Source organism: Fulvivirga sp. M361, assembly GCF_007097395.1.
Lineage (GTDB): Bacteria > Bacteroidota > Bacteroidia > Cytophagales > Cyclobacteriaceae > Fulvivirga.
On the sequence record NZ_VKDC01000049.1, the window covers coordinates 1 to 47,584 of the forward strand.

A 47,584-nucleotide genomic window follows, 5' to 3' on the forward strand; every position below is an offset into this window, starting at 1 on the left:
GGTTTTACACCGAAGAGCTACTCGGCTACCTGGAAGAAGAGCACCATAAGTACCTTATGGCTGTGCGGATGTACCCCAATGTAAAAAGTGCCGTTTGGGGGCTGGATGAATGGATAAGCCTGGCCATAGGGGCTTGGACAGTAAATCATGCCAATAAAACCGTATTGAAAATCTCTCTACCTACTAAAAAAAGACCATGGATGCAGGGAATATTCTCACAAATCAATAATCTAAGCCCCCCCTTTTAATTATTCTATTGCATAGATCGGGTTTAACTGATCTGTTCACTGATGTTTATAGTATGCAAAAAGCACCTCTTGCGCTTTGCATCATTTGTTCGATGCATTTAAAACTTACCGTAACAATCTGATAATACCTGTTTCCTTACCATTGATCTGAAGCGGGGAACCATCGGCAAGGGTTCCTTTTACTACCCATATGTAAGTGCCTGCAGGCTGTTCCTTTCCTGCGGAAGTTCCGTCCCACCCTTGTTGCGAAAGTTCATTCCAATCGTTAGATGTGTACACTGTATTACTTTCCCGATCCAGGATACTAAAGTTGATCGTGGTCACTGCTCCTCCTCCGCGAATCACAAAACGGTCGTTCACTTCATCACGGTTAGGGGTGAATAGCGTAGGCAGGAAAGCGAAGTTAGGCACTACATTAAAGGTTTGGCTTACCGGATCAGCCGCTTCAAAGGCATCGCTACCCTCTTGGGTGGCGGTTACCGTTACACTGCCTATGCCACCTTCTAAGGTGATGATATTGTTCGCCAAGGTGGCCACCCCTGTGGAAGGCACAGTCGTGATGCTGAACATGACCGGATTGCCGGATGTGCCTCCGGTAGCTACCAGAGCGAAGGGGTCCTGCCCTATTTTCTTATCCGTAATCGTTTCGAACGTGATCATTTGCGTTTGTTTTTCTACGGTGATGGTAAATTGTATTACATCGCTGGTATCTTCTCCGCCGTTAGCCGTACCGCCATCATCAGAAAGGTTTACTGAAACAGTAGCGGCACCACTCACTCCGGCGGCAACGCTAAAGGTGAGATCTCCGCTGGCGCTGATGGCCGGTGGGGTGGAAAATAATGTTGCGTTGTCATTCGTCACATTAAAGATGAGCGTTTGACCTGCTTCATCCTCTGGCCCCGCCGTAATGGCAGTCGCCCAGTGATCAATGGTGTAATCAGCCGCTCCGGCTGTAACGGTTTGATCAGCTCCGGGGGTGAAACCGGGTGCATCATTGACGGCATTAACGTTTACGGTTACCATTTCAGCCAGGCTGGTATTCGTACCATCGCTTACAGTAACGGAAAGTGTATAGGAAGCTGTAACACCATCCAGGTTTGTATTATCTACAATACTCAACTGACCACTCGGTGGATCAATACTAAAAACCCCGGCAGTATTGCCTGATACGATGGCCCAGTTACTCCATGTTGTGCCTGCATCAGAATCTGTTGCCATGATCGTACCCACGGCAGTACCGTTGGCCTCGTTTTCATCAACTGTAAACAGTTGCGAGGGAGTGACCACGGGTGTTTCATCGTCATCGGTTATGATCACCGTGGCATTATCGGAAGTTCCTATGGTCACGGCAGCATTATCCGTACCGGTTAAGGTCAACATGACTGTTTCATCCGCTTCATCCAGATTGTCAGCAAGTACGGGAACGGAAATCGTCGTAGAATTTGTGTTGGCCGGAAAAGTAAAACCGGTACCTAACGGGCTATAATCTGTGCCTGACGTGGCATTTCCTCCTACCGTAAAAGTGACATTTATTGCCATGGCAAACTGCCCGGAAGTTGAAACAGTGAATAATCCATGGGTAGCATCTTCAGCGGCCTGGGTAGTCGCTACAATGGACAATTCAGCCACATCATCATCCGTGATGGTGACCGTAGCCTCATCGCTGGCTCCAATAGTAACATCGCCATTGTCTGTCCCGGTTAGGGTAATAACCACATTCTCATTTGCCTCAACATTATTATCAGCTGTAATATCAATGGGAATGGTTACTGTATTCTGGTTTGCCGGAAAAACTACCTGTGTGCCAATGGTGGCGTAATCAGTACCTTGTGTAGCGCTGCCTCCTACGGTTATATCTACTGTCACCGGAGTTGAAAACGGATGGGTGGCTGTAATGGTAAACAGGCCATCTGTGGCATCTTCCGCCGCCTGAGTAGTAGCTGCTATTGATAATACTGCTACATCATTATCGATGATAGAAATGGTTGCATCATCTGTTGCCCCTATGGTAACGCTGGGGTTATTCGTGCCCGTCATCGTAACAATCACCGTTTCGTTGGCTTCTACCAGGTTATCAGGAAGCACTACTACCGGTAGTGTTGTGGAGGATGCATTGGAAGGAAAGATAAAACTGGTTAACGTGGAATAATCGGTACCAGCTGTGGCTGTACCGGTCACCAAAAGGTTAACCGTTACCGCTGCACTGAATTCCTTAGTGGTACTGATCGTAAACAATCCATTCGTTCCATCTTCAGCAGCCGGAGTGGTAGCTACAATCGAAAGAGCAGCAACATCATCATCCGCGATTGTTACCGTAGCTTCATCCGTAGCCCCTATCGTCACATTGGCATTGTCGGTGCCGGTGAGGGTAACGATGACCGTTTCATCTGCTTCTACCAGATTATCCGCGATCACGGGAACAGTGAGCGTCACTGAATTGGTATTGGCCGGAAAAGTAAAACTGGTACCCAAACTCGTATAATCTATGCCTGATAAAGCAGTTCCTCCCACCGTAAAGGTCACATTTGTCGCTGTGGCAAACTGCCTGGAGGTTGAAACAGTGAATAGTCCATCGGTGGCATCTTCAGCAGCCTGCGTAGTCGCTGCTATTGATAATTCCGGTCCATCGTCATCTAATATGGTATAAGTGACCTGTTGAGTTCCTGATTCATTACCATTCGTGACACTTGCAATGTCCACTATTACCGTTTCATCATCTTCAAATAACGCATCATCTACATTATTCAGGTTTATCGTTCCCGTTGTTGAACCGGCCGGTATAATGATGGAATTTGCACTTCTGGTGTAGTCTGCTATATTGGTGGCTGTACCGCTAAAGGACAAATCGACCGTAGTGTTTGCACCATATGCGTTTGACAGGGTTGCGGTAACGAAATTATTGCTTACTATTTGTTCAGGGGCATTGGCGTCATCGATAGCAAGTGTCAAAGTAGGTATAGGAATGGGCACTATACGGACATTGTAATCAGCAGCACTATACTCAAATCCATCAAATACTTCAAACCTAAAATTGCGAACACTACTGTTATTTGAATAGCTAAGCTGAAAATTTCCTGCGTCTATTTCGGCTTTTGGAATGGTCTCACCTGGCGCTACTCTTTCGCTTAATTCAAAAGTATCATTGTCATTGGCGTCAATGTAAACAGCCGTAAACCCGGGAAAGCTGGTTATCCTAATCAAACTTAATGGATCTCCATCCGCATCCGAATACCCAAATTGGCTTGCAGTAAAAATGTAGGACAGCCCTTGATAACTGTCATTAAGAATAAAACTTCTGGCTGTTGGAGGGTTGTTACCCAGTTTAACTGAATAATGAGTTAAAACCCCAGAAACGACAAATCGTACAGAAACGGAATAAAAACGACTGGCATTCAAAGTAACCACATTTCCGGAAGTGAGTACCGTATTTGAAGGTACTGTATTTCTGGCTGAAGTAGGATATTCTCTGAGTGTCACTTCTACATTGGCTGACCAGGCAGCCCTAAAAGCTCCCCCCGAACCATCCGTTATATGCCAAAAATCGACAGGGTCTGGGGCTGGGCAACCCGTTCCCAGGCAAACATTACCCTGTATGGTGGCAGTGGTTGGGACGGTAATCACCCCACTTTGTGCCGGGGCCCCGTTTGGTTCCGTTTCCATCGTCTGGGCGTTCAGTGTCACACTAAAAAAAATAGCGGTAAGAGCTAATATTCCTGCTAATTTCATATCATTAATTCTTCGGTTTCTTCTGTCAACCCTAATCAGATTGTAAGCCGATAAAAGATGGCTAACCTTTCATTTGGAGTTATATAGTGTCCGGCTTTTTAATCCCTTGACGGGTAAATACCGGTATGACAAATAATATAATTCAGCGCCAGCGATGGTTGCATGTTGTCATGACTTTGATTTCCTCCTGTCAGGGCAGTTGTTATGGTACCTGAAACATTTTGAATGCTGGTCGACGCCATTTTTACATCGGCCGGGCCCAGACCGTAGATAAATGCCGTACCTGCTCCATCTGCTGAAACAGCATCATTTTCAGATGGGGTTTCGGCCTGTCCCGGATTAGCAGAGGTATATAGATCTGCTTTCCCGCCACTCATTGCTGCCTGATGTCTATGGGCCGGTATTTGATTGGTATTTAGGGTAATATTCTCATGCCCTGCGTGTGAACCTAAAGACCTTGGTGTAAGGCCAATGCCGGTACCCACACCAATAACCGCCCGCCCTCTCAGATCTGGTACGGCAAAAGTCGTTTTTCCATCTCCTCCATAGGTGTTCCCTATAATTGCAAAAAGACTCTCGAATTGAGATATTGCCAATAGTTCGCCTGCGCAAAAAAACCAGTTTCTTGGCGCAAAATTTCCTGCGAATAGTTTGATTTCACCAATGTATCCTTCCATATTATTTTCGATTAATCATTAGAAATTTATTTATCTTATATTTTTCAATGAAACCCCTCTCCACAATCTCGTTTCAATATGTGGAGAATCCCGGTTTCAAAAAGCTATTATTATCTTATCTGCTTGCTGTATTCTATGGTATTTAGCCCGTCAGAGTTTCTTAGGACATACACTATATCCGAAGCAGCCAGGCTGATGTCCACCAGGTGACTTTCACCCAAAAAGGGAGGCCCCTGGTAATCCGGATAAATTAAAGAGAACCGGTTGTTTGTGTTAATAGACCATGCTACACTGTGGTTATTCATGGGGATATGTTTAAAGTGTTGAAGACCTGTATTCAGTTACTATTTATTTCAATGTCAAGGTAGTTTCTAAACTCCATCATTAGAATACGTAACACCTGCATTAAATACGTAAGGGTACGTAGTAAAACGAAGTAAAAGACTACTGTGACCACTTCTGCTTTTTAAAGCTTTTGCACAGCAAACTTTGACACCGGCCAGTATAAAATTTGTTTTACGTTTAAGGGACAGCATACTATTTCATTTACTTCGTTTACTGAATAGTTACTTGCTATTGGGAGGCAGTTAATCCTACTTAATACCTTCCATTAATCAACGTAAAAGTATCGCTGAGAAAAGATACTGGCATATCTTTCCAGCGAAGGGTAGCCATTTTCTACTGAAGTGTCAAAATTCTACAGTGAGGGGATGGTAAAAAAGTGACGTCCCTGCGAAGGAGGACACGACTGCGGCAGTCTCCCTATCGTGTGGCGTAAACCGACTTAGTTCGCATCGGCGATGAGGCGATTGCTTCTGCCTCCTGCGTCGTCATCGCAATGACGTGTGGAAAGTAAAAATAGCGACCATCACTGCAAAGTAGGGCACGACTGCGGCAGTCTCCTGATCGTACGACGTAAATCGACTTAGTTCGCATCGGCGATGAGGAGATTGCTTCTGCCTCCTGTCGTCATGGTAAGGACGTATGGAGATGACTTACCCGGTACCGGTTATAATATCCCGAAATAAGTTATTCCGTGAACCCGGAAACTTTACACCAAACCATATGTGTTTTAGCTCCGGTTTTCAGAGGAAGGTTTTTCACTTCTGTTATTTTAACCCTGGTCCCTTTTTCAAATGTACCCGTTACAGAAGCCAGGCCCGGGGAAGGATAATTCGACCTTATAGTAACCCCGGGAGGAAAAGTGACCGTGATTATTTCATTGATCAATGCATCAGGGTGACTGCCTGTCAGGTTTATTTCCTCCAACGACAAAGTAGTGGTATAATCTGCCTGCCGGAGCCATGAACTACTACTTGTGTCGTAATTTCCGACATACAACCATCCTTGTTTTGCTTCTTTTATGGTTTCAGATTGTCTGGCCCGCAAGTGAACCAGCATATCATGATTGTTTATACTTTCGTAATAGGGTTCAAGGATGATGAATACCCTGTTCTTTATCTCCTCATCATTTGTTAACATGTACAAATCGAAGAGATCGTGATGGGCATTGGCCACAAAATCAGAAAGATCATCAATAGCGCTAAGCCTTATCCCTTTATGTTTATCCCTGTTTAAGTTTTCCAGTGCTCTGGAAAACCGCTCTTTCCTGGTTTGATTGTATTGATTGATAAAGAAGGAAGCAACTACTATAAACACCGGCATAAATATAACCATCAGCTTCCTGGGACCCGACTGCCATTTTAAAGCCTTCCTATTCAGGTCTTCCTCAATGTCAGGTTGTGTTGGCATTTCATTCGAATAATTAAGTATACAAATAATTAAGTTTGAGATGTCATCTTATCAGCGCTTTGGCCACTGGTAAACTGCTTATCACTTCTTTAAATCAACTTTAAGCTATTGCTCGAGAAAGGTGTAACCTCGCACACATACTGTTACTGTCTGCTTTACCCGTGATACTTTCCTGGATATTATCCGTTGCCCCACCCTATAGTTAATCTGTCAGGCACGTACTTACCCAACTCCTTCCGTATTAAATATTATTGAAGGTTGTATAGAATAATGCTTTGTGTAACCGTACTATTCAAAAAATCGATGTAAACAATATTGGGTTTACCCGCATTGGCGATCATAATTTGGTCATACAATACACCCGCCAATTGAGCGTTGGCTTCTGCAGCCAGTGTGGAAACTGTTTTACCCGGGGGTTCAGGAGTCAATGTCCACGAAAGCAAAAATAAATACCCCCTGCCCAGGCCGCCATATTCATTCCATTTTTGAAGCTGATCATTTTTCATCTCCTCATAGTCAGACGTATCAGAATAGCGGTCGTACACTGTAACGTTTGCACCAGACTGTATTGAATCTCCATTCTTATAGCGAAACCGGCCTGAAGCCGGATCTATAAATTCACTATAGTCGAAAACCAGGATCATTTTGCCTCGTGTATTGCCTAATATTACTTCCGCCAGGTTAATACTACCGGAGGCATTCACATATATAAAATCACTATAACTATTGAGCAGTTCATTAATTTTCTGTTTGGTAACGGCCGGATCGTGATCATCATAGTCACGGATATGGGAGAATTTAAGGATAGCCGTTTCACTGGGATGGGCCGTTAAAAATGTTTTGACCTGGTCAAGGACCTGTACCAGCCCCTGTCCGTTGCACCCCCATTGCTTTGTACGATGATACGTCACCAATGCATTGTAGTCATAATCAACCCGTATGTCAAAGTACCGTGAACCATCCGCCAGTTGCTGCCCAATGGAACCGCTTTGTGTTTTAGTGTAGCCATCGGCCAGTCCCGGAGGAGCGCAGTGCGATAGTTCTGACATACCCGCATCATGACTTCCCGGCATCATGATCTGGTCAAGTTTTACTGAATCGTTCACCTGCTTCATCCAATTTGCCGTATCCACAAGTTTCTCCGGGGAAACACCCACCATATCAACACTGTTACCACCTCTCTGAAAGACAAAAGAAACGGCAGAACCTTTGGCGTTGGTTCCGCTGTAGATCACCGAATTACTTTGGGCGTAAGAGCCATTTGATCCGCCAAACCACCAGTTATTGCTGGTACCACTCTTCCCTTGAGCAAGAGCTACATTCAAAAAGGTGAACGTTTCTTGTCTGTTACCAAGAATACCTCCCCTGATTGTCAATTCCAACGTTCCGAGGAAAGCAAAATTTAGCTTTCCTGCACTATGATTGAAGGTGTTTTGTGAGGCTGGTACTTTATCATTAAACCATTGTGCAACACTTTCCGACCCTTTACGGCCTATGCGAAAAGACATTTTGTCGCTATCACTACATGAAACTTTCAATCCCACATAAATGTTCCTATCGGGGTCCTGACCTTCAGTAACTGAAAAATCTGTTACAGTATACACGCCACGTATCAGCAAATATTCCTTTGACATGGAGAAGTAAACATCATTATCACGGTAAGTCATAAGGTTAATTATTAGGTTTTAAAAATAGTGGTTAGTACGTCTCATCTGACTCCCCTCTTTATTACGCGGTGTGCCGGAGGGATGTAAGCGTAAGGTGCATGGTGAGATGCCACGGATAGTGAGCGCTTACTTTATGCTGAGGGGCCATGATTTAAGAATCAAGAGGACTTGCAGGTTGAGCCCGGCGCCGACCGACAGGCATCTGACCCTGACCGGCTTTGATTCTGACTATTAAGTCCTGTTTATCCACACTTCCCTGAGATGAGCCAAAACAAAAGCCGAAGATCCGGGTATCGTACACTACCATCAGTAGCAGCATCCGGATGAAACACTGCTTAACGGAAAGTGCCGGAACACCGGCAGAAAGTTGCTTTAATACCACAGGCAAAGCACGCTTGCTGCCGGATAAAAATTAAAGTCGTTTCACCTTCAATTTACCACTTCCATACATAGAGCCTACGTCAAGGCCTTCGGCAGGTCCTGAGAAATTTCCTATGATAGACCCCTTGGTACTCAATAGGAATAATGTAACCACTCCCTCTTCTACTGCGCCACTTCCGATAGAAAAATGACAGTCTTCCGGTAAGGTGTTGGGATCTACAACGAAAGCACCTACTAATTCGGACTCTACTGCCCCAAGCATAAACCCGGTTCCGGAAGCGGAGAACTCTACAGATTTTACCCCGGTGCTAAAATCTGTCAGTACCAAATTACAACTGGTAGTCCACCAAATGAATCCCCCTAACGATAATTCTCCGGCGCCTGCCCAAACCGAAGTCTTTGAAGCCTCAAGTACATGTTGATTGGCCGCTAAAATTTGAGATCCCTTTGGAGCTGACCTGATTTCATCGATTTGCGCCTGCAGCGCTTTTTCGTTTATCTCTTTTAAATTGCTCATCGGTAATATGATTATAATTATACCTACTCCCTGTTTAACGTCGCTTTTCGGTATGTTCCGACCTTTTATTAACCTGTCACCTCTATCACTCGATAGGCAGGTAATGCACTTCAATAATAGTGGTGGTAACATTGAGATAAGCACGCATTTAGCAGAGGATAGTAAATAACCAGCAGGGGTCTGCTTTTATGCAGTAAATGAAATCCATTTATTCAGTGGAATGTAATTGATTCTACAGTGGTAAACGTAGAGTAGGACACTGCCGACACACGATAAGGAGATTGCTTCACGCTACCCATGAGCCTACGCTCGGGGTTCGCAAAAGACGACCGGTAGGTAGTTTATCTTCTTATCCCTATCAAACTGGCTTAAGACAAGCTTAGTTATAACTACAGACCGACATTGCGAGCCTTTGGGGGGCTATGCGTGAGGAAAGGCGCGGCAATCTCCCCGTTCAAAGAGATGGCTGTGCCTTTCCCGCTCCAAACCTAACCATTTTGCGATGATGCCCTAAGAAAAAGGAAGGAGCCCTCTCCCATGGGTAAACGTAGAGTAGGACACTGCCGACACACGATAAGGAGATTGCTTCACGCTACCCGCAAGCCTACGCTCGGGGTTCGCAATGACGTNAGCATCCATTTAAACAGTCCGTTGGGCACTTCATTTCATCGTAAATTTTAATTATAACTACAGATCGTCACTGCGAGCCTTTTGGTGGGCAAAGCGTGGGAAAGGCGCGGCAGTCTCCCCGTTCAAAGAGATGGCTGTGCCTTTCCCGCTCCAAACCTAACCATTTTGCGATGATGCCCTAAGAAAAAGGAAGGAGCCCTCTCCCATGGGTAAACGTAGAGTAGGACACTGCCGACACACGATAAGGAGATTGCTTCACGCTACCCGCAAGCCTACGCTCGGGGTTCGCAATGACGTCTGGTGTTTATATCTTCTTATCCGTACCAAACTGGCTTAAGGCTGGATAGAACTTATTCAGATGAGTTACNGTGCCTTTCCCGCTCCAAACCTAACCATTTTGCGATGATGCCCTAAGAAAGAGGAAGGAGCCCTCTCCCATGGGTAAACGTAGAGTAGGACACTGCCGACACACGATAAGGAGATTGCTTCACGCTACCCACAAGCCTACGCTCGGGGTTCGCAATGACGTCTGGTGTTTATATCTTCTTATCCGTACCAAACTGGCTTAAGGCTGGATAGAACTTATTCAGATGAGTTACCAGCATCCATTTAAACAGTCCGTTGGGCACTTCATTTCATCGTAAATTTTAATTANCCATGGGTAAACGTAGAGTAGGACACTGCCGACACACGATAAGGAGATTGCTTCACGCTACCCGCAAGCCTACGCTCGGGGTTCGCAATGACGTCTGGTGTTTATATCTTCTTATCCGTACCAAACTGGCTTAAGGCTGGATAGAACTTATTCAGATGAGTTACCAGCATCCATTTAAACAGTCCGTCGGGCACTTCATTTCATCGTAAATTTTAATTATAACTACAGATCGTCACTGCGAGCCTTTTGGTGGGCAAAGCGTGGGAAAGGCGCGGCAGTCTCCCCGTTCAAAGAGATGGCTGTGCCTTTCCCGCTCCAAATCTACCTATTTGCATAACCGGTATGGTGATGACACCCTTAGAAAGAAAGAAGCCCTCCCCCATGGGTAAACGTAGAATAGAACACTCCTGACACACGATAGGAAGATTGCTTCACCCTACCCGCTAGCCCACGCTCGGGGTTCGCAAAAGACGACCGGTAGGAAGTTTATCTTCGTATCCCTATCAAACTGGCTTAAGACAAGCTTAGTTATAACTACAGACCGACATTGCGAGCCTTCGGTGGGCCAAGCGTGGGAAAAGGCGCGGCAATCTGCAATTTCGATATTAAGACCGAAAACGTTCCAGAAAAGCAGAAAAACCAACCTATCAAAAGCGTCAGGGTCCTTTAGTAAGAGAACCTGACAAGGGGAAACTCAATCAGTCTATACTTTGTCACGAAAGCTGTTATTAATTCATTAAAAAAAAACACCAATCCATTAGATTTGGATATGTAGGTAATAAAAATAAACGGACAAGTTTGTATGTTTACCGAATTGCCAGGGCCAATATAATGATATGAAGAACTGGAATAAAATAGGATACGGTAAGGCAATATTCTTAGCAATATTTGCTGTCATTAATTTCTTAGATCCGATTTACTATACCTTAACGGATGTTCTGCTCAAATTTTTATCAACAGTTGGCGCAGTAATTGGTTGGGCGATTTTTGGAACGATCATAACAGTATTGATAGTCAAGGTGTTTGGAGGAACTTTGACAAAGCCGAATTGGAATGACAATCCTTTTAAATTGCGCGAACCAATGGTTTTGATGCAATTCATTTCAATCGGTGTAATCATATTTGGATGTTCAAATTCCCTGAGTGTCTTTTTGAACCACGGTGATATTAGCTTATACGGCCTACAGAACATTTTAGGAGGAATTGGAATAATGATAAGTATGAAATTGTCAGAGAGAATATTAAAAGGCACACATTAGATAAATAAACATAGGGGTCTAAAAATTCATAAGCCCCACTTGGCGCATATAGCCCCAAACTGGTTTAAGGTTGCACCTTATATGCCTATCAATAGTAACCAAGAAGTCTGTGACTTCGATATTAAGGCCACGAACTTTCCAGTAAAGCAGAAATACTCCATCTGACGTGTATATAGCGATAGCGTCATGCATACTGATTTAAGAATAGGATTCTTAATCCGGGTGTACTTCAGAGATAGCTTTTGAAATATGATACCTCACTAAATGCGCTTTAAAGTAGGCGTGAGGAAAGGCGCGGCAATCTCCCCCGTTCAAAGAGATGGCCTGCCTTTCACGCTCCAAATCAGCCTATCTGCATAACCGGTATGATGATGACGTCCTAAGATAGAAAAAGAAGCCCTCCTCCATGGGTAAGCATAGAATAGAACACTCCTCATACACGATAAGGAGATGGCTTCACCCTACCCGCTAGCCCACGCTCAGGGTTCGCAAAAGACGACCGGTAGGAAGTTTATCTTCGTATCCCTATCAAACTGGCTTAAGACAAGCTTAGTTATAACTACAGACCGACATTGCGAGCCTTCGGTGGGCCATGCGCGGGGAAAGGCGCGGCAATCTCCACTTTCAAAGAGATGGCTGTACCTTTCCCACTCCAAACCCAACTATCTGCATAACCGATATGACGATGACGCCCTAAGAAAGAAGCAAGAGCCTTCCCCATGGGTAAACGTAGAATACAACACTCCCGACACACGATAAGCAGATTGCTTCACCCTACCCGGCAGCTTACTTTCTAATGTCTTATTTTTCATAAATGAATCTCTAAGGGTAAAAAAATTTGATGGTCTTTTGAGGCCTCAGGCAGTGATGAAATGCATCAGCGATGTACTTCTGCCATAGCTGCCTGCCGTTTTACCGTTCTTTTCCGATGGAGTGTCATTTTCTTATGACCTGCTGTGGTTTCCCGGTGACCTTGAGTGATATTCAGGCGGCTCGGTGTGTTTTTTGGATGTGCTTTTGTCATTTCTTGGTGACCTGGAATGATTTTCATGTGGCCTGGAATGATTTTCTTATGGCCTGGAACGATTTTTATGTGACCTGGAATGATTTTTTAGTGACTGAAAATGATTCTGTACCGGCCTTTAGTGATTCTGTACAGCGTTTTCAGGTATTGATCTTGCTTAAATGCAACTCCCACCATTTTAAGTACTATTTTTTAGCGTTTTGCGCCCGGCTACTTTTCCATGTGAATGTGTTTTTAGTACTTCAATTTACTCTCTATGTCCCTCTGCTCTATGCCCTCTGCCTACATAGGTGGCCTGGCCCAGCAGGTAGATGACCAGTGCCTCGCGCTGCCCTTCATTCAGCGCATTTAGACCATGAAAAGTCAGATGTGTTGACAGGATCAAGCTACAAAATAAGCCTGTATTTCACCACACCGTTAGACCATTTTTTTCAGGCACAATACCTACTCCCTTCATCCTTAGGGCTTTTTAAATCCACGAAATATTGACCTATATTTAGTGCCAGGAAATAATCCATTATCTTACACCCGTGAACGAAGTATTACAGAAATTACCCCTTACCAAACAGGAAGAACTACAGAACATCACCAAGCTGCTTAGCAGCATGAAAAAAGTAGAAATGGTGATCCTGTTCGGCAGCTATGCCCGGGGCGAGTATGTGGAAGACACCTACGTGGAAAAAGGCATCCTCTACGAATACAAAAGCGACTATGACCTGCTGGTAGTCACCCTCCATGACGACCTGAAGTGCCACCTGAAAATAGAAACTAAAGTGAACGAGGTATTACGGGATACCGGCATCGTGAAAACACCTGTCAGCCTCATCTTCCACTCCGGCAAGCACCTGAACCAGTCCCTGATGCAGGGCAACTACTTCTTCAAGGACATTAAAAAGGAAGGCATTGTACTGTATGATACCGGCAAGGTACACTTGCAAAACCCTAAGAAGCTCACCGCGGAAGANAAGTGAACGAGGTATTACGGGATACCGGCATCGTGAAAACACCCGTCAGCCTCATCTTCCACTCCGGCAAGCACCTGAACCAGTCCCTGATGCAGGGCAATTACTTCTTCAAGGACATTAAAAAGGAAGGCATTGTACTGTATGATACCGGCAAGGTACACCTGCAAAACCCTAAGAAGCTCACCGCGGAAGAGGCCCGGGAAAAGGCGCAAGGGTATTTTGATCAGTGGTTTACTGGTGCGAATGGCTTTTTAGACCTCTTTAATTACTGTTTGGATAAACCCGACTTCCATTTAGCAGCGTTTAATCTCCACCAAGCCACGGAACGCTACTACACCACCATCCTGCTGGTCTACACAGACTACCGCCCCAAAGAGCATGACCTGGAGCGGCTGGACCTGCGGGTGAAAAACTGTGATCCTCGCTTTGCAGTATTCCCCCACTCTACCGATGAAGAAAAACAGCTTTTTGACTTACTGCGCCGTGCCTACGTAGACGCTCGCTATAAGATGGATGAGTATAGTATTTCTAAAGAGGAGCTGGACTATCTGGCGGAGAAGGTGGAGCGGTTAAAAGGGCTTACGGAGAGGCTTTGTCAGAAAAAGATCGGGGAGATTGGGAAAGGGGAGGTGTAAAAATTGTTAATGAGGTAAACTTAGATATGGCTCTTTAAATCCTAATCAAAATCAATTCGTCAAAAGTATCCGCATTATAAATGCTACAATGCTCGGTCATACAAGGAAAATGGGAACGCATTACGATTTGCTAAATGCACTCCAGAAGAGTTTATAGGAGATCTCATGGCTAAAAAAGCATATGCCTCATAAGACGAAACGGCCAGAGGCCTTCCCAATAGCCGTCACTTGCCAAAGGCATAGCGACTGTTTTTATCTTTTTTGGATACACGAGCGATTGTTAAAGTTCTACAACAAGCAAACTCCTAAAATCAAAGAGCGAATTAACTGGACAATCAAATTGATTAAGGCAGTTGAACGTGTGCCAACGAAATATCTCAAAAACATCACAGGAACAACCTTGTATGAGATGCGGATGATCTCGGGAACGAACATCTACCGAATATTCTGCTTTTTCGATAAGGGTAAATTGGTAGTAGTGTTGAACGGATTTCAAAAGAAGACCCGGAAAACACCAAAGAACGAAATTAAACTAGCTGAAAAGCTACAAAAACAATATTACAATGAGCAAAACTAAAATTGTAGACTTTGATGATCATCTGAACTCAGAATACGGAGAAAGAGGGTCCGAATCAAGAGAAGCTTTTGAAGAAGGCTTTGAAGCTTTTCGATTAGGAGTGATGCTTCAAGAACTTCGAAAGAATCAAGGCATGACTCAGGAACAACTGGCTCAGAAGTGTGGAACAACCAAGACGTATATTTCACGAATTGAGAACAACGCAAGTGACATCCGCCTTTCAACCCTTATGAGAATAATACGAGAAGGACTTGGTGGGCACCTGAAGCTTAACGTTGAATTATAACACGAAAGCCCAACAAACACTAACCTACCTAGCGGGCATATAGCGATAGCGTCATGCGTGCTGATTTAGGAATAGGATTTATAATCCGGGTGTGCTTTAGAAGTAACTTTTGGAATATGATACCTCAATATTTACATAAGAACTAATCAAAATAAGTTCAGCAAAAATATGCGCATTACAAATGCCAGATGTTCGATCTCAGAAGAAAATGGGAACGCATGACGCTGCGCTAAATGCGTTCCAGAAGGAGTTTGAAAGTGGAATGGTATTTATACGGTTGTTTTAAGCAATTAAAAAACTCAATATGAATTATAATGAATACTTAGCAAATCGACTCAGGGAGATTCTTTTAAGTGGTAAATGGGTTGTTGGAACGAACTTTAAAGAACAGATAGAAGACTTGACGTGGATAGAAGCAACCAAGAAGGTGGAAAACTTTAATTCGATTTCGAGTATAACTTTCCATATCAACTATTATCTGTCGGGAGTTATGGACGTTTTTAAAGGTGGGGATCTTACCATTAGGGACAAGTACAGCTTTGATGCACCGGAAATCAAGAGTGAAAGAGAATGGAACCTGAGAAAAGAAAAATTGGTAAAGGATTCAGAAAACTTCATCCAATTAGTCCGGAATATGGAAAATCAAAGATTAATGGATGTTTTTGTAAAAGAAGAATATGGTTCATATTACAGAAGTATTGATGTAATTATTGAACATACGTACTACCATCTTGGACAAATAATCCTCATTAAGAAGAAATTAAGAGAGAAACGTGAGAATTAATTACCCTGGCCCACATATAGCGGTAGCGCTATGCGTGCTGATTTAGGAATAGGATTTGGGATCCGGGTATACTTCAGAGGTAGCTTTAGTGGTAGGATATCTCAATATTTTACATAAGCTATTCAAAATAGGTTCATCAACAATATGCGTATTACAAATGCTAAATGTTTGATCTTAGAAGAAAACCGGAGGGGCCTACCTCTTCATAAAAAAGAATATAAGCCATATATACATTTATGAATACCACGGTCAAAAACGTAGAAGAAAAGTCCAGAAACTTCAGAAGCAAATCGCTAAATTAGATGTCAAACTGAATGGTTTAAAACCTATTCCACAGCCAATGAAGGTAGAATTTGAAAAATAAGACATAAATAGTAAAACGAACTTAGAAAATGAAAAAAATACTTATATCGCTTACTCTGTTTGGGGTTACTCTTGGAGCTCAAGGACAAGATCAAACAATAAACGGAGTGACTTTTAAAACTAATGGTAAAGTTGGAATTGGGACAACAAATCCATTAACTCAGTTACATATTAGAAATTTAAATACTAGTCCTATTTTAAATATAACTGGTCAAACACCAAACACGGGTAACAATGAATTGATTTCAGAAATCCGTTTAAGCAATTTGCATGATAACTTAGCAGGTCATAGAGCTTCTATAAAGGCAGTATCAGATAAATCAGGATCACATGGAAACGTAGCATTTCAGTTCAACACTAGTCTTTGGAACGGTCAACAAACAGAAATACAGGCTATGAGAATATCCTCAAACGGAAATATTGGAATTGGGACAACAAATCCTGACATGAAATTGACCGTAAAAGGAAGTATTCATGCAGAAGAAGTGAAAATTGACTTAAATGTTCCCGCTCCTGATTATGTCTTTAAAAAGGGCTATAACCTTAGGACTCTTGAAGAATTAGAAGAATTCATTAAAAAAAATAATCATTTACCGGAAATTCCATCTGCCAAGGATTTTGAACAAAATGGAGTGATGCAAGCAGAAATGGATATGGGCCTTCTAAAAAAGATAGAAGAATTAACTCTGTACATAATCCAGCAAGAAAACAAAATCAAAGAGCAAGCCGAAAAAATCGAGAACTTAGAGTCTATGAATAAAAAACTACTTGAATTACAAACAAGACTGGAAAAGCTGGAATCTGAAAATTAGTAAGAGCCTATAGTCGAGTAAAAGCGGAATTTCACCACTGGTGGCTTCGCACAGAACCCACCTAGAGAATATAGCAATAGCCATCGTGCGTACTGATTTAAGAATAGGATGTTTAATCCAGGTGTTCTTCAGAGGTAGCTTTTGGGTAGGATATCTCAACATTTTATCATAAACTATTCAAAATAGATTCATTAAGAATATGCGCATTACAAATGCTAGATATTCGAACTTGGAAGAAAATTGGAACCCATTACGTTACGCTAAATGCGCTCCAGAAGGGGGCTTAAGCTCATATCCTGCGGATTTTTGAAAGGCGGTTAGTTAAATGATAGATTTAACTTATAAACTTAAACCAAACGTGGTTTTGATAAAATGACCAACCTTGGTCATTGATTAATCTTTCAATTATTTACTTCTTTGCACTTAAGTGTTGTATAGATTCCACTTAATTTGCCTACCCATGACATGCTTAAGAATAGGGTGTAATCCAAATGATCTGGAAACGTATGAGCAACTCATTCAGCCCAGACTTAATCAGGAAAGGCGTTAGTTTTCATAAACCGAAATGATGAAAAAACTATTCTTATTCACATTAACAGCATTTTCAATTCACCTTGCACCAGGTCAGGAAAAGACCGGTGTAGATTTCACTAATGCGAATTATTTTGAAGTACTTCAACAAGCAGAAAAGGAAAACAAACCGATATTCATAGAATTTGGAGTAAACTGTGGATACTGCTACAAGATGAAAAAAGAAGTATTCGTTGACCCGGAAGTTGGTAACTTTTATAGTTCTAATTTTATTAACCTGGTCATTGACGAAAGGTCAAATATTGGAAAAGACCTGGCTGAACGGTTCAATATCTATAGCTATCCGACTTACTTTTATTTGAATTCGAAGGGGGAAATTGTTCATATAGCAGCAAACTACAAATCATCAGACAAAATAATTAAAGAAGGGCAACATGCACTAAATGAAAAGACCTATAGCCCTTCAGGAGTATGGTGGAACAAATTGAAAACTCGAAACAAGTCAACATACACTTTGTTCAACACTGCAAACTCAGCATTTATGAATTTGACCGGAAATAATGCTAAATATTCGAATCAAAACATGAGTCTTTCAGATTTTAATTTCGTCAATAAATCCCAACTTGAGAGAGCCACAAGGGAGATAGAAAAGTCTCTGAAAATTGAAGAATATTATTTCAATACATTTGCTGCGGCAATCATCTATTACCTTTCTAATGAATCAGAAAAAGCCTATGATTATGCAGAAATGGCATTATCTGCTTTTCCTCATCATATGAAGCCTATGAGAACAAGAGACAAGATACTAAACGAAGTAATAGCTAAAACGAAAACTAATCGAGAGTAGACGGCCTTGAGCCATAGGTTCGCGGTGCGCCTCCTAAACTGGCATAAAGCTGAGTCTTATACCTATCTACCTGGCGCGCATATAGCGGTAGCGTCATGCGTGCTGATTTAGGAATAGGATTTTTAATCCGGGTGTACTTTAGAAGTAGCTTTTGGAATATGATACCTCAATATTTACATAAGAACTAATCAAAATAAGTTCAGTAAGAATATGCGTATTACAAATGCTAAATGTTCGATCTTAAAAGAAAATGGGAACGCATTACGCTGCGCTAAATGTGCTATGGAAGGATTGTTTAACTTTACATTTATATGATATTCCTGATCAATTTTGAAAGCAGTCCAGAAGTTATCTTTATGAGAATTTGGAAAACTTAACAAGTCGAGTTGAATGGCAAGACATTTTTGAAGGCAATGACATAATTCTTGATACCATTAATATAGCGTACTTTCCGTAAAACCAGAAAAACCAACCTATCAAAGGTATCAGGCCCTTTTACAGGAGACCCTTACGAGGGAAACAGAATTCGTAATGACGACCAGTGTTTATCTTGCTATCCCAATGCCGGCCATTTTTTGCTCAATGTTCTAACTCACGAAAACGGTGGTTTCGTTGGTTACCGGAAGAACCGGATCAAAGCACCTGGAAAAACTGTTTGACCATTGCACGGTAGTTTTTACCTATCGGAACGGTTTGTCCGGCTACTTCCAGTTGATTTCCCGACAGGGCTGTGACTTTGTTCACATTTACGGCGTAAGAGCGGTGTACACGAAGAAGCCAGCGGCAGTTAAGCTTTTCCAGCATCGACCCCAGCGTATCTGTGGACAGCAGGTAATGCTTATCCGGGGTAACAATGTCCACATAGCTACTCTCTGCTTTCATCCAGAGGATATCGTCGTATTCAATCCGCTCCAAACGGTGGTTTTCACGAATGAATACGCTTTGCTTCAAGGTGTAATGAGACTGTGAATTTTGCACAGGACGGACGTAGTCGGCCACTTGTTGATGCTGAAAGTTGGATAAGGCCACTTCTATGGCTATCTGCAACTCGTGAGAATGATAAGGTTTAATCAGGTAAGCGGAAGGCTTGACCTGAAGCGCTCTTTGGAGGGTTGGATCATCCATCATGGAGGTAACAAAGATCAATGGAATGCTATAATTACTATGGATATAACCGGCCAAAGAAATCCCGTCTTCTTCTCCCCGGATTTTAATATCGACCAGTATGATATCGAGCTGGTACATTTCCAGCGCTCGCCTGGCATCCATGGCATTATCTACGCTCTCACATACCTGGTACCCATTGGAGGTAAGCATACCGGCCATTTCCTCGGCTACCAGCAGTTCGTCTTCTATGATCAGAATTCTGACTTTGCTCATGACAGCACCTTAGATGGATGGACCTGGGTAGCAGACCGGCTTATTTCTCTAAAACCCGGTATGACCAGCGTCACTATCGTTCCCAGGGTGGAACTGGCGATGTCCAATGTTGCACCTAACTGCCTGGACAGAATAGTGATCAATTTGGTGCCAAATCCTGTTTCCCCTTCATGGGCCGTTGAGAAACCGGGACCGTTGTCACTAATGGAAAGCAGGTACTGACCCTCTCCGGAAACAAACTCGATTTGAATGTCCAGCAGGGTCCCCTGGCAATACTTCACTGAGTTACAGACAGATTCATTAATGATCAAACCAATAGGAATGCTTTCATCAGGCATCACCCGCATCTTGGTTACGTTAACTTTAAGCTGATTAATTTCCTCTCTATAGGTCGCTTTCAGGTTATTTCCCAGCCTTTCTATATAATCTTTAATATCCAGCTGTGTGAGCTGTTCAGGGATGTATAAATGCTGATGAATTAACGTCATCGCCTCCACGCGCAATTTGTTTGAAGCGATCTCACTACTCACCTGTCCGTCTTTTGTAGACTGTACCTGTAGCCCCATAATGCTGGCAATCAACTGTAAATTGTTTTTTACGCGATGATGCATTTCCTGATGTAACAGCGATCTCTCCTCTGATTGCTTTGCAATGATCTGATTTTTCTTAAAAAGATCGAGCGCTCTTCTTTTCTTGTTTCGATAGGCCTGATAGATCAGCACTGTTAAAACAACCAGCAGTAATAGCAAGATAAGGTTAAAAGTGAGCTGTGCTTCTTTCCTTTTCAGGTTAATGGCAGCCAGCTCATTCTTCAGTTTCAAATTATCTATTTCGTTATTTTTTTTATCCAGGGCGTATTGTGATTTGATTTGCTCTGTCTTACGAATAATTTCCTCGTTCACCAGGCTATCATGGTATGCCTGGAATTCATTTTGATAGAAATAGGCCTTATCATACTGGCCGTTTTTCGCACAGATACGCGCCAACACACTGCTCAAATCCCTTATCTGTTGTTTAATATGCCGACGTTTTGCCGAGTCAAATGCCGCTTCGATACGCCTTAGCCCGGCTTGCTTTTGCCCCATCTTCAGATCTATCTGACCAATTTCCGCTTCATATATAACGACAGATACGGGGTCGGCCAATTCCTTCAACAGGTCTACAGAAGACTTCAGTTCTTTTTTTGCCTTTTGTAATTTTCCAAGTGCATGATTAGCCATCCCCATGTTGCCAAGAGCGTAAGCCTGAATGGTAAGGTTATTGACTGTTTTATTGATCTCTAACGCCTGATTGAATTTACTTATGGCACCGTCAAGCCTATTGGCCAAACGTAAGGCTTCTCCAAAATTAACCAGGGTGATAGCTTGATTAGACCTGTCTTCCATTTCTATGAAAAGCTTCAGGCTTTTTTTGAAATAAGTGATCGCTTCATCGTAACGCTTATCACCCGTGAGTTTTGACGCTATTTGTAACGTCATCCCGGCTTCACGGTTTTTAAGCCCGAGACTGTCGTAAATAGCCAATGCCTCATAAGTGGCCTGGTAGCTTTCTGTTTTATTACCCAACACCTCCTGGGCTGTTCCTATTCGTTCAAGGGCCCGGGCCATATTCAATCGATTTTCAGATAATGTAGCGAGTTCTAGTGCCTTCTGACTATGTGCTAAAGCCTCCAGGGGATCAGGATGATAATATCCTAGTTTTCGATGAATTTCAAAAGCCAGGCTGTCACCGGGGTTCGTCGTAGTCAGGTGTAACAAGCTATCTACTAGGTCCTGACGTTGAGCTATAACTACTTGTACAGAAAATGAATATAAGAAAGACAATATCAAAGAACACTGAAGCAACATGGGGTTGATTTAAGAGGTCTCAATGGAAGGAGCATCTTCTGTAGAAGTAACTATTAACGGATCGATCCTGCAGTACCTCTTGTGCCCGTCCACATTTAGAGAAAATGTCAGTCCATAAATAAGGTTTGGGCTCTGATCATTAACTTCAGGAGCTGTATAAAATTTAAAAACTTCATTTTCATCGCCGGTAGTGTCCAGAAAAAAGTTTTCAGAATCGCCTATCGCTCCCTTGGTCAACGCCAAATTGATCACCTTTGGCCAAATTTGTTTTGGTGTGACCCGGGTCAGCTCAATGCCGCCTACCAATAAAAACTGTATGTGTTCTGTTTGAACAAATTCTTTACCATTAGCAATAATAGTCACACGCACTTCGGTACTTGGGCAAATGGTAAGGACTCCATCAAAGAGTACATCATTCACCGTGAGCTTAAAATAATGGTTGGCAAGGAATGGACTGTAGTAATTACCCCAGTCTTGCTTCGGGCCTAATTTGCGATGAAATTCAACGATACCCTCTACATCGAGGGAAATTGTAAGGATCTTTATTAATTCTGTTGGTTTTGAGCTATTCATAGAACTTAAAATTAGATGATTGCTTGTAAGGTGACAATGGCGTTATTAATAAATAATCACATAGGTAGTTTTCTTAATAAAACAGTAAAAAAACAATAGCTATTTGTGCTTAAAACACATCTTTATGGCGAAATTGATCTTTGTTTTCATTTCTTTCTTTTCCCGACTTTTCTTCAAAAGAGTGACAGGAAAACAGCCATCCACCACCACTTAGTCTTATTGTCAAAAGCAAAACTAATGACCGGTGTACGTTTATGATATGCGTAGTAATAGTACAAAATTACGTAGGCATACGTATTTTGAGTTGCCAATGGGCTTCAAAGGACAAGGTTTCAGCATTTCGAGTGGAAAAAGGCTTTGTTTCTGGTGTATATCTTAACGTATTTATACAGGTATTTTGGCCATGACCACAGTACCTTCTCCTTTCCTGCTACGGATGGATAAAGTACCTCTCAAAATACGGATCCTCTCGGCCATGGTTTTAAGGCCCAGGCTGTTGGACTGTAACTGATCTACATTTTCAAATCCGCATCCGTTATCTTTAATGAACACCTCTATCGTGCCTTTGCCTTTGCTCACACGCACTTCCAGTGTTTTAGCTTTTGAATGCTTTATGGCATTATTCACCGATTCCTGAATGAACCTGTAGAAGTTAAGTGTTTTTTCTTCGTCTAATTCATTGTTAATATCTTCTATGTCAACGGAAAAGAACATATCTACTTCTTCATCCAGTTCATACAATAGTTGCTCTATACTTTCTGATAAGCCCAGCTGCTTTAATGATGCAGGGTACAATGCCCTGGAAATACTCCGGACTTCTTCCAGCGCTGTATTGGTAAGCTCAGAAAATTCATTTTGATCCTCATTTTGAGCCTTCTTCTTGATCAATGTGAGTTGTTGCCCCACACTATCATGTAGTTCCCTGGAAATTCGGGTGCGCTCGTCTTCCTGGGCCTGGATAAGACTCTGAGCAAAGTTTTCCTGAAGCTGTTTTTGCTTTTTGAAATGGCCTCTGGAGCGGATCAGTAAAATGAATCCAAACAAAGTAACCAGCCCGATCATTCCAAATATCATCCATTGGCTTTTAAGCTTGTCTTGTTCTGCAAGTAATGCAATATCACTTTCCTGAGTTTTTATTTTAAGGTCTCTTTTCTCTGTTTCATACAGCATTTCCAGATCAAGCAAGGCTTTAGCCTGCTCCCTGTGAAAAAGTGTATCACTATATTGCTGGTATGTCTTTTGGTAGAAATAAGCTTTTTCATAGTTGCCAATAGAGCTGTATAATTCAGACAGTTCCAAAAGAGCATCCGTATGATTTGGGTCTGTTTTGCGTATACCATGGTAGGTCATGGATTTTTCTATAAGTTGGATGGCCCGGTTTATATGTCCTTGTTCTTTCTTAATCTTTCCCAATTGAAAAGTACCTGACTGCAAGGTTGAGAGATCATTTTCCTTCTGTGCTATGGATAGTGATAGTTTTGTGTATTTTTCTGCCGACTTTAAGTCATGCTTTTTTCTATACCATTCACCAAGGTTTTCATAAGGCGCCATTAGAAAAGCCGGATCACCCTGTACTTTGTATAATATAATCGCACTATCCAGGTAAGCTTTCATCAGATTTTGTGCCTGAGTGCTTGAGTCGTTTATATAGGTTAGGGAAAGGTTATTAAAAGAAGCTGCCCCTCTTCGTATGTCATTGGATCTCTTAAATTGCTCTTTGGCTAAATTCCAATATTTTCTGGCTACCGAATATTGTTTTTGGTTAAAATAAATACCTCCCAGGTCATTATAAACATCCGCGGCATCATCCCATTTTTCATTACTTTCATAAATCCTGAGAGCTCTGATCAGATTTTCGCCTTCATTTAAGTTTTGCCTGAGCAGGTCATATTTGGTATAACGGTAGATCTCCTGACAAAGCCGGGCAACCTCTAACGAGTCTGTCGCTGATGCTAATGTTTTTTTAAGGCTGTCCAGTTTATTGATCTGTCGAGCCAATGGTCCGGTCGTATTTTCCTGTGTATAACCGCATGTAAAAAAAACGGTGAGGTTTATTACAAACAAAATTTGACCTATGTGTTTACCCGTCATCACCTCACGCATTATGGTTATCACTTCCTGAGTTATCCCGGGAAGCCAGTTTTTTTAGATGAAGTACTGTCATTTGTCGTGAGTAGTCTGATAAAATTGTCTATTCATGGTCCAAAAGTTCATGGAACTTCACAAGGCTACACATGATCCCACGCTCAATAAGGCGCCATTTAACGGTTCAATCATATGGAAAGTATCAACTCCTTATGCTCTTTCGCCCAGACTGACAGTGCATCACCCTGGGGAGGCAGATCTAATTTGGAGATGATGTTAGAGCGGTGTTTTTCCACGGTTCTATTTGAAATACTCAGGGACTCTCCTATTTCTTTTGATGTTTTCCCAGAGGCAACGAGCCGCACAATGGTGCGTTCCGACGGGGACAAAAACTTCATTTTTTCTACCTGGGGAGCAATTTCACTTGTCAGTATTTCGCTGAACACATTGCTATAACAAGGCTCTCCCTGGCTCACTTTTTGGATACAGTTATGCAACTCAATAAAAGGTTCATCTTTTATGATGTACCCCAATATGTTCAGTTTTTTTGCTTTGAGTATAAAGTTCTTCTCTTTAAAGGAGGTTAAAATGATAAACCGGGTATCGAGATTTTTCTCTTCGCATTTCTGTATGACTTCAAACCCCGAAAGTAGTGGCATTTCAATATCCAAAATGGCAATGGAGGGCTTTAAAACTATAATTTTATCCAGTGCCTGTGCACCATTTTCTACCGTAGCCACTACATTATAATGATAGCTTTCGAGCTCGTCTACCACCCCTTTGAGTAACATGGGATGGTCATCCGCGACTAATATGGTTACGTCTTGTATCATCTTATGCAGGTATTTTGGCAATCACTGTGGTACCCTCTCCCTTCATACTACGGATGGATAAGGTACCTCTCAGCATACGAATTCTCTCTGCCATAGTTTTCAGACCAAGGCTGTTGGACCGTAAATGATTGGCATTTTCAAACCCGCAGCCGTTATCCCGGATAAACGCCTCTATCGTGCCTTTTGCTTTACTCACACTCACCTCCAATGTCTTGGCTTTGGCATGTTTTATGGCATTATTCACCGACTCCTGGATGAACCTGTAGAAGTTAAGCGTTTTTTCTTCGTCTAATTCATCGTTGATGTTTTCTATGTCAACGGAAAAGAACATATCTACTTGTTCATCCAGCTCATGCAATAGTTGCTCTATACTTTCTGATAAGCCCAGCTGCTTCAAAGATGAAGGGTACAATGCCCTGGAAATACTCCGGACTTCTTCCAGCGCTGTATTGGTAAGCTCGGAAAATTCATTTTGATCCTCATTTTGAGCCTTCTTCTTGATCAATGTGAGTTGTTGCCCCACACTATCATGCAGTTCCCTGGAAATTCGGGTGCGCTCGTCTTCCTGGGCTTGAATAAGGCCCTGAGACAGTTTTTCCTGAAGCTGTTTTTGCTTTTTAAGATGGCTCCTGGAACGGACCAGTAAAATGAATCCAAACAGGACTACCAACCCTATCACTCCAAATATCATCCAATGATTTTTAAGCTTGTCTTGTTCTGCCAGTAATGCAATATCACTTTCCTGCGTTTTTATTTTAAGGTCTCTTTTCTCTGTTTCATACAACGTCTGGTAGTACGTTAATGCTTTCACTTTTTGAACAGAGGAAACGGAATCTTTAATGGTATAATAGCGGATTTTATGCTCATATGAATTTTCATTATCTCCCAATGCTTTATATACTTTGGACATAAAATTCTCAGCATTCATAATTTCCACAAAGCTATCTTCTGCCAATTTTAAGTTTAAATGCTGCTTACCATATTGTAATGCTTTTTGATAATCACCTTTAGCCAATGACATTTGCTTGAGGGTTTCGATGTATAAATCATGGGTGTATCCCTGTGCATACGTTTCCGGGTCACTTTCAATGATTTTAAAATAGTGTTCTGCCTGCACAAGGCTATCGTTCGCTGCAAGGGCAATAATTAAATTGCACAAAATAGGCGGACCAAACTGGAGCTTATACCTGGACGTTTCATTTGCCTTTAAAGCAAGCCTCATGTTAGCAATCCAGTTTTTATTATCCCCTATCATTCTATAGTCTGCTGCTGCATTGAAGTATAGTAATTCCAGAAGCGTCTGTTCCTGCCGTTTTTTTTCCAGTTCAATGGCTTCATTGCGTTCTTGCTCAGCTTCCTTGTAAAACGCATTTTGGCTGTAAAGTATCGATAGTGAATTTTTTGTATGAATGATCTTCGAAGTATCTTTACCGTGAATGAAGGTGGTAATAGCTTCCTGAAGAGTTTCCGATGCTTTAGCAAAATCTCCGGTCTCCAAATATGCTATACCTATCCTGAGGTTTACATCGCCTAATAAGCTTTCTTTTTCAGATTTAATGGCAAATGCCTTTGCTATCTCATAGTTTTCAAACCCGGCATCGATGTCTCCAAGGTCTATGTAGCAATCTCCGCCATACATATAAAGCCTGGTTTTGGTAACATTATTGGCGAGGTGTTCCTCTTTCCCAAGGTAATTTTTAAAGACCTCCAATGCATCATCCACCTTCCCAATAATGTTCTTTTTATAATAGATAAGGTCATGGGTATTACGGGTGGCTATGTCCAATGAGTCCAGTTCAAGAGCATAACGGATGGTATGCCTGACGACGGAATCGTAATTAAAATGATCATTAAATTCAATAAGCAAAGACAAACTGTCCATCCACATAAGACGTTCACCTTTCTCAGACTGCTCGATCTTTGATTTGATAGTAGTGACTTTGATCTGAAGGTCCATATCCTGAGCGTTTATTATAACACTCAAAAAGAAAATTGGAATCAATAGAAGTTGTTTCATAGGGATCATTTGGGAATGACATGTTGGACATCATTCGGCTTTTAGTACTACCACTATAGAATAACAACCATCGAAGATAGGTAACCTGGGCTGAAAATTATGAATAAAGCCTGGTAATCTGAAAGTTGGAAGCATAGTTCCTCTGGATCCCTTTACCAGGAGGAGACTATTGGATACCATAAACAGGGCAATGTGAGTCTTCTCTGCCCATGTCAAACATCATTCTTTATCTTTCCCAAAACCATAAATGACCTGTCCCAAAAAGTTCTTCGGAAATTTATCCACCCCATCAAAACCTAACGGTATCTGACCACTCTCCTCCGGAATGTAGCTGGTGCGGAAAATGTAATCCCACAGACTTAGACTTATGCCATAATTAACACCTCTCTCGTTCTCGGGTAGATAAAGGGCATGATGCCACAAATGCATAACGGGATTATTAAATATATACTTCAAAGGCCCCCAGGTAAGCTTGACATTCGCATGATTCAAATGCCCTATGACAATCGCTATAAAATGTACAATAAAAGCCTGGGACGGCTCAAACCCACCCAGGATCATTACACCAAAGGTTTTGAGCGGTTTGTAAAGAATATTTTCCATCCAGTGATATCGAAGATGTGCGGCAAAACCCATTTCCTGTACCGAATGATGGACTTTATGAAATCGCCAGAGTATTTCCCACCTGTGCAGGGCAACATGGGTGAGCCACTGTACAAAATCAAGTACAACGAAAAAAACCAGCAATTGGGCCCAGCCGGGTAAAGAAGAAATGTCCCAAAGCGTAAGCGTGGTCATAGAGATGCCTATGGACAAAAAGAACCCTTCAATTGCCGTGTATATGCCGCTAATTACAATGGCAAAAACAAAGAAATTAAAAAACATGTAAAAGCCATCCAACCAAAAATCTTTACGAATGACACGTTGGTTTTTGCGCCAGGGGAAAAGGATTTCCAACGCCCAAACCACAAGTGAAATCACGATCAATCCCCAAAAGTAATTGGTGTACCAGGGCACATTGAATAGTATGGACTGCCAAACCCAATTTAACGTGTCAGAAGTTGTTTCTAACAATAATCGAATACTACTGATCATATCAATACTAAACCCGGATCCGGATAATTAGTTTGTCAAACGGAGTACAATGCTACGAATTTAACCATTATGAATCTGTGACTAACATCACCTTATAGAAATAAAAGTCAAAGAACGTAAACTATACCATCCCTTTTATTTTAGTTCGGAAGCAATACCACTAACTTTGCAGTGCAATAAGAATAGAGGCCATTCCTATGAAATACCTGATCGTGTTTATCGCTGTAATTACTTTTTTCTCGTGTAATGGTTCCAGGCAGTCCGTAGAAGAAACCCAGTCAGTAGATGCTTCCGAACTAAGCTCTATGCAACTCTTAAATATAGATGGCAGCCTAATCAACTGGCAAGAAGTAAAAGGCAAGGCAGTATTCCTTAATTTCTGGGCCACATGGTGCGGTCCATGTGTCAAGGAAATGCCGTATATAGAAGCGGCTGCCAGGGCCTTGAAGGAAGAAAACATTGTATTTCTGCTGGCTACAGAAGAAAGTACGGAAAAAATTAAAAGCTTTGAACAAAAATTCGGTTATCAGCTAGACCTGGTAAGGCAGAAAACCAGCCTGGCCTCTCTCGACATCACTGCCATACCAACAACCTACATATACAATACAAAAGGCAAGCGGGTATTTGCAGAAACTTCTGCCAGAAAGTGGGACACGGATGAAAACATCAAGTTGCTAAAAGAATTAATGAAGAAGCCCTGATGTTTAAAGTACTTATTTTCCCCCTTTTAATAGGCGTAGTATCCTGTGTTTCCGGAGACTCCGGACTTGCTACTACTATCCCCTCTCCCGCTGCCATCAATAGCGAAGAACCTTATCTGCTCACAACACCACAGGGAAATACTTATTTATCATGGATTGAACGGAACGACACTCTTGGGATTTTAAGATATGCACAATATCGCAATGGACAGTGGACAAAACCAGTAAGCATTACCAACGGCAGTAATTGGTTTATTAATTGGGCTGATTACCCCATGATGGCTGTCAACAAAACAGATATGATCGCTCACACCCTGACCAAAAGTGGACAAGATACTTATGCGTATGACATTAGCTTGTTCCATTCAGAAGATGGAAAGGACTGGCGTTCAGCGGGCCTTTTGAATGAAGATGGGTTGCAGGCCGAGCATGGTTTTGTAACTATGCTTCCCTATAAAGATGGGTTTCTGCTCTCATGGCTTGATGGAAGAAACACGGTTTCAATGATGGACAGTATATTGACTGATCACGCACATCATAAAGCCATGACGTTACGGGCTGCCATACTCACTTCTTCAGGTAAAAAAATGGAAGAGTGGGAGCTTGATAACAGGGTTTGTGATTGCTGCCAGACCAGTGGAGCTCTTACAGCAAATGGTCCGGTGATCGTCTATCGAAATCGATCGGAAAAAGAGGTGAGAGATATCAGTATCGTTAGGTATGAATCGGGTACCTGGACCAAGCCATCTGTGATTTTCAACGATCTATGGCTCATTTCAGGGTGTCCGGTCAATGGCCCGAGGGCCGATGCAAAGGAAAATGTTTTAGCCGTTGCCTGGTTTACAGCAGCTAAAGGTAATGCATCGGTTAAAGTGGCTTTTTCGAAGAATAGCGGCAAATCATTTACCCCTCCTGTTATTATAAGTGATGCCAGTCCTTTAGGGCGCGTGGACGTGCTACTCATTGATCAGAGATCAGCATTAGTAAGCTGGATGGAAGGGTCAGAAATAAGAGTGATGAAAGTTACGGTGGAAGGTATATCCGGAACATCTGTTTTTGTAGCACAATCGTCCGGGGCCCGTGCCAGCGGATTTCCTCAAATGACCCGGTACAAAGACAGGGTTTTATTTGCCTGGACGGATGAGGAGCAGAAAAAAGTCCAACTCGCTGCTTTGGACATGAATGATCTTATGTAAAACACCATGAAAGTATGTATTTGATTAAATCTAAATTCCATTATTTTCAAATCAGCCTATTGCTGCTGTCAGCTATTTCCATTTCTAATTGTGGACCTTCTCCTGAAGACAGGTCAGTAGCTCCAGGATCACCGGGAGCATCATCTTATTGGAATTATGCTGGAAAAACAGGCATAGGCACATCGTATGAACGGTATTGGAATAGGATATATGACCATCAGGGTGAAACCGGCAATATCTCCAAAGTTTGGTTTTCCCTGGCAAAAGGAGTTATTACTGAAACCGCCTTTGGGATGATCCATGAGGCACAAATCAAAGATATTCAATTCATAATAAAGGGGGCTGATTTTATAGATATTGAATCCTCAGACACCCATCAGGAAGTGGCCTACCTGCATACCGACGATGAAGGACGTCCGCTTTCCCTGGCCTATAAACTCATTAACACCGATAAAGAAGGGAAATACAGCATTGAAAAACACGTATTTACAGACCCTGACGAACATACGCTCTTTTTAAGGGTGATCTTTAAGGCTATGGATGCTGATATTACCCCTTACCTGTTGGTAAACCCACATATGAACAATACAGGCAGTGGCGACAAAGGGTTTATTGATTCTGAAGGGTTGCACGCTTCTGAAAATGACCGGGTGTATTTAACGTTAAAAAACTCGGTAGAATTCACTCAAACATCCGTAGGTTTTAAAGACCGTTCTTGCGGATATGCTGATTTAGCAGACCTTAAGATGGATTGGAATTACTCATCTACAGGTGATGCTACGGGCAATGTAATCCTTACCGGTCAATGGGCTCCTGTCATTAAAGGAAGTGAACAGATCATTGACATCAGCGTGGGTTTTGGCAATACCTTACAACAGGCCAATGCTTCATCAGAAGCAAGCATGGAAAAGGGGTACAAAGAAGTTCTTAACCACTACAACGGCACAGGGGACCAAAACATTGGCTGGGAAGACTATCTACAAAGCTTACCGAACTTGAAAAACCTTATAAAAAGCACCGGGGATGGAGGAAAGCAACTGTATGCAAGTGCATTGGTATTAAAAGCCCAGGAAGACAAAGAGAATGCAGGCGCTTTAATAGCCTCATTGTCTATTCCTTGGGGTGATTCAGCTTCGGCAGAAACCAGTAAGACAGGTTACCGGGCAGTATGGCCTCGTGACTTTTATCAATGTGCTATGGCCTTCCTGGCCTTAGGAGATACCCAAACAGCACAGGCTGCTTTTGAATATTTACCAAAAATACAGGTCACAGAAAAAACACCGGACAATGATGGCGCAACCGGTTGGTTTTTGCAAAAAACGAAAGTCGATGGAACATTGGAATGGTACAATGTTCAAATGGACCAGACAGCTATGCCGATTATGTTAGGTTGGAAGTTATGGAAAGCAGGTACATTATCTGATGAAGAGATCACACAATGGTATGAGAAGATGCTAAAACCAGCCGCAGATTTTCTATCCGAAGGAGGAAAAGTATCTATTCGAGATAACGAAGTGGACATTTTACCTCCATTCACACAACAAGAACGTTGGGAAGAACAATATGGCTACTCTCCTTCTACTACAGCCGCTATTATTACCGGTTTAGTAACTGCAGCGGACATCGCTAAAGTCGCAGGTGATCATATTTCTTCTGAGAAGTATTTCAAAGCAGCAGATCTTTTTGAAAGTGAGATCGAAAAGTACATGTTTACAACCACAGGCACGCAAGGCAACGGGAAATATTTCATCCGTATTACCCGAAATACCGACCCAAATGATCACGCTGTTTTAGGTAAAAACAACGGGCGCCCCGGGATGGATGAAACCACTATTTTAGATGGCGGCTTCCTTGAACTGGTGCGCTATGGCTTAAGATCACCTCATGATCCATACATATTAGAAACTTTACCCGAGTATGATAATATGGATACTAATGAAATAACACAGGTAAAATATGAATTTCAGTACGATGAGGACAAAAAAAGCGCCTATCCAGGCTGGCGCAGGTATGGCAATGATGGCTATGGAGAAGACACAACAGACGGATCCAACTACGGGCGGTTCGGGCCGGGACAACGGGGACGGGTGTGGCCTTTTTTTACCGGAGAAAGAGGACATTATGAATTAGCAAAGCTAACAGACACTTCAAACAACCTTGTTCAGGAAGAACAACTCCATCCGGTTATTGAAACTTATGTAAAAGGTATGGAACACTTCGCTAATGAAGGGTTAATGCTACCAGAACAGATCTGGGATGGTATTGGTAATAACCAAACGCACCATTACCAGGTTGGTGAAGGGACGAGCAGCGCCACACCACTGGCCTGGACCCACGCTGAATACATTAAGTTGGTAAGGTCTGTCTCGGATCAAAGCGTGTGGGACTTCTACCCTCCGGTAAACAAACGATACGTAAAATAGCCCGGGGTTACGGCGTTTGTGATTCTACATAAGCTTTGATAGTGACACGTTGTGCACTGCTGCGGGGATCATTACTAAATATTGTCACGGACTTTTGTTGATTACCTCTCCTGCCCTTTGCATTAAAAGTCACCTTCACAGTGGCTTTCTCTCCTTCTTTTAGTGTTGTTTTAGAGAACTTGGCAGTGGTACAGTCACAGTTAGACTTATGCGTCCGTATTTCCAATGGTTTTTTGCCTTCATTGGTCAGGATGAATTCGGTACTGACCACCTTTCCCGGTTTTAAACGACCAAAATCGTGCATTGCTTCTTCTATCTTCAGCTTAGGGGCTTTCAACAATTCTGCTTCAGTCATAGGCGGGAAATATTCCTGCAAGGTGGCATAAACGGAAATGCTCTTCATGGCATTCTCACCTGCCTCATTGGTATAAAATGCCACGTTATCATTTCTAAAACCCAGTTCATTCAGCGAACTGGCATGATAAGTCACTTTTATAAGCCCGCTTTCTTTTGGCGCTAATACTTTAGGAACAAACTCAAAATTTATGTGGTTGGGACCGATAATAGAATCTAAGAATTCAATGTTTTCATCACCGGAATTATAAACTTCAAAGTCCTTTACAGTAGGTTCCTTCGTTGTTGTCACTCTGCCAAGATTGAATGACCGGTATTTCATTCGGAGAGCTCCCATTATGGCCGGCATATCCTCTTCTATAGACCTCGGTTTTGGACTTACTTTCCCCTTGATAAATAATCTCAAAGATTCGGCGGTACCATTAAATGTTACCGTAAGACTTTTATTAAAAGCGCCAGGTCTGTTTTTGGGATTGTACTGCGCCTGGATACTACCGGAGTTTCCGGGAAGCACAGGTTCTTTCGTCCATGCCGGGGTGGTACAACCACAGGACGCACGGACACCTGTGATAGTTACCGGTTCCTTACTGTTATTAATGAAGGTAAATTCATGTGTTACCGGGCCATTTGATTCCTTTACTTCACCAAAATCAAAGGTGGTTTCGCTGAACTTTAATTCCTCCATTTGCTGTGCAAAAACGTGAACGTTCAAATTCAACGTCATTAACATCAAAAGGACAACAAAGCTGGTACAACGGGTATATTTCATAATATTTTCATTAACGCTTTATAGATTGTCACCTTGCAGTAACACTGACAAGGCCGACTCGAACAAATCCAAAAATAGACATTTAACACCTAATTATCGGTCTGACCATTTCAATTTAACAGGGCGTTAACAGAAGTAGCTGGCAATGAATCCATCAGAAAACTACAATTGATCCATCCAAGTCCTGAGAATTAATGGGCTAATAGTATATTTGCCCAAAATTACAGATATGGCCAGAATACTTACAGGGATTCAGAGCAGCGGACGTCCTCATCTTGGGAACTTACTAGGTGCAATATTACCTGCGATCGAGTTATCCAAAAACCCTGAAAACGAGTCTCTTTTTTTCATTGCTGATTTGCACTCACTGACTACAATCAAAGATGCTCAAACAAGAATTGACAATGTGAATGCCGTGGCCGCTGCCTGGATGGCCTTTGGTTTTGACACCGATAAAAACCTGTTCTATCGCCAGTCACGAGTGCCTGAAGTATGTGAATTAACCTGGTATCTGAATTGCTTCACACCTTTTCCGATGCTGGCGAATGCACATTCTTTTAAAGAAAAATCTGATAAGCTGGCGGATGTCAATGCAGGTTTATTTACTTACCCTGTGTTGATGGCCTCGGACATCATTTTGTATGACGCTGATATTGTTCCGGTAGGTAAAGACCAAAGACAGCACCTGGAAATGACCCGTGATATTGCCAGCACATTCAATCACCGATACGGAGATACTTTTGTGCTCCCGGAAGCCCGAATAGATGATAATGTCATGACCGTGCCTGGCACGGATGGTCAAAAAATGAGCAAGTCATATGGTAATACGATAGACATATTTCTGGCAGACAAACCTCTGCGCAAACGGGTCATGTCTATCGTTACGGATAGCACACCAATGGAAGAGCCCAAAGATCCGGACATGTGCAATGTATTTGCTCTATACAGCCTGCTGGCTAATGATACACAAATACAAGCACTGCGTCAAAAGTATGAGGCAGGCAACTTTGGGTATGGTCATGCCAAACAGGAACTTTTCGAACTAATGCTCGAAAAATATGAAGAGCCTAGAAAAATCTTTAATCACTACATGGATAACCCTGAAGAAATAAACCTTCGCCTTCAAAATGGTGAAAAGAGAGCTGGTGAAATAGCTAAAGAAGTATTGAACAAGGTAAAAGACAAATTAGGCTATTGACACCTATCTGATTTTGCTGCCTCTTGTAGCTTTTCAGACTTCTAACTGGCCGTCCAAACGACTTCTTTTTGTTCCGGGCTCACCAGTAATACAATACGAGTAGGATCTGGTATCAGTACCAACTTTGTTTCATTGCTTTCATAGTCATCCACTTCCACATATACCCCCTGATCAAGGCTTATTTCCGATATATCTCCAGACGTAGCCAGTTCGTTCGGTACATAGGCAATGGGTAATAAAACATCACTATCAGGACAATATTCATCATGCACCTCATGAAGTGCATCTTCCAGATAGTCTCCATATTTATTCAGAAAATCATCTTCCAACACATGCAGGTCTTCTTCCAGCTGATCATAATTGGAACTATTATAGTTGAGGTCATGCAGCTCCTTTTTCTTTTTTATCAAAGTAACCAAGGCCTCATTTAACATGTTAATATTCATTATAAGTATAGATGGTTTGATGCACAAACGATTATTGTTGGAACGAACATCTCAAATATTTTCTTTATTTAAAACCAACGAACCGAATTTATTTTTATTCACTTCTTAAATAGATAATTTTAACCCCAACCAAACTACTCGACAAAATGAACGATGACTTTCTTCCTATCCAGGGTACAGATCATATAGAGTTTTATGTAGGTAATGCAAAGCAATCAGCGCTGTATTACCAATACGCCTTTGGCTATGAATTAGTGGCCTATGCGGGACCGGAAACCGGTGTAAAAGACAAAGCCAGTTATGTCCTCAAACAAGATAAAATCCGGTTAGTCCTTACCACGGCATTGCAGGAAGAATCCCCCATTGCAGTACATGTTAGTAAACATGGAGATGGTGTTAAGGTGCTGGCTTTATGGGTCGAAGATGCCACAAAGTCTTATGAAGAAACTACTAAAAGGGGTGCAAAAAGTATTCATGAACCTTTCACCATAGAAGACGAGCATGGTAAAGTGACAATGGCATCTATCCAAACCTATGGAGAGACCATTCATACATTTGTAGAACGCACTAACTACCATGGGCCGTTCCTACCGGGTTTTATAGAAAAAAAAGGTACCGGGCAGATAACTTCAACCGGCCTTAAATACATTGACCACTGCGTAGGTAATGTAGGTTGGGGTGAAATGAATACCTGGGTAGATTTTTACGAAAAAGTCATGGGGTTCAATTTGCTCGTTACATTTGACGATAATGACATCTCAACAGATTACACAGCGCTGATGTCAAAAGTAGTTTCCAACGGCAACGGTTACATCAAGTTCCCCATTAATGAACCTGCGGAAGGTAAGAAGAAGTCTCAGATAGAAGAATATATCGATTTTTACAATGGGGCCGGCGTACAACACATTGCCATCGCTACAGACGATATCGTTCACACAGTTACGGAGCTAAGAAAAAGAGGGGTGGAATTCTTATATGTACCTGAAAATTACTATGATGATTTATTAGATCGTGTCGGGCATATCGATGAAGATCTTCAACCTCTAAAAGACCTCAATATTTTGGTGGACCGTGATGATGAGGGCTATCTATTGCAAATTTTCACAAGACCGGTACAAGACCGTCCCACAGTTTTTTATGAAATCATTCAAAGAAAAGGAGCTAAATCATTTGGAAAAGGAAATTTCAAAGCTTTATTTGAGGCAATTGAGAGAGAACAAGAGCTGAGAGGTAATTTATAGTTTTTCAACAATCCATTTTATGAATCAGGAAATTTTGACCAAAGCCGAATCCTGGCTGAATAGCAACATTGACGAACCTTCAAAGGAAGAGATCCGGTCATTGATGTCGAATGAAGAATCTTTAACAGACGCTTTCTACAAAGAACTTGAATTCGGCACCGGTGGGCTTAGAGGGATTATGGGCATCGGTTCTAACCGTATGAACAAATATACCGTAGGTATGGCTACACAAGGCCTGGCCAATTACCTGTTAAAGTGCTTTCCTGATGAGCAGGTGACAGTAGCCATCGCTTATGATAGCAGGAACAATAGTCGCTTTTTTGCGGAAACAACAGCGGCAGTATTCTCATCCAATGCTATAAAAGTTTACTTGTTTGACGATTTACGCCCTACCCCGGAATTATCATTCACTATTCGGCATTTAGGATGTAAAAGTGGTGTTGTGCTTACCGCTTCACACAACCCTAAGGAGTATAACGGATACAAAGCCTATTGGGATGACGGCGCGCAGCTAGTACCTCCTCATGATAAAAATGTAATAGAAGAAGTAAAAAAAATAGAGAGTATCAGCCAGGTTAAATTTGATGCTAACCATGATTTGATAGAGTCCATAGGAGAAAGTGTGGATAACGCCTATTTAGAAGAAATAAAAAAGTTAGCGCTCTCCCCGGACGCTGTTTCAGCTCAGAAAGACCTTAAGATCGTTTTTTCACCCATCCATGGTTCCGGTGGAAAACTGGTGGCCCCAAGTCTGAAAGAATATGGATTTACAAATGTCACGGTAGTGGAAGAGCAAGCGCAACCGGATGGAAACTTCCCAACCGTGGTTTATCCTAACCCTGAGGAGAAAGAGGCATTGACCATGGCCCTGAAGAAAGCCGAAGAGATCAATGCTGACTTGGTAATGGCTACTGATCCTGATGCTGACCGGGTAGGAATAGCCGTTAAAAATTCCGAAGGGCAATTTCAGCTTCTCAACGGCAATCAAACCGGCAGTCTGCTTATTTACTATGTTCTGGAAAGGTGGAAGGAAAGAAACCAGTTCCAGGGGAATGAGTTTGTGGTAAAAACTATTGTCACTACAGAACTCATTCAAAAGATAGCAGATCATTATGAAGTGGATTGCTACAGCACACTCACCGGCTTTAAATATATAGCCTCATTAATAAAAGCTCTGGAAGGACAAAAGAAATACATTGCCGGGGGTGAGGAAAGTTACGGTTATATGATCAGTGACTTTGTTCGTGACAAAGATGCAGTTTCCTCTTGCGCTATGATTGCCGAGATGTGCGCTTATGCCAAAACAAAGGGTATCTCGCTCTATGAAATGATGCTGGACATGTATGTGAAATTTGGGTTTTACAAGGAAACATTAATATCCATTACGAAAAAAGGGAAACAAGGCGCTGAAGAGATCGTAGCCATGATGTCGGGCTTCAGGTCTGACCCACCAAAGAGCTTTGCAGGGTCACCACTCGTTAAAGTGATTGATTACCAATCCGGTATATCAAAAGATGTTATCAGTGGAGCGGAAGAACAACTGGATTATGATAAATCCAATGTCTTGCAATTTTTCACGGAAGACGGTTATAAAATCTCAGCAAGACCCTCCGGTACTGAACCTAAAATAAAATTTTATATCAGTGTAAATAAACCTTTGTCCGATACGGAACAATATAAAGAAGTGGATCAAAACCTAAATCAGATAATCGATAATATAAAAACGGACCTTCAATTAGGTTAGTATTGGGTGAATATATGCGGGCTTATTGCAATTCCATGGATTAACCTTATATTGGCCTGTTTTTGTTTGTAATATATTAGAACTGTATTGGATTTATACCTCTATTTTGCCCTTGTAGCATTAGGATTTGTCATGCTTATAAAAGGTGCCGGATACTTAGTAGAAGGTGCCTCTGCCCTTGCCAAAAGATTTAATGTTTCCGAGTTGGCTATTGGTCTTACTATTGTAGCTCTCGGCACCTCGGCTCCGGAGCTGGTGGTCAATGTTCTATCAGGTATTAATGGGCATTCGGAAGTAGTCTTTGGTAATGTAATCGGTTCTAATATTTTTAATTTGTTTTTGATCCTGGGAGTTTCAGGTACCATTTATCCACTGGTTGTTCAAAAAACTACAGTGGTCAGAGAGCTGCCTTTTTCGTTGTTCATTACTTTAGTTTTATACTTTTTATTGAATGACACTATCTTCTCTCCTAATGCCTCCCCTACTTCGTCCACATTTGATGGCATCATCCTGATCACACTTTTCGGCCTTTTTTTGGCCTACATATTCACTAGCATGAAAAATGATGAACTGGAAAAAAATGAAGTGGTCAAGAGCTTTTCATCCTTTGGTATTGCCTGGAGAATAATTATTGGACTCATCGGTCTTGGCCTCGGTGGTAAACTGGTGGTGGATAATGCTGTTGAAATAGCCAATGTCTACGGAGTAAGTCAAAAACTAATTGGACTCACCATAGTAGCAGCAGGCACGTCTCTTCCTGAGTTGGCCACATCCGCCATTGCAGCATATAAAAGACAGGCAGACATTGCTATAGGAAATGTGATTGGTTCCAACATATTCAATATACTCCTTGTGTTGGGGCTTACGACGCTGATCACACCGTTAGATTATAATCCCGTCCTTAATACGGATATATATATTCTTTTAGGGGGAACCGTGCTTTTGTTATTGTTCATGTTTACCATCAATAAAAAGAAACTGGACCGTTGGGAATCGTTGCTATACCTTCTCACCTTTATTGCTTATATGGTTTACTTGTTCATGCGTAAGTAATGACCATTGTTCAATTTGACATTGGTTAATACCTGAGTGGAGTGCCGACTCTTTTACATTCCATGATGAAGCTTGTGGAAGCCTTATAATTGGATTAGATTTGCGGCTGGCATGAAAAAAGTAGCATTTTATACACTTGGGTGCAAGCTGAACTATTCAGAAACCTCTTCTATATCCAGGATGTTTCAGGAAAAGGGGTATCAAAAAGTTGGTTTTTCAGACCGTCCGGACATATTTATCATTAATACATGCTCCGTCACTGAAAACGCAGATAAGAAGTGTCGTAAAGTGGTAAGAGAAGCCAGAAAAATATCTCCCAATGCTTATGTCACTATCATCGGATGCTATGCTCAATTAAAACCCAAAGAAATTGCTGAGATACCAGGTGTAGATGCAGTCTTAGGCGCTGCTGAAAAATTCCGGTTAATTGAATTATTGGATGGTTTTGTACGTCAGGAAGCCCCTAAGGTATTAGCTTCTGAAATTAAAGCAGCCACTCATTTCAACAATGCCTACTCCATAAACGATCGCACCCGAACCTTTTTAAAAGTCCAGGACGGATGTGACTACAGTTGTACTTTTTGTACCATACCCCTGGCACGTGGAAATAGCCGAAGCGATACCATAGCAAACATTCTCGAGTCCGCTCATAAAATCGTGACTGAAGGTGTGAGAGAAATAGTACTGACCGGAGTAAATACCGGCGATTTCGGCATCCGAAACGGGATTAGAGAAGATAGATTTATAGACCTTGTAAAAGCACTAGACGAACAGGTAGCTGTGGATCGTTTCAGAATATCATCCATTGAACCTAACCTGCTGTCGGATGAGATTATTGAATACGTAGGTAATTCTCAAAAGTTTGTCCCACACTTTCATATTCCACTTCAATCGGGTTCCGATAAAATCTTGAAGCAGATGCGCAGGCGGTACCTCAGTGACCTATATATAAGCAGAGTTAAAAAAATAAAAAAAACAATGCCACACTGCTGTATAGGTGTAGATGTTATTGTGGGCTTTCCCGGTGAGTCAGACCAGGATTTTCTGGATACCTATCAATTTCTCAACGAACTGGATATCTCCTACCTTCATGTTTTTACCTATTCCGAACGGGCCAATACCACAGCCGCCACAATGGAAGAAATCGTGCCTATGCCTGTCAGGCACGAACGTTCCAAAATGCTTCGCTCCCTAAGTGAAAAGAAAAAACGAGCATTTTATACCGAACACCTTCACAAGCAACATACCGTGCTCTGGGAAGAAGACATCGAGGAAAGCCAAATGCATGGGTTCACAAGCAACTATATACGTGTAAAGGCCAAATATGATCCTTTGATGATCAATGAACTACAACAAGTGATATTGACCGATATTGACGAGAATGGCAAGGTTAATGTAACCGAGGCCAATACAGTACTGGTGCATGGGTAACCTGGCTAACAAATCTGTGATCTTCCTGTTAAGCCAATAAAAGACACGTATATGGCATTAAAACCGAATGTTCAGGCTCCTGATTTCTCGCTTAACTCCACAAACGGAAAAAAGTTTCAATTGAGTAAATCCATGGCAGGACGTCCTGTCTTAATCTACTTTTACCCCAAAGATTTCACCCCGGCTTGTACAAAAGAAGCCTGTTCATTCAGAGACAATTTTGAGTTCTTCAAAGAATTGGATATCACGATCGTCGGGATAAGCACTGACACCACTCAGCAACATAAACTGTTTAAAAAGAAACATAACCTTCCCTTTGAATTATTATCGGATGTTACCGGTAAGGTAAGTAAATTATACAAAGCTCATGTACCCGTTTTGAACATATCAAAGCGTGTCACTTACTTACTAGATAAAGATCATGTAGTACGCGCTGCTTATGCAGACCTTTTTAGTGCAGAAAAGCATATTACAAATATGATAAAGAGTTTAAAAAAGGGTTAACTGATAATTAAACCATCTTGCATCTCCAGTTTTCTGTCAGCCATGTTAGCAAATTCTTCATTGTGTGTTACGATGATAAAAGTATGCCCGGATTGGTCTCTCAGTTTAAAAAAAAGATCGTGAAGTTCTTTAGCATTTCTTGAATCCAGATTCCCACTGGGTTCATCGGCAAAAACCAACGAAGGTCCGTTAACGAGTGCCCGGGCTACGGCTACACGCTGCTGCTCGCCTCCTGATAACTCTGATGGCTTGTGGTCATAACGCCTTGATAAGCCCAGAAGGTCAAGCAAAGCCTGTGCTTTTTCCTTACTCTTTTGGGTATCCTGACCTTGGATATAGGCTGGAATACAAACATTTTCAAGAGCCGTAAACTCCGGAAGGAGGTTGTGAAATTGAAATATGAAACCAATACGATCATTTCTAAATCTGGCTCTTTCAGAATTCCTCAACCGAAGTACGTTTTTACCTTTTAACTCAAGTTGTCCACTATCTGGAGTATCTAATGTGCCCAAAATATGCAAAAGGGTACTTTTACCGGCACCGGAGGCGCCTACAATAGAGATAACTTCACCCTCTTCAACAGACATATCTATTCCTTTGAGCACTTCCAGGTGACCATAGTTTTTCTTGATTCCGGACGCGTTTAATATTTCCATTTTTTGAAGAAAGGCCAAACATAATAAATAGGGTGATAAAGAGCGCTATAAGACTTTATTTTAAAACAGGAAAGTAGATTTGAAATATAGCATCAAATGAGCTACTTTCGTGCAAAAAATTTAACGCATGAACATTCACGAATATCAGGCAAAGGATATACTAAAAAGTTATGGAGTACGTGTACAGGCTGGAATCACTGCTGACACGCCTGATAAGGCGCTGGCAGCGGCAAAAGAATTGCACCAGGAGACCGGAACTGACTGGTATGTCGTGAAAGCACAAATTCATGCAGGTGGGCGAGGCAAAGGTAAAGTGAATGAAACAGGTTCTAATGGTGTAGTCCTCGCAAAATCATTGAATGAAGTACCTGATAAGGTAAAAAATATATTAGGAGGCACATTGGTGACACACCAAACCGGAGAGGAAGGTAAAATTGTTAACAAGGTGCTTATTGCTGAAGACGTTTATTACCCTGGGGATTCGGAGCCGAAGGAATATTACATGAGCATTTTACTCGACAGAGCTAAAAGTTGTAATGTGATCATGGCTTCAACCGAAGGTGGCATGGACATAGAGGAAGTAGCCAAAAATACACCTGACAAGATCATCAGAGAATGGATAGACCCGGCAGTAGGGCTACAAGGATTCCAGGCAAGAAAAGTGGCTTTTGCTTTAGGACTTGAGGGCAACGCTTTCAAAGAGATGGTAAAATTCATTTTTGCTCTTTATAAAGCATATGTGTCAACAGATTCTGCCATGTTTGAGATCAATCCTGTACTAAAAACATCAGATAATAAGATTTTGGCGGTTGATGCAAAAGTGGATATTGATGATAATGCGCTGTACCGTCATAAAGACCTGGAAGAGTTAAGGGATCTCGCTGAAGAGGACCCTGCAGAAGTAGAAGCAGCCCAGTCCGGTTTGAGTTATGTTAAACTTGATGGCAATGTAGGCTGCATGGTGAACGGTGCTGGTCTGGCAATGGCTACTATGGACATCATTAAGTTATCTGGGGGTGAGCCTGCCAACTTTCTTGATGTAGGAGGAGGTGCTAACCCACAGACCGTGGAAGCAGGTTTCAGGATAATATTGAAGGATCCTAATGTAAAAGCGATACTCATTAATATATTTGGAGGTATTGTACGATGTGACAGGGTTGCCAACGGTGTAGTGGAAGCATACAAATCAATAGGAAACATCGAAGTTCCTATTATTGTTAGATTACAAGGTACTAACGCGGAAGAAGGAGCTAAAATAATAGAGGAGTCCGGGTTAAAAGTGACTTCTGCTATCGTTTTGAAAGACGCTGCTGCCAAGGTAAGAGAGGTACTTTCGTAAAATAATAAAACGCGCGTCCGTAGTTCAACTGGATAGAATACCAGATTTCGGCTCTGGGGGTTGAGGGTTCGAATCCTTCCGGACGCACTAAAATAAAGATCTTATATGGTAACCATATAAGATCTTTTGTTATTAATTATAAGGAGGTTGTGTTTTTTTAATAAGCAATATTATTCTTAAATTAACAACTCATAGAAAGATCATCAGTCAGTATATGAAACAGGTAATCCCTATTTTTTTCGTTTTAAATCTGTTCGCCACAGAAATAACCGGACAGTCTTTCTATAATTTTAAAAAAGGACGTGATATAATTGCCAGTTTTGGCACAGGAACAACCTCCTATTTCGGAGACTTAAATGAACCCGGTGATATCATTGATACTAAACTCAATTTTAACGCCGGTCTGCAATATTATTTCACCAATAGAGTAGCTGTAAGAGCAGAAGGTGCCTGGTTCAGATTATCAGGTGATGACACTGAAGCGAAAAACGAAGGCAGGTTAGCAAGAAATCTATCCTTCAAATCGGATAACGTTGAAATAAATGTTGTAGGAATAGTACAAGCCTTTCCAAATGGAACAAGATTCTACCAACGACCTAATGTCAACTTTTATGGCTATGGGGGAATTGGTATTTTATTTTTTAATCCTAAAGGAGAAGTTCCCCAAACTGATTGGAATGGAAATGCTTTAGCGGATGCCGGTAAATTCGTCTCTTTACAGCCTTTACAAACCGAGGGAGAGGCCTATTCTCGATGGACCTTTGTAATACCTTTGGGAGCAGGCATAAAAGTTAAGGCAGGTCCATTTTTTAATGTAGGTATTGAAGGCGGTTATCGCTTTACTTTTACCGATTATTTGGATGACGTGAGTACACGCTATATAGATCACAACTCGCTGGATGCCGACCCTTTAAGACAGGCATTAGCTGATAAGCGTTATTTAGTTGGCCTTACTCCTTCAGAAGCTGGAAAAGTAAGAGGTGATGATTCTAACAATGACGGTTACTTCATATTTAACATTAAATTAGAATACTATCTACCGGCTAATATCTTTAGTACGTCTAAATCCACCTACAACAAGAGGCGCCGTAAGTACAACCTAAGAAGGCCCCGAAGACGATAAATTTAAATTGTATCCCTCTGTTTTTGGGTATATATGTAAGATGATTATATTCTTAGGTTATTAACTTCATGTAACTTTTTGACCTATGGCCACCCTAATGGGGTCTCTTCTCACATAGATTCCTTCTGCATTAGGATGAAGATGAACATATTGTCAATGCACCTTTTGATTCTTTACCTTATTTCAATTTGAGGTTTAAAAACACTTTGAGCGAATGTGTCTTTATACTTGAAAATTATGCTTTTCTAATAACATCCATTGATCGGATTGATATCACCTCTTGAGCTAATATCCATGGGGTCCATAAATAGGCTCATAGCTATACCCCTCTTCTCTATGATATGTCCATGACTTTGAACAAAAAGTCCATACCAAACCCCGAAAATCAACCTACCTTTCCAACTTGAGGTCTAGAGGGTTTATGAGGTCATTCCTATTAGTTTTCATCTTTCTGTATCCAGGGCGGGTGAGGAACCCTGACTTCCCGTTTTACTTTGCCCAGGTAGCTCTATTCAATTATAAAAATAGAACGCCAGGCCAATATATTATGGAGGAACAGAAGAGATGTCCCAAAAGAGAAAAACCCGTAATGGCGGTGACTAATGACGTGGGTAACCTGGATCACATCCACCCTAAAGACAAACGAACGGTCGGTAAAAAACCGGCCTCAGTTGCTCTTAAAAAGGATTGTAAAAAAGATATTCCGTTTTCATGGCCGATATTTTCCTCGATGATTATTGAAGGGAAAAGGATTTTACTTTCATTCAACCATGCTGAAGATTTAAACACTGACCAAGAAACCCTTAAACTGTTTGAAATAGCCGGATCAGATAGCAGATTTCATCCAGCCAATGTAAAAATTAGTGAAAAAAAAATTATCGTTTTTTCCAGGAAGGTAAAGAAACCGGTGACAATACGCTTTGCCTTCTCGGACACTGCTCAAGCCCGACTCTATAACGGTTCCAGGCTTCCGGCAGCGGCATTTAGAACGGACAACTGGCCTTTCAACCTATGATACATTCCAAAAAAAACAAATCACTCATCCATCCAATTTCATTGCTGTTTTTTTTAGTACTTGTAGTCTTTGCCTGTACCCCAAAAGTTGAGCCTACTGCCCCTCCTAATATTGTCTGGATCGTCCTGGAAGATATGTCTCCTCAGTTCATCGGTGCGTATGGCAATGATGCTGCTCGTACGCCGGTGATGGATTCCTTGATCAACGCTGGCACAAAATTCAATGCTGCATTCTCTACCGGCACTGTTTGTTCACCAAGCAGATATACGATTATTACAGGAACACGTACCAACGAGTATGGTACAGGACACCACCGATCCAACTTCCCCATACCGGATTCAGTGATCCCGTTTCCAACGTTCCTGAGGGACTCGGGCTATCACACCTCCAACAACTCTAAAAGAGATTATAGCACCTCCGCTCGCTGGCGAATCACCCAAGAGGCCTGGGTAGAGAGCAGTGCTCAGGCAGGGTGGTGGAACCGAGAAAAAGGTCAGCCATTTTTCTCGGTCTTCAATTTCAACAACTGCCACCAGTCCAGGACGTTCACTAACCCGTATGATGATTACAAAAAGCGAATCCTGGATACACTTCCGCCGGATGAAATTATAACCGATGAAGATATCATTCTGCCGGATTTTTATAAAGACACCCCTGAACTCAGAAAGGAACTGGCACGAACCTACAATGCACTTAAGAAGACCGACTATGAGATTGACACTCTCATGGATCTGCTGCGTAGAGATGCCCTGGTGGAATCCACCATTATTTTTATTTACTCCGACCATGGAGGTGGAGCGCTGAGAACAAAAGGAATCGGAAGCGCTTTGGGTCACCAAGTGCCTATGGCAGTGATTTTCCCGGAGAAGTATGAATACCTCAATCCGTTTAAAAACCACCCCTCTACAGATCAACCCATGACATTTGAAGACCTTGGACCTACAGTACTTTCATTGGCAGGGTTAGATGCTCCCGGATATATGAAAGGGAGGCCTTTTCTTGGGAAAAAGCAAAAAGCCCGGGAATTCGCCTTCGCCTCTGCTGACCGGTGTGCCGAGGGTATGGACCTTACTCGATCCGTTTCAGACGGAAGGTATTTCTATACCAGGAACTTTTATCCCTCTCAACCTCAAATCACCTGGATGAAATACTTTGATTATGCTAAAACAAGACAACTTTCAAGGCAATACTTAAGTGAAAATCAACTGGATGAAACACAAAAAATGCTTTTTGAACCCAGATCTAAGGAACTTCTTTATGACCTGCAAAATGACACCTGGCAAACGAATAACCTTACTGATAGCTCTGGCTATCAAGAAATTCTTGGGGAGCTGCGAATTGCACTGGACAATGAGCTTCAATCCATCAAGGACGTACATTTCTTACCTGAGTATGCCCTGGATTCGATTGCCAAAATCATGACTCCTTATGAATATAAAAAATCAGGGGCTTTTGATTTTCCTCGAATTTACGAAGTAGCCAAACTGACGGGTGATGGTACCGAATCTATTGAAAAACAACTTTCCGCATTAAAAAATGAAGATCCAATCATACGCTACTGGGCAGCTATAGGGCTTTCAAGTCAAGAAAAGGAAACATTACCTGGGTATCAGAAATTATTGGAAGAAGTTTTACAGGACGACTTTCCACCGGTACAGATTATTGTGGCTTCCATACTTTATGAAATGTTCGATTCAGACGAAGGTTTCAAAGTATTGGAAAAATACCTTTTCCATTCCAATGAATTTTTAGCGGTACAAGCCATACAGGAAATTATTTATTTAGAGCCTCAAAAAGCGAAGGTCTTCCTGGAAGATGTCAAAACACTAAGGACACGGAAAATACCAGGAAACCTTTCAGAGAGTGTGGATATCTACCTCTATCTATTTGATGGGAAAGAATTGTATTACGCGCATCATTGGTGACAGACTATTTAAGTAATTCAGCAATGGTTTCTCTTTCCCACTCAATCATAGGCTGAAACTCCCCTGAGTTCAAATATGACGTATATGATGTGTATTCTGAAAAATACAGGAGAATCCAAAGCCTACTTCTCCTCCCAAAACACCAGGGAACTGACCTTGCGGAATAGACCAAAGCACTGTATCCATCCGAAGAACCCATCTGTTGATTTTGGTGATGGCATCTTAACTTAGCGGGTATTTTTCCAGTTGTTGGGTAAAAGTTGATAGAGGTCCTTGCGTTTGTGGGACTGCACCCTGGTC

The 47,584-nt window shown here is 41.9% G+C and carries 40 protein-coding genes and 1 tRNA gene; 23 read left to right on the forward strand and 18 right to left on the reverse strand.

Annotated features, from left to right (window positions below):
- Positions 1-248: hypothetical protein (locus FNH22_RS32220; RefSeq protein ID WP_185154483.1), on the forward strand; the 248-nt coding region annotated here is incomplete at its 5' end.
- Between the two features lie 105 nt (positions 249-353).
- Here FNH22_RS32220 and FNH22_RS29135 read toward each other — a convergent pair.
- The 6 genes from FNH22_RS29135 to FNH22_RS29160 all read right to left on the reverse strand — a co-directional run bounded on the left by FNH22_RS29135 (position 354) and on the right by FNH22_RS29160 (position 8,968).
- On the reverse strand, positions 354-3,974 hold the full coding sequence (locus FNH22_RS29135) for a Calx-beta domain-containing protein (RefSeq protein WP_143402056.1): 3,621 nt from the start codon (positions 3,972-3,974) through the stop codon (positions 354-356).
- A gap of 98 nt (positions 3,975-4,072) precedes the next feature.
- A complete protein-coding gene (locus FNH22_RS29140) occupies positions 4,073-4,651 on the reverse strand; it encodes a phage tail protein (RefSeq protein ID WP_143402057.1) in 579 nt (192 codons plus the stop codon).
- A 110-nt stretch (positions 4,652-4,761) separates the two neighbouring features.
- Positions 4,762-4,956 carry a hypothetical protein gene (locus FNH22_RS29145; protein WP_143402058.1) on the reverse strand — a complete coding sequence of 65 codons (195 nt, stop codon included), beginning with the start codon at positions 4,954-4,956 and terminating at the stop codon, positions 4,762-4,764.
- Positions 4,957-5,680: 724 nt separating this feature from the next.
- Positions 5,681-6,403: a hypothetical protein gene (locus FNH22_RS29150; protein ID WP_143402059.1), complete on the reverse strand. Its 723-nt coding sequence runs from the start codon at positions 6,401-6,403 to the stop codon at positions 5,681-5,683.
- 248 nt (positions 6,404-6,651) lie between these two features.
- Positions 6,652-8,070 (reverse strand): hypothetical protein, encoded by a 1,419-nt coding sequence (locus FNH22_RS29155; protein ID WP_143402060.1) that lies wholly within the window; start codon positions 8,068-8,070, stop codon positions 6,652-6,654.
- A 412-nt stretch (positions 8,071-8,482) separates the two neighbouring features.
- Positions 8,483-8,968: a hypothetical protein gene (locus FNH22_RS29160; protein ID WP_143402061.1), complete on the reverse strand. Its 486-nt coding sequence runs from the start codon at positions 8,966-8,968 to the stop codon at positions 8,483-8,485.
- Between the two features lie 2,121 nt (positions 8,969-11,089).
- Here FNH22_RS29160 and FNH22_RS29165 point away from each other — a divergent pair.
- A complete protein-coding gene (locus FNH22_RS29165; RefSeq protein WP_143402062.1) occupies positions 11,090-11,512 on the forward strand; it encodes a hypothetical protein in 423 nt (140 codons plus the stop codon).
- Between the two features lie 877 nt (positions 11,513-12,389).
- Here FNH22_RS29165 and FNH22_RS32225 read toward each other — a convergent pair.
- Together FNH22_RS32225 and FNH22_RS32230 are read right to left on the reverse strand one after the other, a co-directional pair.
- Complete coding sequence (locus FNH22_RS32225; protein ID WP_185154484.1) at positions 12,390-12,563, reverse strand: hypothetical protein; 174 nt, start codon at positions 12,561-12,563, stop codon at positions 12,390-12,392.
- Positions 12,564-12,783: 220 nt separating this feature from the next.
- A complete protein-coding gene (locus tag FNH22_RS32230; protein WP_185154485.1) occupies positions 12,784-12,921 on the reverse strand; it encodes a hypothetical protein in 138 nt (45 codons plus the stop codon).
- A gap of 145 nt (positions 12,922-13,066) precedes the next feature.
- Here FNH22_RS32230 and FNH22_RS29170 point away from each other — a divergent pair, with 145 nt between their 5' ends.
- From FNH22_RS29170 to FNH22_RS29200, 7 genes are all read left to right on the forward strand, one after another.
- Positions 13,067-13,507 carry a nucleotidyltransferase domain-containing protein gene (locus FNH22_RS29170; RefSeq protein WP_143402063.1) on the forward strand — a complete coding sequence of 147 codons (441 nt, stop codon included), beginning with the start codon at positions 13,067-13,069 and terminating at the stop codon, positions 13,505-13,507.
- Between the two features lie 26 nt (positions 13,508-13,533).
- Positions 13,534-14,136: a HEPN domain-containing protein gene (locus FNH22_RS29175; RefSeq protein WP_143402064.1), complete on the forward strand. Its 603-nt coding sequence runs from the start codon at positions 13,534-13,536 to the stop codon at positions 14,134-14,136.
- A 181-nt stretch (positions 14,137-14,317) separates the two neighbouring features.
- On the forward strand, positions 14,318-14,713 hold the full coding sequence (locus tag FNH22_RS29180) for a type II toxin-antitoxin system RelE/ParE family toxin (RefSeq protein ID WP_143402065.1): 396 nt from the start codon (positions 14,318-14,320) through the stop codon (positions 14,711-14,713).
- Complete coding sequence (locus FNH22_RS29185) at positions 14,700-14,999, forward strand: helix-turn-helix domain-containing protein (protein ID WP_143402066.1); 300 nt, start codon at positions 14,700-14,702, stop codon at positions 14,997-14,999. The genes FNH22_RS29180 and FNH22_RS29185 overlap by 14 nt, the downstream gene beginning before the upstream one ends.
- A 304-nt stretch (positions 15,000-15,303) precedes the next feature.
- Positions 15,304-15,783, forward strand: coding sequence for a DUF1572 family protein (locus tag FNH22_RS29190; protein WP_143402067.1), 480 nt, complete (start codon positions 15,304-15,306; stop codon positions 15,781-15,783).
- Between the two features lie 392 nt (positions 15,784-16,175).
- Entirely contained in the window at positions 16,176-16,958 is a 783-nt protein-coding gene (locus FNH22_RS29195; RefSeq protein ID WP_143402068.1) for a tail fiber protein, read from the forward strand.
- 565 nt (positions 16,959-17,523) lie between these two features.
- A complete protein-coding gene (locus tag FNH22_RS29200; RefSeq protein ID WP_143402069.1) occupies positions 17,524-18,336 on the forward strand; it encodes a DUF255 domain-containing protein in 813 nt (270 codons plus the stop codon).
- Positions 18,337-18,969: 633 nt separating this feature from the next.
- On the opposite strand, the gene FNH22_RS29205 is transcribed toward FNH22_RS29200, so the two are convergent.
- From FNH22_RS29205 to FNH22_RS29235, 7 genes are all read right to left on the reverse strand, one after another.
- Positions 18,970-19,716, reverse strand: coding sequence for a LytTR family DNA-binding domain-containing protein (locus FNH22_RS29205; RefSeq protein WP_143402070.1), 747 nt, complete (start codon positions 19,714-19,716; stop codon positions 18,970-18,972).
- A complete protein-coding gene (locus FNH22_RS29210) occupies positions 19,713-21,563 on the reverse strand; it encodes a histidine kinase dimerization/phosphoacceptor domain -containing protein (RefSeq protein ID WP_143402071.1) in 1,851 nt (616 codons plus the stop codon). The genes FNH22_RS29205 and FNH22_RS29210 overlap by 4 nt, the downstream gene beginning before the upstream one ends.
- Before the next feature lie 9 nt (positions 21,564-21,572).
- On the reverse strand, positions 21,573-22,136 hold the full coding sequence (locus FNH22_RS29215) for a hypothetical protein (RefSeq protein ID WP_143402072.1): 564 nt from the start codon (positions 22,134-22,136) through the stop codon (positions 21,573-21,575).
- A gap of 384 nt (positions 22,137-22,520) precedes the next feature.
- Positions 22,521-24,227 (reverse strand): sensor histidine kinase, encoded by a 1,707-nt coding sequence (locus tag FNH22_RS29220; protein WP_185154486.1) that lies wholly within the window; start codon positions 24,225-24,227, stop codon positions 22,521-22,523.
- Between the two features lie 182 nt (positions 24,228-24,409).
- Complete coding sequence (locus FNH22_RS29225) at positions 24,410-25,054, reverse strand: response regulator transcription factor (RefSeq protein ID WP_143402074.1); 645 nt, start codon at positions 25,052-25,054, stop codon at positions 24,410-24,412.
- Position 25,055: 1 nt separating this feature from the next.
- The gene (locus FNH22_RS29230; RefSeq protein ID WP_185154487.1) at positions 25,056-27,071 is read right to left on the reverse strand and encodes a sensor histidine kinase; all 2,016 of its coding nucleotides are present in this window, start codon (positions 27,069-27,071) and stop codon (positions 25,056-25,058) included.
- A 219-nt stretch (positions 27,072-27,290) separates the two neighbouring features.
- Positions 27,291-28,166 (reverse strand): sterol desaturase family protein, encoded by an 876-nt coding sequence (locus FNH22_RS29235; RefSeq protein WP_143402076.1) that lies wholly within the window; start codon positions 28,164-28,166, stop codon positions 27,291-27,293.
- A gap of 197 nt (positions 28,167-28,363) precedes the next feature.
- Between FNH22_RS29235 and FNH22_RS29240 the strand changes: the two genes are divergently transcribed.
- Genes FNH22_RS29240 through FNH22_RS29250 form a run of 3 tightly spaced genes read left to right on the forward strand, consistent with a single transcriptional unit; the run spans position 28,364 to position 32,486 of the window.
- The gene (locus FNH22_RS29240; RefSeq protein ID WP_143402077.1) at positions 28,364-28,867 is read left to right on the forward strand and encodes a TlpA disulfide reductase family protein; all 504 of its coding nucleotides are present in this window, start codon (positions 28,364-28,366) and stop codon (positions 28,865-28,867) included.
- A complete protein-coding gene (locus tag FNH22_RS29245; protein WP_143402078.1) occupies positions 28,867-30,063 on the forward strand; it encodes an exo-alpha-sialidase in 1,197 nt (398 codons plus the stop codon). The genes FNH22_RS29240 and FNH22_RS29245 overlap by 1 nt, the downstream gene beginning before the upstream one ends.
- Positions 30,064-30,077: 14 nt before the next feature.
- On the forward strand, positions 30,078-32,486 hold the full coding sequence (locus FNH22_RS29250; protein WP_143402079.1) for a glucan 1,4-alpha-glucosidase: 2,409 nt from the start codon (positions 30,078-30,080) through the stop codon (positions 32,484-32,486).
- Between the two features lie 7 nt (positions 32,487-32,493).
- On the opposite strand, the gene FNH22_RS29255 is transcribed toward FNH22_RS29250, so the two are convergent.
- Positions 32,494-33,609: a DUF1573 domain-containing protein gene (locus tag FNH22_RS29255; protein WP_143402080.1), complete on the reverse strand. Its 1,116-nt coding sequence runs from the start codon at positions 33,607-33,609 to the stop codon at positions 32,494-32,496.
- A 229-nt stretch (positions 33,610-33,838) separates the two neighbouring features.
- On the opposite strand from FNH22_RS29255, the gene trpS reads away from it, so the two are divergent.
- Positions 33,839-34,807, forward strand: a complete 969-nt coding sequence (gene trpS / locus FNH22_RS29260; protein WP_143402081.1) for a tryptophan--tRNA ligase — start codon at positions 33,839-33,841, stop codon at positions 34,805-34,807.
- 41 nt (positions 34,808-34,848) lie between these two features.
- On the opposite strand, the gene FNH22_RS29265 is transcribed toward trpS, so the two are convergent.
- The gene (locus tag FNH22_RS29265; RefSeq protein WP_143402082.1) at positions 34,849-35,253 is read right to left on the reverse strand and encodes a hypothetical protein; all 405 of its coding nucleotides are present in this window, start codon (positions 35,251-35,253) and stop codon (positions 34,849-34,851) included.
- A 146-nt stretch (positions 35,254-35,399) separates the two neighbouring features.
- On the opposite strand from FNH22_RS29265, the gene hppD reads away from it, so the two are divergent.
- The 5 genes from hppD to FNH22_RS29290 all read left to right on the forward strand — a co-directional run bounded on the left by hppD (position 35,400) and on the right by FNH22_RS29290 (position 41,226).
- Positions 35,400-36,494, forward strand: coding sequence for a 4-hydroxyphenylpyruvate dioxygenase (hppD, locus tag FNH22_RS29270; RefSeq protein WP_143402083.1), 1,095 nt, complete (start codon positions 35,400-35,402; stop codon positions 36,492-36,494).
- 19 nt (positions 36,495-36,513) lie between these two features.
- Positions 36,514-38,238: a phospho-sugar mutase gene (locus FNH22_RS29275; protein WP_143402084.1), complete on the forward strand. Its 1,725-nt coding sequence runs from the start codon at positions 36,514-36,516 to the stop codon at positions 38,236-38,238.
- 87 nt (positions 38,239-38,325) lie between these two features.
- Positions 38,326-39,291, forward strand: a complete 966-nt coding sequence (locus tag FNH22_RS29280) for a calcium/sodium antiporter (protein ID WP_255518185.1) — start codon at positions 38,326-38,328, stop codon at positions 39,289-39,291.
- Between the two features lie 111 nt (positions 39,292-39,402).
- Positions 39,403-40,722, forward strand: a complete 1,320-nt coding sequence (gene mtaB, locus FNH22_RS29285; protein ID WP_143402085.1) for a tRNA (N(6)-L-threonylcarbamoyladenosine(37)-C(2))-methylthiotransferase MtaB — start codon at positions 39,403-39,405, stop codon at positions 40,720-40,722.
- 51 nt (positions 40,723-40,773) lie between these two features.
- Positions 40,774-41,226 (forward strand): peroxiredoxin, encoded by a 453-nt coding sequence (locus FNH22_RS29290; RefSeq protein ID WP_143402086.1) that lies wholly within the window; start codon positions 40,774-40,776, stop codon positions 41,224-41,226.
- Here the strand turns inward: FNH22_RS29290 and FNH22_RS29295 are convergent.
- Positions 41,223-41,882: an ABC transporter ATP-binding protein gene (locus tag FNH22_RS29295; protein WP_143402087.1), complete on the reverse strand. Its 660-nt coding sequence runs from the start codon at positions 41,880-41,882 to the stop codon at positions 41,223-41,225. The genes FNH22_RS29290 and FNH22_RS29295 overlap by 4 nt on opposite strands.
- Positions 41,883-42,009: 127 nt before the next feature.
- Here FNH22_RS29295 and sucC point away from each other — a divergent pair, with 127 nt between their 5' ends.
- From sucC to FNH22_RS29320, 5 genes are all read left to right on the forward strand, one after another.
- On the forward strand, positions 42,010-43,221 hold the full coding sequence (gene sucC / locus FNH22_RS29300) for an ADP-forming succinate--CoA ligase subunit beta (protein ID WP_143402088.1): 1,212 nt from the start codon (positions 42,010-42,012) through the stop codon (positions 43,219-43,221).
- A gap of 13 nt (positions 43,222-43,234) precedes the next feature.
- Positions 43,235-43,308 (forward strand) — tRNA-Arg (locus FNH22_RS29305).
- A gap of 127 nt (positions 43,309-43,435) precedes the next feature.
- Positions 43,436-44,344 carry an outer membrane beta-barrel protein gene (locus tag FNH22_RS29310; protein WP_143402089.1) on the forward strand — a complete coding sequence of 303 codons (909 nt, stop codon included), beginning with the start codon at positions 43,436-43,438 and terminating at the stop codon, positions 44,342-44,344.
- Between the two features lie 547 nt (positions 44,345-44,891).
- Positions 44,892-45,359, forward strand: coding sequence for a hypothetical protein (locus FNH22_RS29315; protein WP_185154488.1), 468 nt, complete (start codon positions 44,892-44,894; stop codon positions 45,357-45,359).
- A complete protein-coding gene (locus tag FNH22_RS29320) occupies positions 45,356-47,284 on the forward strand; it encodes a sulfatase (protein WP_143402091.1) in 1,929 nt (642 codons plus the stop codon). Before FNH22_RS29315 ends, FNH22_RS29320 begins: the two co-directional genes overlap by 4 nt.
- Positions 47,285-47,584: the final 300 nt, after the last annotated feature.

Coding starts and splice junctions, on each gene's coding strand:
- FNH22_RS29135 (WP_143402056.1), bottom strand. CDS start 3,974: ATGAAATTAGCAGGAATATTAGCTCTTACCGCTATTTTTTTTAGTGTG.
- FNH22_RS29140 (WP_143402057.1), bottom strand. CDS start 4,651: ATGGAAGGATACATTGGTGAAATCAAACTATTCGCAGGAAATTTTGCG.
- FNH22_RS29145 (WP_143402058.1), bottom strand. CDS start 4,956: ATGAATAACCACAGTGTAGCATGGTCTATTAACACAAACAACCGGTTC.
- FNH22_RS29150 (WP_143402059.1), bottom strand. CDS start 6,403: ATGCCAACACAACCTGACATTGAGGAAGACCTGAATAGGAAGGCTTTA.
- FNH22_RS29155 (WP_143402060.1), bottom strand. CDS start 8,070: ATGACTTACCGTGATAATGATGTTTACTTCTCCATGTCAAAGGAATAT.
- FNH22_RS29160 (WP_143402061.1), bottom strand. CDS start 8,968: ATGAGCAATTTAAAAGAGATAAACGAAAAAGCGCTGCAGGCGCAAATC.
- FNH22_RS29165 (WP_143402062.1), top strand. CDS start 11,090: ATGAAGAACTGGAATAAAATAGGATACGGTAAGGCAATATTCTTAGCA.
- FNH22_RS32225 (WP_185154484.1), bottom strand. CDS start 12,563: ATGAAAATCATTCCAGGTCACCAAGAAATGACAAAAGCACATCCAAAA.
- FNH22_RS29180 (WP_143402065.1), top strand. CDS start 14,318: ATGCCTCATAAGACGAAACGGCCAGAGGCCTTCCCAATAGCCGTCACT.
- FNH22_RS29185 (WP_143402066.1), top strand. CDS start 14,700: ATGAGCAAAACTAAAATTGTAGACTTTGATGATCATCTGAACTCAGAA.
- FNH22_RS29190 (WP_143402067.1), top strand. CDS start 15,304: ATGAATTATAATGAATACTTAGCAAATCGACTCAGGGAGATTCTTTTA.
- FNH22_RS29195 (WP_143402068.1), top strand. CDS start 16,176: ATGAAAAAAATACTTATATCGCTTACTCTGTTTGGGGTTACTCTTGGA.
- FNH22_RS29200 (WP_143402069.1), top strand. CDS start 17,524: ATGATGAAAAAACTATTCTTATTCACATTAACAGCATTTTCAATTCAC.
- FNH22_RS29205 (WP_143402070.1), bottom strand. CDS start 19,716: ATGAGCAAAGTCAGAATTCTGATCATAGAAGACGAACTGCTGGTAGCC.
- FNH22_RS29210 (WP_143402071.1), bottom strand. CDS start 21,563: ATGTTGCTTCAGTGTTCTTTGATATTGTCTTTCTTATATTCATTTTCT.
- FNH22_RS29215 (WP_143402072.1), bottom strand. CDS start 22,136: ATGAATAGCTCAAAACCAACAGAATTAATAAAGATCCTTACAATTTCC.
- FNH22_RS29220 (WP_185154486.1), bottom strand. CDS start 24,227: ATGACGGGTAAACACATAGGTCAAATTTTGTTTGTAATAAACCTCACC.
- FNH22_RS29225 (WP_143402074.1), bottom strand. CDS start 25,054: ATGATACAAGACGTAACCATATTAGTCGCGGATGACCATCCCATGTTA.
- FNH22_RS29230 (WP_185154487.1), bottom strand. CDS start 27,071: ATGAAACAACTTCTATTGATTCCAATTTTCTTTTTGAGTGTTATAATA.
- FNH22_RS29235 (WP_143402076.1), bottom strand. CDS start 28,166: ATGATCAGTAGTATTCGATTATTGTTAGAAACAACTTCTGACACGTTA.
- FNH22_RS29240 (WP_143402077.1), top strand. CDS start 28,364: ATGAAATACCTGATCGTGTTTATCGCTGTAATTACTTTTTTCTCGTGT.
- FNH22_RS29245 (WP_143402078.1), top strand. CDS start 28,867: ATGTTTAAAGTACTTATTTTCCCCCTTTTAATAGGCGTAGTATCCTGT.
- FNH22_RS29250 (WP_143402079.1), top strand. CDS start 30,078: ATGTATTTGATTAAATCTAAATTCCATTATTTTCAAATCAGCCTATTG.
- FNH22_RS29255 (WP_143402080.1), bottom strand. CDS start 33,609: ATGAAATATACCCGTTGTACCAGCTTTGTTGTCCTTTTGATGTTAATG.
- trpS (WP_143402081.1), top strand. CDS start 33,839: ATGGCCAGAATACTTACAGGGATTCAGAGCAGCGGACGTCCTCATCTT.
- FNH22_RS29265 (WP_143402082.1), bottom strand. CDS start 35,253: ATGAATATTAACATGTTAAATGAGGCCTTGGTTACTTTGATAAAAAAG.
- hppD (WP_143402083.1), top strand. CDS start 35,400: ATGAACGATGACTTTCTTCCTATCCAGGGTACAGATCATATAGAGTTT.
- FNH22_RS29275 (WP_143402084.1), top strand. CDS start 36,514: ATGAATCAGGAAATTTTGACCAAAGCCGAATCCTGGCTGAATAGCAAC.
- mtaB (WP_143402085.1), top strand. CDS start 39,403: ATGAAAAAAGTAGCATTTTATACACTTGGGTGCAAGCTGAACTATTCA.
- FNH22_RS29290 (WP_143402086.1), top strand. CDS start 40,774: ATGGCATTAAAACCGAATGTTCAGGCTCCTGATTTCTCGCTTAACTCC.
- FNH22_RS29295 (WP_143402087.1), bottom strand. CDS start 41,882: ATGGAAATATTAAACGCGTCCGGAATCAAGAAAAACTATGGTCACCTG.
- sucC (WP_143402088.1), top strand. CDS start 42,010: ATGAACATTCACGAATATCAGGCAAAGGATATACTAAAAAGTTATGGA.
- FNH22_RS29310 (WP_143402089.1), top strand. CDS start 43,436: ATGAAACAGGTAATCCCTATTTTTTTCGTTTTAAATCTGTTCGCCACA.
- FNH22_RS29315 (WP_185154488.1), top strand. CDS start 44,892: ATGGAGGAACAGAAGAGATGTCCCAAAAGAGAAAAACCCGTAATGGCG.
- FNH22_RS29320 (WP_143402091.1), top strand. CDS start 45,356: ATGATACATTCCAAAAAAAACAAATCACTCATCCATCCAATTTCATTG.